At 60.8% G+C, this 55,662-nt stretch carries 58 protein-coding genes, 2 tRNA genes and 1 CRISPR repeat array (2 of these 61 running past the window's edge); of the genes, 37 read left to right on the top strand and 23 right to left on the bottom strand.

Annotated elements, in window-relative coordinates; all coding sequences use genetic code 11:
* From ACP59X_RS11135 to ACP59X_RS11115, 5 genes are all read left to right on the top strand, one after another.
* A protein-coding gene (locus ACP59X_RS11135; RefSeq protein ID WP_428569436.1) for a fused MFS/spermidine synthase crosses the window boundary here: on the top strand, positions 1-458 show its 3' portion. The gene continues 2,416 nt to the left of window position 1, outside the view; 458 of the gene's 2,874 nt are visible here — the last part of the coding sequence; the start codon falls outside the window, past its left edge; it ends in the stop codon at positions 456-458.
* Positions 459-603: 145 nt separating this feature from the next.
* A complete protein-coding gene (gene yedF, locus ACP59X_RS11130; RefSeq protein WP_428569434.1) occupies positions 604-1,215 on the top strand; it encodes a sulfurtransferase-like selenium metabolism protein YedF in 612 nt (203 codons plus the stop codon).
* A gap of 105 nt (positions 1,216-1,320) precedes the next feature.
* Positions 1,321-2,457, top strand: a complete 1,137-nt coding sequence (locus ACP59X_RS11125) for a sensor histidine kinase (protein WP_428569431.1) — start codon at positions 1,321-1,323, stop codon at positions 2,455-2,457.
* 170 nt (positions 2,458-2,627) lie between these two features.
* Positions 2,628-3,407 (top strand): pseudouridine synthase, encoded by a 780-nt coding sequence (locus tag ACP59X_RS11120; RefSeq protein WP_428569428.1) that lies wholly within the window; start codon positions 2,628-2,630, stop codon positions 3,405-3,407.
* Positions 3,408-3,616: 209 nt separating this feature from the next.
* Complete coding sequence (locus ACP59X_RS11115; protein WP_428569426.1) at positions 3,617-4,075, top strand: DsrE/DsrF/DrsH-like family protein; 459 nt, start codon at positions 3,617-3,619, stop codon at positions 4,073-4,075.
* Between the two features lie 282 nt (positions 4,076-4,357).
* Here the strand turns inward: ACP59X_RS11115 and lolA are convergent, their stop codons facing one another.
* The 4 genes from lolA to ACP59X_RS11095 all read right to left on the bottom strand — a co-directional run bounded on the left by lolA (position 4,358) and on the right by ACP59X_RS11095 (position 8,825).
* The gene (gene lolA, locus ACP59X_RS11110; protein WP_465250191.1) at positions 4,358-5,032 is read right to left on the bottom strand and encodes an outer membrane lipoprotein periplasmic chaperone LolA; all 675 of its coding nucleotides are present in this window, start codon (positions 5,030-5,032) and stop codon (positions 4,358-4,360) included.
* A 293-nt stretch (positions 5,033-5,325) separates the two neighbouring features.
* A complete protein-coding gene (locus tag ACP59X_RS11105; RefSeq protein WP_428569420.1) occupies positions 5,326-7,797 on the bottom strand; it encodes a DNA translocase FtsK in 2,472 nt (823 codons plus the stop codon).
* The gene (gene efp / locus ACP59X_RS11100; RefSeq protein ID WP_428569416.1) at positions 7,784-8,341 is read right to left on the bottom strand and encodes an elongation factor P; all 558 of its coding nucleotides are present in this window, start codon (positions 8,339-8,341) and stop codon (positions 7,784-7,786) included. The genes ACP59X_RS11105 and efp overlap by 14 nt, the downstream gene beginning before the upstream one ends.
* A gap of 10 nt (positions 8,342-8,351) precedes the next feature.
* Positions 8,352-8,825, bottom strand: coding sequence for a type II 3-dehydroquinate dehydratase (locus ACP59X_RS11095; RefSeq protein ID WP_428569411.1), 474 nt, complete (start codon positions 8,823-8,825; stop codon positions 8,352-8,354).
* Between the two features lie 69 nt (positions 8,826-8,894).
* Here ACP59X_RS11095 and yihA point away from each other — a divergent pair, with 69 nt between their 5' ends.
* Positions 8,895-9,524, top strand: a complete 630-nt coding sequence (gene yihA / locus ACP59X_RS11090) for a ribosome biogenesis GTP-binding protein YihA/YsxC (protein ID WP_428569407.1) — start codon at positions 8,895-8,897, stop codon at positions 9,522-9,524.
* On the opposite strand, the gene ACP59X_RS11085 is transcribed toward yihA, so the two are convergent.
* Positions 9,493-9,684: a hypothetical protein gene (locus tag ACP59X_RS11085; protein ID WP_428569403.1), complete on the bottom strand. Its 192-nt coding sequence runs from the start codon at positions 9,682-9,684 to the stop codon at positions 9,493-9,495. The genes yihA and ACP59X_RS11085 overlap by 32 nt on opposite strands.
* A 111-nt stretch (positions 9,685-9,795) precedes the next feature.
* On the opposite strand from ACP59X_RS11085, the gene ACP59X_RS11080 reads away from it, so the two are divergent.
* The 14 genes from ACP59X_RS11080 to ACP59X_RS11015 all read left to right on the top strand — a co-directional run bounded on the left by ACP59X_RS11080 (position 9,796) and on the right by ACP59X_RS11015 (position 24,313).
* Positions 9,796-10,593, top strand: coding sequence for an undecaprenyl-diphosphate phosphatase (locus tag ACP59X_RS11080; RefSeq protein ID WP_428569400.1), 798 nt, complete (start codon positions 9,796-9,798; stop codon positions 10,591-10,593).
* A gap of 84 nt (positions 10,594-10,677) precedes the next feature.
* A tRNA-Met gene (locus tag ACP59X_RS11075) sits at positions 10,678-10,754 on the top strand.
* Positions 10,755-11,019: 265 nt separating this feature from the next.
* Positions 11,020-12,249: a tyrosine-type recombinase/integrase gene (locus tag ACP59X_RS11070; RefSeq protein ID WP_428569397.1), complete on the top strand. Its 1,230-nt coding sequence runs from the start codon at positions 11,020-11,022 to the stop codon at positions 12,247-12,249.
* 317 nt (positions 12,250-12,566) lie between these two features.
* Entirely contained in the window at positions 12,567-12,788 is a 222-nt protein-coding gene (locus tag ACP59X_RS11065) for a helix-turn-helix transcriptional regulator (protein ID WP_428569394.1), read from the top strand.
* Positions 12,775-13,017, top strand: a complete 243-nt coding sequence (locus ACP59X_RS11060; RefSeq protein WP_428569391.1) for a hypothetical protein — start codon at positions 12,775-12,777, stop codon at positions 13,015-13,017. Before ACP59X_RS11065 ends, ACP59X_RS11060 begins: the two co-directional genes overlap by 14 nt.
* Entirely contained in the window at positions 13,014-14,030 is a 1,017-nt protein-coding gene (locus tag ACP59X_RS11055; protein WP_428569388.1) for a hypothetical protein, read from the top strand. The genes ACP59X_RS11060 and ACP59X_RS11055 overlap by 4 nt, the downstream gene beginning before the upstream one ends.
* Positions 13,993-15,777: a phage/plasmid primase, P4 family gene (locus ACP59X_RS11050; RefSeq protein WP_428569386.1), complete on the top strand. Its 1,785-nt coding sequence runs from the start codon at positions 13,993-13,995 to the stop codon at positions 15,775-15,777. Before ACP59X_RS11055 ends, ACP59X_RS11050 begins: the two co-directional genes overlap by 38 nt.
* A gap of 104 nt (positions 15,778-15,881) precedes the next feature.
* A complete protein-coding gene (locus tag ACP59X_RS11045) occupies positions 15,882-16,658 on the top strand; it encodes a site-specific integrase (RefSeq protein ID WP_428569383.1) in 777 nt (258 codons plus the stop codon).
* Between the two features lie 567 nt (positions 16,659-17,225).
* Positions 17,226-19,001, top strand: coding sequence for a type I-E CRISPR-associated protein Cse1/CasA (locus tag ACP59X_RS11040; RefSeq protein WP_428569381.1), 1,776 nt, complete (start codon positions 17,226-17,228; stop codon positions 18,999-19,001).
* A complete protein-coding gene (gene casB, locus ACP59X_RS11035) occupies positions 18,998-19,567 on the top strand; it encodes a type I-E CRISPR-associated protein Cse2/CasB (RefSeq protein ID WP_428569378.1) in 570 nt (189 codons plus the stop codon). Before ACP59X_RS11040 ends, casB begins: the two co-directional genes overlap by 4 nt.
* 2 nt (positions 19,568-19,569) lie before the next feature.
* The gene (cas7e, locus tag ACP59X_RS11030; RefSeq protein ID WP_428569374.1) at positions 19,570-20,730 is read left to right on the top strand and encodes a type I-E CRISPR-associated protein Cas7/Cse4/CasC; all 1,161 of its coding nucleotides are present in this window, start codon (positions 19,570-19,572) and stop codon (positions 20,728-20,730) included.
* Complete coding sequence (gene cas5e / locus ACP59X_RS11025) at positions 20,727-21,848, top strand: type I-E CRISPR-associated protein Cas5/CasD (protein WP_428569371.1); 1,122 nt, start codon at positions 20,727-20,729, stop codon at positions 21,846-21,848. The genes cas7e and cas5e overlap by 4 nt, the downstream gene beginning before the upstream one ends.
* Before the next feature lie 312 nt (positions 21,849-22,160).
* Positions 22,161-22,625 (top strand): type I-E CRISPR-associated protein Cas6/Cse3/CasE, encoded by a 465-nt coding sequence (cas6e, locus tag ACP59X_RS11020; protein WP_428569368.1) that lies wholly within the window; start codon positions 22,161-22,163, stop codon positions 22,623-22,625.
* A gap of 134 nt (positions 22,626-22,759) precedes the next feature.
* Positions 22,760-23,642: a CRISPR direct-repeat array (repeat unit 29 nt; unit sequence GTTGTCCCCACGCGCGTGGGGGTGAACCG).
* Between the two features lie 335 nt (positions 23,643-23,977).
* Positions 23,978-24,313, top strand: a complete 336-nt coding sequence (locus tag ACP59X_RS11015; protein ID WP_428569366.1) for a hypothetical protein — start codon at positions 23,978-23,980, stop codon at positions 24,311-24,313.
* A gap of 75 nt (positions 24,314-24,388) precedes the next feature.
* On the opposite strand, the gene ACP59X_RS11010 is transcribed toward ACP59X_RS11015, so the two are convergent.
* A complete protein-coding gene (locus ACP59X_RS11010; protein WP_428559722.1) occupies positions 24,389-25,486 on the bottom strand; it encodes a transposase in 1,098 nt (365 codons plus the stop codon).
* 1,017 nt (positions 25,487-26,503) lie between these two features.
* Between ACP59X_RS11010 and ACP59X_RS11005 the strand changes: the two genes are divergently transcribed.
* From ACP59X_RS11005 to ACP59X_RS10995, 3 genes are all read left to right on the top strand, one after another.
* Positions 26,504-26,944, top strand: a complete 441-nt coding sequence (locus tag ACP59X_RS11005) for a TIR domain-containing protein (RefSeq protein ID WP_428569863.1) — start codon at positions 26,504-26,506, stop codon at positions 26,942-26,944.
* 272 nt (positions 26,945-27,216) lie between these two features.
* On the top strand, positions 27,217-28,359 hold the full coding sequence (locus tag ACP59X_RS11000; RefSeq protein WP_428559724.1) for an IS4 family transposase: 1,143 nt from the start codon (positions 27,217-27,219) through the stop codon (positions 28,357-28,359).
* Positions 28,360-28,581: 222 nt separating this feature from the next.
* A complete protein-coding gene (locus ACP59X_RS10995; protein WP_428569363.1) occupies positions 28,582-28,806 on the top strand; it encodes a hypothetical protein in 225 nt (74 codons plus the stop codon).
* A 220-nt stretch (positions 28,807-29,026) separates the two neighbouring features.
* On the opposite strand, the gene ACP59X_RS10990 is transcribed toward ACP59X_RS10995, so the two are convergent.
* Positions 29,027-29,431, bottom strand: coding sequence for a (R)-mandelonitrile lyase (locus ACP59X_RS10990; protein ID WP_428569360.1), 405 nt, complete (start codon positions 29,429-29,431; stop codon positions 29,027-29,029).
* 425 nt (positions 29,432-29,856) lie between these two features.
* Between ACP59X_RS10990 and ACP59X_RS10985 the strand changes: the two genes are divergently transcribed.
* Positions 29,857-30,873, top strand: a complete 1,017-nt coding sequence (locus ACP59X_RS10985; protein WP_428569357.1) for a radical SAM protein — start codon at positions 29,857-29,859, stop codon at positions 30,871-30,873.
* A 33-nt stretch (positions 30,874-30,906) separates the two neighbouring features.
* On the opposite strand, the gene ACP59X_RS10980 is transcribed toward ACP59X_RS10985, so the two are convergent.
* The 3 genes from ACP59X_RS10980 to ACP59X_RS10970 form a co-directional block, all read right to left on the bottom strand.
* On the bottom strand, positions 30,907-31,527 hold the full coding sequence (locus ACP59X_RS10980; protein ID WP_428569353.1) for a tetratricopeptide repeat protein: 621 nt from the start codon (positions 31,525-31,527) through the stop codon (positions 30,907-30,909).
* A gap of 4 nt (positions 31,528-31,531) precedes the next feature.
* A complete protein-coding gene (locus ACP59X_RS10975; RefSeq protein WP_428569350.1) occupies positions 31,532-32,647 on the bottom strand; it encodes an AI-2E family transporter in 1,116 nt (371 codons plus the stop codon).
* 64 nt (positions 32,648-32,711) lie between these two features.
* On the bottom strand, positions 32,712-32,954 hold the full coding sequence (locus ACP59X_RS10970; RefSeq protein WP_428569347.1) for a DUF2905 domain-containing protein: 243 nt from the start codon (positions 32,952-32,954) through the stop codon (positions 32,712-32,714).
* A gap of 60 nt (positions 32,955-33,014) precedes the next feature.
* Here ACP59X_RS10970 and ACP59X_RS10965 point away from each other — a divergent pair, with 60 nt between their 5' ends.
* From ACP59X_RS10965 to ACP59X_RS10950, 4 genes are all read left to right on the top strand, one after another.
* Positions 33,015-34,151, top strand: a complete 1,137-nt coding sequence (locus tag ACP59X_RS10965) for an aminotransferase class I/II-fold pyridoxal phosphate-dependent enzyme (protein WP_428569345.1) — start codon at positions 33,015-33,017, stop codon at positions 34,149-34,151.
* Between the two features lie 132 nt (positions 34,152-34,283).
* Positions 34,284-35,027 carry a basic amino acid ABC transporter substrate-binding protein gene (locus tag ACP59X_RS10960; RefSeq protein WP_428569341.1) on the top strand — a complete coding sequence of 248 codons (744 nt, stop codon included), beginning with the start codon at positions 34,284-34,286 and terminating at the stop codon, positions 35,025-35,027.
* A gap of 73 nt (positions 35,028-35,100) precedes the next feature.
* Positions 35,101-35,910, top strand: a complete 810-nt coding sequence (locus tag ACP59X_RS10955) for an amino acid ABC transporter permease (RefSeq protein WP_428569339.1) — start codon at positions 35,101-35,103, stop codon at positions 35,908-35,910.
* Complete coding sequence (locus ACP59X_RS10950) at positions 35,897-36,637, top strand: amino acid ABC transporter ATP-binding protein (protein ID WP_428569336.1); 741 nt, start codon at positions 35,897-35,899, stop codon at positions 36,635-36,637. Before ACP59X_RS10955 ends, ACP59X_RS10950 begins: the two co-directional genes overlap by 14 nt.
* Positions 36,638-37,148: 511 nt before the next feature.
* Here the strand turns inward: ACP59X_RS10950 and ACP59X_RS10945 are convergent.
* Together ACP59X_RS10945 and ACP59X_RS10940 are read right to left on the bottom strand one after the other, a co-directional pair.
* A complete protein-coding gene (locus ACP59X_RS10945) occupies positions 37,149-37,619 on the bottom strand; it encodes a tRNA (cytidine(34)-2'-O)-methyltransferase (RefSeq protein WP_428569333.1) in 471 nt (156 codons plus the stop codon).
* Positions 37,616-38,020 (bottom strand): PaaI family thioesterase, encoded by a 405-nt coding sequence (locus ACP59X_RS10940; protein WP_428569330.1) that lies wholly within the window; start codon positions 38,018-38,020, stop codon positions 37,616-37,618. Before ACP59X_RS10940 ends, ACP59X_RS10945 begins: the two co-directional genes overlap by 4 nt.
* A 113-nt stretch (positions 38,021-38,133) precedes the next feature.
* On the opposite strand from ACP59X_RS10940, the gene ACP59X_RS10935 reads away from it, so the two are divergent.
* Entirely contained in the window at positions 38,134-38,460 is a 327-nt protein-coding gene (locus ACP59X_RS10935) for a hypothetical protein (RefSeq protein ID WP_428569327.1), read from the top strand.
* A 55-nt stretch (positions 38,461-38,515) separates the two neighbouring features.
* Here ACP59X_RS10935 and ACP59X_RS10930 read toward each other — a convergent pair.
* Positions 38,516-38,591: transfer RNA gene (locus ACP59X_RS10930), tRNA-Val, on the bottom strand.
* A 121-nt stretch (positions 38,592-38,712) separates the two neighbouring features.
* Between ACP59X_RS10930 and rfbB the strand changes: the two genes are divergently transcribed.
* Positions 38,713-39,735 (top strand): dTDP-glucose 4,6-dehydratase, encoded by a 1,023-nt coding sequence (rfbB, locus tag ACP59X_RS10925; RefSeq protein WP_428569324.1) that lies wholly within the window; start codon positions 38,713-38,715, stop codon positions 39,733-39,735.
* Positions 39,732-40,610 (top strand): dTDP-4-dehydrorhamnose reductase, encoded by an 879-nt coding sequence (gene rfbD / locus ACP59X_RS10920; protein WP_428569321.1) that lies wholly within the window; start codon positions 39,732-39,734, stop codon positions 40,608-40,610. Before rfbB ends, rfbD begins: the two co-directional genes overlap by 4 nt.
* Here the strand turns inward: rfbD and ACP59X_RS10915 are convergent.
* Positions 40,583-42,073: a sensor histidine kinase gene (locus ACP59X_RS10915; RefSeq protein WP_428569318.1), complete on the bottom strand. Its 1,491-nt coding sequence runs from the start codon at positions 42,071-42,073 to the stop codon at positions 40,583-40,585. The two genes, rfbD and ACP59X_RS10915, sit on opposite strands and share 28 nt — an antisense overlap.
* 350 nt (positions 42,074-42,423) lie before the next feature.
* Between ACP59X_RS10915 and ACP59X_RS10910 the strand changes: the two genes are divergently transcribed.
* On the top strand, positions 42,424-43,224 hold the full coding sequence (locus ACP59X_RS10910) for a 2-amino-3,7-dideoxy-D-threo-hept-6-ulosonate synthase (RefSeq protein ID WP_428569313.1): 801 nt from the start codon (positions 42,424-42,426) through the stop codon (positions 43,222-43,224).
* Positions 43,225-43,600: 376 nt separating this feature from the next.
* Here ACP59X_RS10910 and ACP59X_RS10905 read toward each other — a convergent pair whose 3' ends face one another.
* From ACP59X_RS10905 to bioA, 5 genes are all read right to left on the bottom strand, one after another.
* Entirely contained in the window at positions 43,601-43,921 is a 321-nt protein-coding gene (locus ACP59X_RS10905) for a hypothetical protein (RefSeq protein WP_428569311.1), read from the bottom strand.
* Positions 43,922-43,987: 66 nt separating this feature from the next.
* Positions 43,988-44,593 (bottom strand): hypothetical protein, encoded by a 606-nt coding sequence (locus tag ACP59X_RS10900; RefSeq protein WP_428569308.1) that lies wholly within the window; start codon positions 44,591-44,593, stop codon positions 43,988-43,990.
* A gap of 140 nt (positions 44,594-44,733) precedes the next feature.
* Positions 44,734-44,961 (bottom strand): DUF2513 domain-containing protein, encoded by a 228-nt coding sequence (locus tag ACP59X_RS10895; RefSeq protein ID WP_428569305.1) that lies wholly within the window; start codon positions 44,959-44,961, stop codon positions 44,734-44,736.
* Positions 44,962-45,237: 276 nt separating this feature from the next.
* A complete protein-coding gene (gene bioD / locus ACP59X_RS10890) occupies positions 45,238-45,843 on the bottom strand; it encodes a dethiobiotin synthase (RefSeq protein WP_428569303.1) in 606 nt (201 codons plus the stop codon).
* Entirely contained in the window at positions 45,840-47,186 is a 1,347-nt protein-coding gene (bioA, locus tag ACP59X_RS10885; protein WP_428569301.1) for an adenosylmethionine--8-amino-7-oxononanoate transaminase, read from the bottom strand. The genes bioD and bioA overlap by 4 nt, the downstream gene beginning before the upstream one ends.
* Here bioA and bioF point away from each other — a divergent pair.
* Genes bioF through ACP59X_RS10870 form a run of 3 tightly spaced genes read left to right on the top strand, consistent with a single transcriptional unit; the run spans position 47,185 to position 49,759 of the window.
* Positions 47,185-48,363: an 8-amino-7-oxononanoate synthase gene (gene bioF / locus ACP59X_RS10880; protein ID WP_428569298.1), complete on the top strand. Its 1,179-nt coding sequence runs from the start codon at positions 47,185-47,187 to the stop codon at positions 48,361-48,363. The genes bioA and bioF overlap by 2 nt on opposite strands.
* Positions 48,360-48,959, top strand: a complete 600-nt coding sequence (locus ACP59X_RS10875; protein ID WP_428569295.1) for an alpha/beta fold hydrolase — start codon at positions 48,360-48,362, stop codon at positions 48,957-48,959. The genes bioF and ACP59X_RS10875 overlap by 4 nt, the downstream gene beginning before the upstream one ends.
* Complete coding sequence (locus tag ACP59X_RS10870; RefSeq protein WP_428569292.1) at positions 48,956-49,759, top strand: methyltransferase domain-containing protein; 804 nt, start codon at positions 48,956-48,958, stop codon at positions 49,757-49,759. Before ACP59X_RS10875 ends, ACP59X_RS10870 begins: the two co-directional genes overlap by 4 nt.
* Before the next feature lie 58 nt (positions 49,760-49,817).
* Here the strand turns inward: ACP59X_RS10870 and ACP59X_RS10865 are convergent, their stop codons facing one another.
* The gene (locus ACP59X_RS10865; protein ID WP_428569290.1) at positions 49,818-50,531 is read right to left on the bottom strand and encodes an SAM-dependent methyltransferase; all 714 of its coding nucleotides are present in this window, start codon (positions 50,529-50,531) and stop codon (positions 49,818-49,820) included.
* 58 nt (positions 50,532-50,589) lie between these two features.
* The gene (locus tag ACP59X_RS10860; RefSeq protein ID WP_428569287.1) at positions 50,590-51,039 is read right to left on the bottom strand and encodes a hypothetical protein; all 450 of its coding nucleotides are present in this window, start codon (positions 51,037-51,039) and stop codon (positions 50,590-50,592) included.
* A gap of 284 nt (positions 51,040-51,323) precedes the next feature.
* On the opposite strand from ACP59X_RS10860, the gene ACP59X_RS10855 reads away from it, so the two are divergent.
* Complete coding sequence (locus ACP59X_RS10855) at positions 51,324-53,042, top strand: IPT/TIG domain-containing protein (protein WP_428569284.1); 1,719 nt, start codon at positions 51,324-51,326, stop codon at positions 53,040-53,042.
* Between the two features lie 139 nt (positions 53,043-53,181).
* Positions 53,182-54,603 carry a sigma-54-dependent transcriptional regulator gene (locus ACP59X_RS10850; RefSeq protein WP_428569281.1) on the top strand — a complete coding sequence of 474 codons (1,422 nt, stop codon included), beginning with the start codon at positions 53,182-53,184 and terminating at the stop codon, positions 54,601-54,603.
* Positions 54,604-54,778: 175 nt separating this feature from the next.
* Here the strand turns inward: ACP59X_RS10850 and ACP59X_RS10845 are convergent, their stop codons facing one another.
* Positions 54,779-55,426, bottom strand: a complete 648-nt coding sequence (locus ACP59X_RS10845) for a putative antibiotic biosynthesis monooxygenase (RefSeq protein WP_428569276.1) — start codon at positions 55,424-55,426, stop codon at positions 54,779-54,781.
* A gap of 86 nt (positions 55,427-55,512) precedes the next feature.
* Positions 55,513-55,662 carry the 3' end of a guanine deaminase gene (guaD, locus tag ACP59X_RS10840; RefSeq protein WP_428569274.1) on the bottom strand. It continues 1,278 nt past the right edge of the window, so the window shows 150 of its 1,428 coding nt (coding positions 1,279-1,428); its start codon lies off the right edge, out of view; its stop codon occupies positions 55,513-55,515.

The following is a 55,662-nucleotide window of genomic DNA, read 5'->3' as shown; positions in this document are numbered from 1 at the left end:
AGGCCTGGTTCGAGACCCAGCAGATCATCAACACCTACTTAAACAACATGCTCACCCCGCCGCCGCCCCTGCCGGCCGTCAACTACGTGCTCTCGGGCACGGACCTGCGCGTGCTGCCGCTTTGGCTCATGAAGTCCGACGCCAAGAAGCAGGCCATCGTGACCGAGGTGCTGGGCAAGGGCATGGCCCCCACGGCCGAGACGGAATTCCAGCTGGCCATCCGGGCCCTGGCCGACCGGGACTATCTGCTGGCCGAAGCCAAACTCAAGCGTGCCCAGGACATGGGCTACCAAAGCAACCTGGCCCCGGCCCGGGTGTACGTGCTGTGCATGGCCGGGCTGCTCTCCGATGCCGAAAACCTGGCCGCCATAGCCTTCAAGGGCGGCCAGGCCAGCGCCCAGGCCAAAAGCTACATGGACTGGCTGGCCCGGACCTTCGGCTTCCGCAGTCCGTTCTAGGGCCTTCGGCCAGCCCTCTTTCAAGATCCTCCGGTGCGCGCCGCGATAGGCACACGCTATCACGGCGCGCGCCAGCCATCCGATCAATCGATTTGACCCCACCCCGTCCCCGTGGGCTATCCTTGAATCCTTACAGGAGGATGCCATGGAGGCGAATCTCGATTGCCGCGGCTTGGCTTGTCCCGGACCGGTGCTCCAATGCAAGGCCTGCGTGGAAGCCCAGGCGCCCAAACACCTGACCGTCACCGTGGACAACCAGGCGGCCAAGGAAAATGTCACCCGGTTTCTGACCACGCGCGGCTACACCGTCAGCGCCACGGAGGCGGACGGCATCGTCACCCTCCAGGCCACGGCCACCGGTGAGCCGGCCGCCCCGGCCCCCGCCCCGGCCGCAGCCACGGCTTCCCCAGCCGCCACGGACCCGAAAACCGCCGTCTTCATCACCGCCGACACCATGGGGCGCGGCGACCCCGAACTCGGGGCCAAGCTCATGTTCAATTTCATCGGCACCCTGCCGGAACTGGGCGAAGGCCTGTGGCGTATCATCCTGGTCAACGGCGGGGTCAAGCTGACCGTGGCCGGCAGTGCCGTCCTGCAAAAGCTCAAGGAGTTGGAGGCGGCCGGCGTCTCCATTTTGGTGTGCGGCACCTGTCTGGACTTTTTCGGCATTTTGGACAAGAAAGAGGTTGGCCAGACCACCAACATGCTGGATGTGGTCACAAGCCTCGATCTGGCCGACAAAGTCATCCAGGTGTGACGGCGACGTATCCCGTAACGCCGTTGATGATCGAACCGCGACGCATGCCCGGGAGGCCACGCCGTCAACGGACGGTGGTTGCGCGCGATAGCCCCCGGTAGGCGCATGCCACACGAAACACTTCCTACGGATTACCTGCCGGCCGAACGCCTAGGCCTCGAGGAAATACTGGCGATTTCCCGTGAAATCGCCGGTTCCCCGGCCGCTGCCTCCCTGGCCGTGCTGCCCCTGTCCATCGCCATCGTCAATAGCACCCGCCAGATCGTCTACGCCAACGAGCGCTTCGCCGCCCTGGCCGGCGCCGAGACGGTCGAGGCGGTCCTGGGCAAACGCCCGGGCGAGGCCCTGGGCTGTCTGCATGCCTTCGAAAAGGAAGGCGGCTGCGGCACCACGCGGTTTTGCCAATACTGCGGCGCGGCCAGCGCCATCGTCAAAAGCCTCTCCGGCAAGCGCGCCACCCAGGAATGCGCCATCAACCGCAAAAACGTCACCGAACTCGATGCCCTCAACCTCCAGGTCTGGGCCAGCCCGCTGCACCAGGGCGAACACCGGCTCGTCCTCAATTCCATCATCGACATCGCCCACGAAAAGGCCCTGCGCAGTTTCGAACGCATCTTTTTCCACGACATCTTAAACGCCGTGGCCGGCATCAAGGGCATCCACGAACTCATCACCCTGGAGCTGCCCCAGCGGCATCAAGACGACCTGGACCTGCTGCGCCGGGCCATCGACGACATCCAGGACATCGTGGAAACGCAAAAAGACTTCCTGGCCGTGGAAGCCAGCGAATACGAACGCGCCTTCACCGCCCTGGATTCGCGGGATACCCTCGGCTACCTGGCCAGCTACTGCCAGTCGTTTTCCCCCGGCGCCTCCCGGACCGTCATGGTCGACCCCCAGGCGCCGTCCCTGCGTTTTTCCAGCGATCCCCGCATCATCCAGCGCATCCTGGTCAACATGGTCAAAAATGCCCTGGAAGCTTCCCAGCCCGGGGAAACGGTGACGCTGGGCTGTACGGCCGAAACAGACGGTAACCTGACCCTCTGGGTCCACAACGCGGCCGTGCTGGACGAGGAAACCCGCATGCGCTTGTTCCAGAAGGGTTTTTCCACCAAGGGCGCGGGGCGTGGCTTCGGTGCCTACAGCATGCGGCTGTTCGCCCGCCAATGCCTGGGGGGCGAGGTGGATTTCGAAAGCTCCGAGGAACACGGCACCCGGTTTTTCCTGCGCCTTCCCGCCTAGGCGCGCCCTCGAAGAGGACATTTGTTTTTCGCGGGCACCACCTGGGAACAACTCCTTTTACCTCGACACGAGGGGGGTCGCGCCGGCCTGTTCGGTGTCCAGGCCCTGGCCCGCTCAGCCTGGCCGGCCAACCCCGTCCCCACAACCGCCAACACGCGCCGGAGCTGCCCATGGGCGACAACGAACCGATTCGCCTCAACAAGGCCCTGGCCGAAGCCGGGGTGGCCTCACGGCGCGGGGCCGATACGCTCATCGCCGCCGGTCGGGTGACGGTGGACGGGCAGGTCGTCACGGAACTGGGGCGGCGCATCGATCCCGGCCGCAACGCCCTGGCCGTGGACGGCAAGCCCGTGCCCCTTGCCCGCCAGGAAGCGCCCGTCACTATACTGCTGCACAAGCGTCCGGGCTGCGTGACCACGGCCCGCGACCCCGAGGGCCGGCCCACGGTCTTCGACGAGCTGCCCGCGCCCTTCCGCGACCGGCGCCTTTTTTCCGTGGGGCGGCTGGACTTTTTTTCCGAAGGGCTGCTGCTTTTGACCACCGATGGCGAACTGGCCTTTCGCCTGGCCCATCCGCGCTGGCACGTGGAGAAGCGCTACCGGGTCACGGTGCGCGGCAAGGTCGACGCCGGGATGCTGGCGGCCATGGAGGGCGGCATGACCCTGGCCGAGGGCGAACGGCTCGCCCCGGTACCGGCCCGCATCCTGGGCCGGCCGGCGCCCGACCGCACGGTCCTCGAACTGCGGCTCTCCCAGGGCGTCAACCGCCAGATCCGGCGCATGTGCCGGGATTTGCACCTGACCGTGCTCAAGCTCGTGCGCGTGGCCCAGGGGTCCCTGTCTCTGGGCGACCTGCCGCCCGGCAAGTGCCGGGAGCTGACGCGGGAGGAACTGGCCGCCCTGCGGCGCACCGTGGGGCTGGCCGGAAAAACGCCCGACACCGGCCGCTAAGGCGCCCCCCCCGATCCGGGATCTGCCCCGGGCTTTGACAAAACCCGCCTGCGCTGTATGGACCATACGAGCACGGTGCCTCGCCCGTGCTCCCCAGGATCGTGGCCAGGTCGCCAGGCGCCGCCGCCCAAGCACCCGCGCCTCCCTGCTGTCCCCTGGCACCGGCGTCGCGTCCCCGGGACCACAACAGCCCAACCCACGGAGGAGCCATGAGTCAGGAGCCGACCGCGTCCGACAAAAAGCGCTATACCTTCATCTGTTCCAAGGGCACCCTGGACGGCGCCTACCCGTCCCTGGTCCTGGCCCTCAACGCCCGGCGGCTGGGCCATGAGGTGTATCTGTTCTACACCTTCATGGGCATCAACGTCGTGCGCAAAGGCTACATGGCCAAGCTCAAGTTCCATCCGCCCGGCTTCCTGGGGGCCATTCCCGGCATGTCCAGCCTGGCCACCTCCATGATGGAAAAGCAGATCGAGGAGGCCAACATCCCGAGCATCGAGGAACTGTTCGAAATGGCCCAACTGGAAGGCGTCAAGATCATCGGCTGCAAGATGACCATGGACATGATGAAGATCCCGGAAACGGACCTCATCGAAGGCGTGTCCATCATGAACGCCGAACAGTACCTGAAGCTGGCCGAAACCAGCGCCATCAACATGTTCACCTAACGGCCGACCGGCACACCTGCCTTTGTGGCGGCGGCCGCCGCAGCCGTCGCCCACCGGGGCGTGAGGTTCCCGGCCGGGCTGGCGGCCACGGCCAAACCGCTTCCCGGTCGGTCGGATGTCGGAAAGCGCCGGGCCAGGGCCGGCGAGCGCGGCCACCCCGCGCCCCCGCACCCAGGCAAGGGCGCCCTGTCCGGTCGGCATCGCCGGGGCGGTGCCGGGCCATCCTTTCGCGGCCGCCGCAGCCGTCGCCCGGCCCGGTCGCGACAGGCCCGGGCCGGGTGCCTACGGTTTGAGGTCGCGTTCCTTGGCCGGGGCGTTGTCGTGGACCTTGGCGTCCTTGGGCGGGGTGAACGTAAACAGGTTGTCGGCCAGCTTGGGGTTGGCCACCACACCTTCCAGGGTCAGGTCGTTGGTATTGGCGTAGAAATCCTGGATGTAGACCCGGGCGATCATGTCCGTGGCCAGGTCCACCCAGACCTTGGCCAGGACCAGCCCCGGCTCGGGCTCGCGCGGGGCGAGCTGCAGCACGGCCTGCCCCGGCCCGGCCTCCTCGGGCTTGCCCGGGGCGACGTGGAAATCCTCGGTCAGGTTGGCCTTGCCCGTCAGGAACCGCAGCATGGTCTTGGAACTGATGACCTCGGCGACCGAATAGCGGTAGGCTTCCTTGTCCTCCTCAAAATAATCCCACACGGCGTCCTTGCCGACGATGAGCAGTTCCTTCTCGGGCTTGACCGTCTCCCAGCGCACGAGCACGGGCTTTTTGAACAGGAACTGGCCCGAGCGGTGTTCCGTGTCGCCGCTGGCGGCGTTGCGGATGGCCTGCTTGAAGTTGGCGGAGAAGGCGCTGATGGCGGCGTATTTCTTCTGGATGCGCCCGGCCAGTTCGCCGGCATCCACGGCCCGGGCCGGTCGCGGCACGGCCAGAAGGAAACAGGCGACGAGCCCGGCAAGGAACAGGGGTAGAATGGGTAAAAAGGGGAGGCGGAGTGACAGGGGTACGAGGGAAGCCTTCGGCGACCAAAGGGCTTCGCCCTCTGGACTCCCGCACAAGGAAACCGTGGCTTGCGCTCCATCCGTATCCGGCGCCCCGGTCCGCCGCGCAAACGACAAGACGTCTTTTGTCTTCATTTCATCATTCCCGTTGCAATGTGGTGTGAACAGGGGTTCCCTCCCCCCTTTCGGGGTGGTCCAGGAGGGGCCCCCGGCCCCTCCTGGCCGCCGGAGGCATTCCCTCGTCTTCCCTCTCTCGGCTATTCCTTGTTGCGTATGACCGAACGGGGCTTGCTGCCCTCCTGGGGGCCGAGCAGGCCGTCGCGTTCCATTTGTTCGATGAACCGGGCGGCCCGGTTGAAGCCGATACGGAAGCGCCGCTGAATAAGCGAGATGGAGGCCTTGCCCTGCTCCATGACGAATTCCACGGCCTGGGGGTAGACGGCGTCGGAGGCGGTGTCGTCGCCGCCCTCGCCGCCAAGCTCCCCACTGCTTCCGTCGGCGGCCTTCTGCCAATCGTTGAAATCCAGGCGGTAGCTCGGGGCGGCCTTGGATTTCCAGTGTTCGATAACGGCGGCGGCCTCCTCGTCGGAGACGAAGGCGCCGTGCATGCGCATGGTCTTGCCGCCGCTGGGCTTGTAGAGCATGTCGCCCCGGCCGAGCAGGTATTCCGCGCCCACGGCGTCGAGGATGGTGCGCGAGTCGTGCTTGCTGGTCACCTGGAAAGCGATGCGCGTGGGGAAGTTGGCCTTGATAAGCCCGGTGACGACGTCGACGCTGGGGCGCTGGGTGGCCAGGATCAGATGGATGCCGGCGGCCCGGGCCAGTTGGGCCAGGCGCACGATGCTGACCTCGACCTCCTTGGCCGCGGTCATCATGAGGTCGGCCAGTTCGTCGATGACGATGACCAGGTAGGGCAAGGGCTCCAGTTCGAGGAGCTCCTCGGGCCGCTTGTCGCCGAGCTTTTCGAGCTTTTCGTTGTAGCCGGCGATGTTGCGCACGCCAAGCAGCGCCATGGCCTCGTAGCGCTTGTCCATCTCGGCCACGGCCCAGTCCAGGGCGGATTTGGCCATGGCCGTCTCGGTCACGACCGGATGCACCAGGTGCGGCAGGTCGTTGTAGACCGAAAGCTCGATGCGCTTGGGGTCGACGAGCAGCAGCTTCACCTCGTCGGGCGTGGCCTTATAAAGGATCGACAGCAGGATGCCGTTGACGCACACGCTCTTGCCCGAGCCGGTGGCGCCGGCCACGAGCAGGTGGGGCATGCGGGCCAGGTCGGCCACCTGCGGCCGGCCCTGGATGTCCTTGCCGATGGCCAGGGTCAGCTTGGAGGGCGAGGCGCGGAAGGCCTCGGTGTCCAGGACATCGCGGAAATAGACGGTCTGGCGGCGGGCGTTGGGGATTTCCACGCCCACGGTGTCCTTGCCGGGAATGGGGCCCTCGATGCGCACGGCCAGGGCCTTCATGGCCAGGGCCAGGTCCACGGACAGGCCGACGATGCGGCTTATCTTCACGCCCGGCGCCGGCTTGACCTCGAACATGGTGACCACGGGGCCGGGCACCACGCGCATGACCTCGCCCTGGATGCCGAAGTCGTTTAAGCAGGTAATGAGGCTCTCGGCCTGGCGGCGGCAGACTTCCGGCTCCACGGGCACGGCTTCCGAGGGCGGCGGCACGGACAGCAGGTCCAGGGACGGCATGCGTTCGCCGCTGGTCGCCGGCGGCCTGGGGGGGGCCTTGGGCGGCTTGAGCGCGGCCGCCTTGGCCGGAGTTGCCGGGGCGGCGGGGGCGGCGGCCGTCGCGGGCGGCGCGACGGGATCGGGCGCGGCGGGCGCGGGCCGGGCCGGCGGTTCGGGCGATTCCTCCCCGGAGCGGACCTGCTGGACGATGGCGTCGAGGAAGCGGTCCACGGCTTCGGCCGGCGGCGCGGCCGAGGCCGGTGTGGGCGCCGGTTCGTCAACGGGCGACGGGGCGGCCGGGGCTTCCTCGCGTTTTTGCTTTTCCCGCCGGGGCTTGGGCGTACGCGCGGCCGGCGCCGAGGGGGCCTGGTCGTCCGAAAAACGGAACTCGGCATCCTCCCGCCGCTTTTCCCGGCGCTCGGCCCTGGCCTGGGCCTGGCGCTCGCGCCAGTCCGTGAAGGCGTCCCAGAAGCGCCAGCACTGTTCGTTGACGACAGCCGCGGCCGGCTGCCAGAAATTGCTCCAGGTCAGGCCGAAGGTCAGCTGGACGGCGGCCACCAGGGCGCAGATGAGGAAAAAGTAGGCCCCGAAAGAGCTCAAGTAAAGGTTGAAGAATTGAAAAAGGGATCGGCCGACCCCGCCACCACCCCGGACATTGCCCACGGACAGGCCGAACAGGCTCCAGGGCGAGCCGAGAAAGGCGAGCAGGACCAGGCCCAGGAACAACGCCCCGATCCCGCGCCAGAAAGGCAGCCGCAGGCCCGGGGCCAGAAAACGCAAGCCGCGCCAGGCGATCCAGCACGGGACGAGGTAGCCCCAGACACCGAAGGCCTCGGCCAGCAGGCCGCCGAGGTAGGCCCCCACCAGCCCGGCCCGGTTGGCCACGCCCAGGCGGGCCGAGACGGACTGGTTGAAGCCCGGGTCGCCCGGAAAATAGGTGTACAGGGCGACACACAGAAAAACAGCCAGGAAAAGGGCCGCCAAGCCGGCGATTTCCCGGGAGAGCCGAAAGCTCCCCCGCCCTTTCCCGGCATCCTTGCTATTCCCGGCCAATGTAGTTGCCCGTACGGGTGTCCACCTTGATCTTGTCGCCGATGTTAATAAAAAGCGGCACGTTGACCGTGATGCCCGACTCGACCACGGCCGGTTTGGTGGCGCCGCTGACCGTGTCGCCCTTGACCCCGGGCTCGGTGTCGCTGACGGCCAGGACCACCGAAGCCGGCAGGTCGAGGTCCAGGGGCTGGCCCTTGTAGAGCAGCATGCTCATTTCCATGCCGTCCTTGAGGTAGCCGCTCTTTTCACCGAGCTGGGCGGAGCCGACATGAAGCTGTTCGTAGCTTTCCATGTCCATGAAGACATATTCGTCGCCCTCGCGGTAGAGGTACTGCATGTCCTTGCTCTCGAGGTCGGGCTTGACCATCTTTTCGCCGGACCGGAAGGTGTTTTCCACCACCCGGCCGTTGATCATGTTCTTGAGCTTGGTGCGGATGAAGGCGCCGCCCTTGCCGGGCTTGACGTGCAGGAAATCGACAATTTCATAGGGCACGCCGTCCATTTCGATTTTCAGGCCGCGACGGAAGTCGGTGGTGGAAAGCATCTGGTCTCCTTCACATGAAGTTGGGATTGTCGGTAATGTGGCGCCACAGGGCCAGCACGGCCAGGGCGTATCCGGTCAGCCCGAATCCGGCGATGCAGCCGATGCAGTTTTTGCCGATGAGGCTTTTCTGGCGCAGCGGCTCGTCGGTACGGGCAAAGATGTTGGAGATGTGCACCTCGACGCAGGGGATGCCGATCCAGGCCAGGCAGTCGGCCAAGGCCAGGCTCGTGTGGGTGTAGGCCCCGGCATTGAGCACGATGCCGTCGAGGCCGTCCTTCCAGGCCTGTTCCAGCCGGTCGATGCAGTGCCCTTCGCTGTTGGCCTGGTGGAATTGCAGTTCGAGGCTTCCGGCGTCGGGGCCGAGCATCTCGGCGACCAGCTCGGGCAGGTCCTCGATGGTGCGGCGGCCGTAGATTTCGGGCTGGCGCACGCCGATGAAACCGAGGTTGGGGCCGTTTAGCACCAGCAGTCTGACCTTGCGCATGTTGCCTTCCTTTCACGGCCGATGCCGGCCGGCCTTGACGGACCCAATGGAGCCGGTCACAACGCGGGGATGGATACCACGACGCTCGCGCGAACGGAACTCGACCTGGAACTCTTGTCCACGGCCTACCTGGCCGACCAGCTGCCCGTCATGGACATGCCGCAGATCGCCCTGGCCGGGCGGTCCAACGTCGGCAAATCGACCTTGGTCAACTGCCTGGCCGGCCGCAAGGGCCTGGCCAAGATCAGCGCCACGCCGGGCAAGACCCGCAGCCTCAATTTCTACCAGGTCCGGGCCGCCGGCTACTGCCTGGTAGACCTGCCCGGCTACGGCTACGCCCGCTGCTCCCACGAGGAGCGGGCCAAATGGGCCAAGCTCATCGAGGCCTACCTGCGCAAGACCACGTCCCTTCGGGCCGTGGTCGCGCTCATCGACTGCCGCCTGCCGCCCCAGCGCCTGGACGAGGAACTGGTGGACTGGCTGCGTTCCCGGCGCATCCCGGTGCTGGTCGTGTTGACCAAGGCCGACAAGTGCAAGCAGCGCGACCGGGAGGTCCGGAAAAAAGAGTGGCGGGAGCTCGCGCAACCCGCCTTCCCGCCGATTCTGTTCTCCGGCAAGACCGGGCTTGGCCGGGAATCGCTTTGCCGGGTTCTGGCCGAGGCCGCCCTCACTCCTGGGGGTGCTCCTCCCGCTCCTTGAAAAAGCCGGCCAGGAAATTCGCGTCCTTGGGGCTCAGGTTGAAGTTCACGGACGCCTTCTCGATGAGCGCGGCCAGGGAATCGCCGGTCTCCGCCCGCTTCTCGTCGATCCATTTGACGGCCCGGCGCAGCAGCTCGCCCTGGGGCATGATGGTGGACATGCAGCCTCCTTGCTCGGCCCCAAGGCATACACGAGGCCGGCACGGCTTGCAACTTGCCCGGCCCTGGGATAGAGCCGCCGGGACAAACCGTACCAGGAGACCGTTCCTGCCATGACCGAATCCGTCGCCGCAACCATCCTTGGCCTCGTGGAGGGGCTCACGGAATTTCTGCCCGTGTCCTCCACCGGCCACCTGATCCTGGTCGGGCACCTCCTCGGCTTTACCGGCGAGATGGCCGACAGTTTCGACGTCATCATCCAGCTCGGGGCCATTTTGGCCGTGGTGGTGCTTTACTGGAAGCGCTTCTGGTGGCTGGTTTCGCCCAAGCCCCTGCACGCCTTTTCAGGGATTCGCGGCCTGTGGCTGCTGTTTCTGACCAGCCTGCCGGCGGGCCTGGTCGGCCTGGCGCTGCGCAAGACGATCAAGGCCCATCTTTTTGGCCCGATCACGGTGGCCATGGCCCTGGCCGTGGGCGCGCTGATGATCTTCTGGGTGGAGCGGCGCAAATCCCGGGACCGCTTTTATGCCCTCGACGAGATGACACCGGGCCTGGCCCTGGGCATTGGCTGCTTCCAGTGCCTGTCGTTGTGGCCGGGCTTTTCGCGCTCGGCAGCGACGATCATGGGCGGCATGCTGCTTGGGGCCAAGCGCAGCCTGGCTGCCGAGTATTCGTTCATCAGCGCCGTGCCGCTGATGTTCGCGGCCACGCTCTACGACTTCTATAAGAGCCGCGACCTGTTTAGCGCCGACGACATGGGCATCCTGGCCATCGGCTTCGTGGTGTCCTTTGTGTCGGCCCTGGTGGCGGTCAAGGCCTTCATCGTGCTGGTCAAGCGGGTATCGTTGCGGCCCTTTGCCTGGTACCGGCTGGCCCTGGCGGCGGCGGTCTTTTTGTTCTGGCCGCGGTAGGGGTTGGGCGCTTTCCTGAAAAAAACGCTTGCCAAGTCCCGAGGGTTCGGCTAGTTATCCGCTTCTCCGCTGACGGAGACATCTGGCGAGGTAGCTCAGACGGTTAGAGCATGCGGCTCATATCCGCAGTGTCGGGGGTTCAATTCCCTCCCTCGCTACCAAGACCACTTCAAGAGGCCAGGGCCAACACCCTGGCCTCTTTCATTTTATTTCAGAACAATCTGAATAACACACTGATTTTCCAGGACAATATTCGTTAAACGGTCTGACCGGAGAAGTCCGAGGAAGTCCGTTGCGTTCTTTGACATCCGCTTTTGGGGTGGGTAGATATATGGGTAGATGAGACTTTTAGAGGGCTGAGATCAATTTTCATACCCACGGAAATGAGTAAAATTTTGGTGTACCAACGAGTTAGGAGCCATCGATATGCCCTTGAGCGACACCAAACTGCGAGGAATCAAATCAAGGAGTACCGCTTTTCGACTGGCGGACGAGCGGGGGCTATATGTCGAGGTCACTCCCTCTGGAAGCAAATTGTGGCGCTTCAGATATAAACTCGATGGCCGAGAGGGAATGCTCGCCCTGGGAAAATACCCCGAAATCAGTCTGAAGGAAGCCAGAACCCAACGGGAAAAACTTCGCGAGCAGGTCGCACATGGTATCGACCCAGCCGCCACCCGCCGGACAGAAAAAAAGGCTGCATTAAAGGCAGAATCGGAATCCTTTGAAGCCATCGCCCGAGAATGGCATTCCCGCAAAAGCGTGGGCTGGATAAAGGGTCATGCCGAAAAAATTCTTCGCCGTTTCGAAATTTGGGCTTTCCCTTGGATAGGCTCCCGCCCCATTAGGGATATCACCCCACCTGAATTACTTGCTATACTTCGGCGAGTCGAAGCATCCGGAGCCATAGAGACTGCTCACCGTCTTCAGCAAGTATGCGGTCAAGTCTTTCGCTATGGAGTGGCCTGTGGGTACTGTGAACGTGACCCTGCCGCCGACGTTCGAGGCGCACTCGCTGCATCCATGAAAAGGCATCATCCCGCCGTAACTGACCCTCGCGATGTGGCCGCATTACTCGGGGCAATCGATAGTTACACGGGTGGGACCTTCGTTGTCCGATGCGCCTTGCGCCTTGCACCGCTAGTTTTCGTTCGTCCTGGCGAACTCCGACAAGCTGAGTGGTCCGAGTTCGATATCGACGTTGCTGAATGGCGCATCCCTGCCGAGAAAATGAAGATGAAAAGCAAACACCTTGTCCCCTTATCTTGGCAAGCAGTGGCCATTTTACGCGAACTTCAACCGCTCACTGGCCAAGGACGATACTTATTTCCCTCGGAGCGGGGCAAAGGGAGATGCATGTCCGACGCAACCCTGCTCAACGCCCTGCGTCGCATGGGCTATTCGCAGGATGAAATGACCGTTCATGGATTCCGCACTATGGCAAGCACCATGCTCCATGAACATGGCTGGCCCTCTGACGTGATCGAACGGCAACTTGCTCATATTGAGCGAAATAAAGTAAAAGCTGCCTACAATCATGCTGAATATCTTCCTGATCGTCGGCGCATGATGCAATCCTGGGCAGATTATCTTGATTCTTTGAGACTTATCCCGACAGGAAACCCATTTCTGTTGACTACCACTGCGCCCACCTAGGACTTGACGGGACCTAGCCGGAAGACTAATATATCTTCAAACGCTGAGAGTTTTAGTGGCATACTTGATGTCCGTGGGAACCACATCAAGGAGCAATGCCAACCTCTGGCCATCGGCCGTTGCAACTTTCAAAGTTGCCAAGCAATCCAAGGATTGAAACGGCGCGGAAACGACGAGGCTCTCTTAATGGTGGAAAAGAGTCACCGGCGCGACACTCCCGTGGGGGAGTTGTTCGCCGGTTTTGTTTTTTCCATCTATTCCGGCGCTCCCACGGGGCAAACTGATTGAGGCCGATCAAGGCCGCATGAGGTTGCCCTATGTCCTCCAGCTACATCATCCCTGAAACCGGGTTCCTCCGGTTCAAAGATGTTCAGCGTCTATTCCCTGTCTCCAAAACCGTTTGGTATGATGGCATAGCCGCTGGTCGCTATCCCGCTCCTGTACGCCTTGCACCTCGTTGCGTTGGATGGCGTGTAGAGGATATCCGCTCCTTGATCTCGAACATCGGCGCGGCGGGGGTTGCAGATGAGCGCTGTTGATCATCTTCTTGAATACTACAAGAGCACCCTCCGTGGTCATATCGCGCGACGCGGCTCTATTGCCCTTAATCATAATTTTTACAGCGATGCTAAATCCTTTATGGGTATGTCGAAACGCAACGTTGACAAGGCAATCAATGAACTTGTTGATGCTGGCGAAATCGTCTTGGAGGGAACATACCTTTTTCTTACGGCCAAGTGGACAAAGCGAAGTGAGGAGGCGGAATGAAACTCGCTACCGCAGAATTCTTGGCGAGCTTTGTAATGGAACCGCTTGATGCTGGTGAAAAGTTCTTGGTTTGGACGCTAACTGAGGATGGCGTCTCGAAGCGATCCTTCTGGTGTAGCAGCATAAAGGAGGCGGCAAGGGCCGCCTCCTACCAAGATCGCCATGTGTACTTTGCCCCATCCATCTTCCGGGATGGCCTGGGGCCATCCCAGAAAGGCGGTGCGGCAGACGTGATCGGCATCACCGCCCTTTTCGCCGACCTTGATTTCGCCCACGAAACGAAATCGAAACCCTATCCTCCCGACCTGGACACAGCCATGTCCATTCTCAAGGACGCACCATTCTCCCCCTCGACGATATGGGCGACGGGCGGTGGCATACAAGCGGCATGGTTTCTCCAAGAGATTGAGTGGCTTGATGATAACGACCGCCCGCGTGTCGCCGGCATTGTAAAGGGCTGGGTTGACCTGCTCAAGCGACACGCCAAAGCCCTCGGGGGGTGGGAACTCGACTCTGTCGGCAATTTGGACCGGGTGCTGCGGCTTCCTGGCTCCATGAACGTGAAAGCCATCTACGGAGCGCCGAGGCCTGTCACGGTGCTTGAGTTTAACCCCGACCGCCGCTTCCTGCTCGAAGACTTTGAGCCCTTCGTCGATGTGGCTCCGGTCGACCCCGAGGAAATCAGGCGTCCGTCCGGCATCGTCCTTTCCAGGATGCCCCAGCCTCCGCGCGAAATGCTCGAGGTGCTTTTGGAATTGCACCCGAAATTTCGCGCCACGTGGTTGATACGCCGGCCTGACTTCGCCGACCAGTCCATGTCCACCTACGACATGAGCCTCGCCACGATTGCCGTTCGCCATGGTTTTACGGACCAGCAGACGGCCGACCTCATCATCAAGTTTCGTCTCGAAAATGGTTCGCCTAAGGATGTGAAAAAGGCGTTCCGCCTCGATTACATCGAAAGAACCATTCGTAATGCTCGGCGTGGCCTGGGGGTGGATGTCAATGCTTAATACTGAGGACACACCAATCAGTTTTGAAGTTGAGGAAGAATTCAAGCCAGAGCAGAAAAAGGAGTCTGACAAACAAAAACAACTTAGATTTGCGAAACTCCTTCTCGCGAAACTGGGCAAGGAGAACGTCATCTTCTTTGTAGGTTGTTTTTGGCTATGGCGCAATGCGGTATGGGAGAAGGCTGATGATCGGGAGCTGAAGAAGACAATCCACGAGATTGCCAAGGCCGAAAAACTCACCAAGAATTTTGTCGATTCGGTGCTCGATTTGGCAAAGACGGAGTCTTTCCGGGTAGAGCATGAGTTTGATCCAAACAGGTCTGGCATTAACGTATCTAATGGCACCTTACACTTTAACGGCAAATGTTGGGAGTTGAGGCCACACCGCAGGGAGGACTATCGGACAACAATGCTTCCCGTGACTTACGATGAAACTGCTACCGCGCCACGGTTTCTTCAATTTTTAGACGAAATCTTCGAACACGACGAAGATAGAGAAGACAAGAAAAAGTTGGTTTTGGAAATGAATGGCTATTGCATGACCACCAGCACCGAATTCGAAAAGTTCTTCATACTGGCTGGCGATGGCGCGAACGGTAAAAGTGTTCTTCTTCATGCTATCCGGGCAGTTGTCGGCGAGAAAAACACGAGTGCCGTTCAACCATCACAATTTGACAACAGGTTTCAACGCGCTCACATGCATAGTAAATTGGTCAACATCATAACAGAACTGCCTGAAGGTGTCGAGCTGCCCGATGCAGCCACAAAAGCTATTGTTTCTGGTGAGGCAATCACTGTCGAACACAAACATAAAGACCCGTTTGAAATTAAGCCGTTTGCGACATTGTGTATTGCAACCAACCATATCCCCACAACAAGAGATTTTTCGGATGCTCTGTACAGGAGGACGATCATTATCCCGTTTAGGCGGCAATTCGCTCCCGACGAGCAAGATCGCAAGCTCAAAGAGAAACTTGTGGAGGAGTTCCCGATGAACTTGGCCAGCAAGCGGGAATATCGCGGCATCAATGTGTTCTTGCTCATGGCCATGGGCCGCACCAGTCGGTACTGGCTTTCCTTCAAGCAGGCCCAGGAACGCGGCGGCCATGTTCGCAAAGGTGAGAAAGGCACCCCTGTGATTTTCTGGAAGCGCTACGAGGTCGAGGATCGCGAGACCAAGGCCAAGAAGGACGTGCCCGTCCTGCGCTACTACACCGTTTTCAGCCTGGACCAGATCGTTGGCATCGAAGCCCCTGATGCGCCCGAGCCCGTCAATTTCGACTTCACGCCCATTAAGGCGGCCGCGCGCATTATCGAGGCTATGCCGCAACGGCCTGAAATCATCCACACCGCACCACGGGCTTTTTACCGGTCGTCGACCGACACGGTGAATCTCCCGCGCCCCGAGCTCTTCGCCGAGCCCGAGGAGTACTACAGCACCGCCTTCCATGAATTGACCCATGCAACCGGTCATGAGTCACGCCTGAGCCGCCGGCCTTCGACGGAAATCCGCCACTTCGGCGACCGTGAATACTCCCAGGAGGAGCTTGTGGCCGAAATGGGCGCGGCTTTCCTGTGCGCCAAGGCCCGGATCGAGCAGGCCACCTTGGAAAACAGCGCCGCCTACATCCAGGGCTGGCTGTCAGTCCTCAAGGGTTCGCCCAAGCTGGTGGTCCACGCCGCCGCCCAGGCCCAACGCGCCGCCGATTTCATCCTCGGGACCACCCATGGGGATGGCGGCAAATAGCCCGTTTCCTCATTCACCCGCCCCGGTTCCGCCCGATCGATGATGTCCCCCTGGCCGTTTTGGTCCGGTTTGTGACGGACCACCTGAAGGGCCTGCCCGAGCCTGTGGACGCCACCCTGGTCGCCGAAGGGATCAAGGCCCGCCTTGGCACACACAGCCTGGCCACGGTTGCCCGCCGGCTTGCTGCCCTATCGGTGGTCCACGGGAGCCAGGGCGTCGACAACCCCATCCACATGCCCCAAATCCGTGCCCTGCTGGCCTCTGCCAGGCGGGCCAGGGCGAGGCAGGGGCAAGGCCCCAAGAAGAAGCAGGCGGCCACCCTGGACGTCCTGGATGCCATGCTGGCCACCTGCCAGGACGACATCCGGGGCGTCAGGGACCGGGCGCTTTTGCTCTTTGCCTTTGCCAGCGGCGGTCGCCGCCGGTCCGAGGTGGCCGGGGCCGTGGTCGAGAATCTGACCGTGGTGCCGGGCGGCTTCCTATACCACATCCCATGGTCCAAGACCGACCAGGAGGGCGTCGGACGGGAAGTGCCAGTGCTGGGGAGAGCTGCCAAGGCGCTTGAAGCTTGGCTCCAGGCCGCTTGCATTGATGCAGGGGCAATTTTTCGGGCCGTTTCTCCTGCTGGCGAGATCGAAGGGAGGCTGTCCGCAAGAGGGATAAACCGCGTCGTGAAAAAACTCGCGGCAAGCGCCGGTCTCGATCCCAAAAGTTTCGGCGCACACAGTCTTCGCAGCGGTTTTGTCACGGAAGCTGGGCGTCAAGGTGTACCGAGAAACGAGGCCATGGCAATGACGGGACACAAATCGGGTGTCGTGTTTGACGCGTATTTTCAGGAAGGACAAATCGTTCGGTCAAAGGCAGCATGGCTTGCCGATTGACTACCCCATGTGTTTTTAAGAAAAACTCGTTACTATTGACACTAATATGTAAAAATCTCAATGTGAAAAGGGTTGGGATCGTTTCCGGCTCGGTCTGGGCGGGATGCCATCAGGAGACTTTCCCCGCTCATGGATCATGGGGCACAGTACCTGCCCGACAACTTCCTGCGCCGTTCAAGTACTGGGGCATTACCCCAGCTTTGCCTTTATGGAGCACACAGACCCACGGCGTGGAGGATCGGTTCAACAGGAGCCAATGACCAAGCCCTCCACGCCGCGTGTTTGGGAACGTTGAAGAAGTCAGAGCTGCGGCTTGCGCATTTATCGCCAGGTACAACAGCGAGTGGCGGGTCGAAAAAAAACGCTTTCTCAGCCCGCTAGAGATCAGACAGCACTGGATGGATCAAGCGGCGCTGGCGAGGGTGGTGTAAGAAACACTTGTGTTCAGGAGACCGGGCGCGGTAACCTCTCACAGTACTTTCTCAATCATTTTGGGGCTGAGTATACCTGCCTGGAAGCATTCCTAATATTGTGCTTCCGATCAAACATGCACTGAAGGAAAAGCATATGGACCATCCAGTAACGCAGATAGCTTACAACCTGCTTGAAGAAAAATGGATACCTGTTCTTTATTGTGATGGGAAGGTAGATCGCGTCGGGATCTGCCAAGCACTGACAGATGCTCACACAATTCGACAGTTAGTCGCCAGCAATCCCATGGACAGAGTGGCGCTCTTGCGCTTCCTGTTGGCCGTGCTTCTGTGGTGCAAAGAGGACGTGAAGTCTTGCCTCTCTGCGTTGGACGAGGAGAGGACCGGCATACCGAATAACTGGCTGGCGAAACTGAAAGAAAATAAGCCCGCGTTCAATTTGTTGGGCAACGGTAAAAGGTTCTATCAGGATGGATCGTTGAAGAGCAAAAAAACGCGCCCCATCGGCGATCTACTCGTCGAATTCCCTGGAGCGAACTCAGTGAATCATATGCGCCACGTTGTGTATGGTAATAGTTCCTGCGGGTTTTGCCCCGCGTGTTGCGCGATGGGAATCTTGCGGTTTTCAGTCTGGGCTCCGGCAAACGGGTCTTATGATGCATCAGTCAACCCAGGCTCAGCGGCCTACGCATTTATTGAAGGGAAGAACCTGTGTCAGACCTTTTGCGCAAATCTTCCAGCAACAAATCCGCGAACTGATCAGGCTCCATGGTTGGAAAACGGGCCGTCGGATTCACCTGACGCAGTCGCCAAGTTTGCTTGGCGCCCCCGCAAGTTGTGGCTGAATGTCGAAGACAGCGACTATCATTGCGCGTGCTGCGGGCAAACCGGAATACTGGCAACAAGCCTATGTATTGAGAATGGGTGGCCCACTCCGGTCACCACGGGTCAGCAATTCTGCAAGGATGTTTTATTGGAATTTCAACAGCTCAACAGTGATTACAAGGCGAAAAAGACGGACAAGCGCAAGCTGGCCGACAAGGTCGTCAAAATCTCCCCTATCGTCTTTAAGTGCAGGATGTCGGCGCTCTCACAAGCCGATTCCAATGCCGCCCAGGCACCCGAAAACGAGAGTAGTGAAGAGAAGATTGCAAGGATCTTCGACCAATTGTATGCGGCGGGTAACAAGAAGCTCATCCAGGAGTTGACCAGAAATCCCACGAAGGAAGAAAAATCCTTGCTTGATCAGCAGGACATCCGGGCGAAAAAGTTCTGGGATGCTGATCCCCATCTGCTAGTTGATGGAGAAGCCGTATCTCTGCCTAGATTGGGGGCGGATGTGGCCGTGCACGCATCACAGTTCTGGCGCAACGCACTTCGTTTGCAGCGAGTGCAGGCTGGAAGCGTTACTGCTATCGGTCCGATTGTCAACAAGTTCACGTTCCAGGACTGCGTTTCCGTACGCCTGCCGGATGCGTCTGATGACGTTCAAAGTCGAGCTAAGCTGTCCGCTGACTGTTGCGGCGAGTTGCAAGCCCTGCTCAAGCAGGTGACACAAAACCCTCAGCGGCAGCATCCCGAAATTGACGCCTCCTTGAAGCTTCTGACGCCAAGTGTTGAGAATCAGATTCGTGACATACTGGGCCGAAGAAATGCATTGACGGGCGATAATGCAACCGAAGACAAAGCATTCTTGCATAAAGTCTATGCGCCGATGGTGGATCTAGCTGTCGCTTCCGTAACACCTGGTTCACCGCTTCGTCGGCATGCTGCGCGAAATTGCGCGCAAGCGCTGTTGAACAAGACGCTTGAAGATTTTTTTGAGAAGAAATATCACATGTCGAACGCAGGTACGCCAGCAGCCATGTCTAGCAAATCAAAACGTGAACGCAAGAAGGGAAGCTCAAAATGAGCCAAACCGCTGCTTACATCAAGAGACTTTCGGTCTTGCAGGAAGGCGACCTTTCGCGGCTGCGCCGGCTGGCCGGACGGCCGCTCGACGCAACTCTCCAGGGCTTCGACCTCTTCACGGGCCTCTGGTGGCCGTTGCGGACGAAAAGTCCGGCGACCCCGCGCCGGGAACCGTCATGGCTCGTGGCCAAGCTTTTCGGCGCATTCCGCGTTCCGCACATCCGGCCCGATTTAGGCACAGGGCCCTCTTTGCCTCAAGTGTTGGGCATCTGTGAACCGCTCGACGAGGATGGCTGCACGCGCTTCCGAACACGATTCGACGCTCTACTTTGCTCGTCTCTGTCGTCTCTGGAGCCGATTTTGCGTTGGGCGATGGGAGAGGTCGCCCGAGCCGTCGCTGGGCACGTGCCGCATGCGCGGGATGTGAAAGGCATCGACTGGGTACAACTCCTCGACGATCTCTCCGTCTGGGAACGAGGCGATGCCCACCGCCGAGGACGTGATGTTCGCGACATCTGGGCCGAAACATATCTCACTGCGACTGATTCGAAAGAGAGGAGGGCATAGAAATGTTGATCGAAATCCACATGATCCAGAATCACAGCCCGGCGAATCTGAACCGGGATGATCTTGGCGCGCCCAAGACCTGCATCTTCGGCGGCGTCACCCGTGCGCGCATCTCCAGCCAGTGTCTCAAACGTAGCATCCGGCGCAGCAAGGATTTTTCTGCCGCTTTGGAAAAGGACGGCGGCGTACGTACACGCCGGCTGATCGAACTCATCGCAAAGGAGGCTGCAGGCGAAGGAAACCAACCGAAAAAAGAAGATTGTGTGGCCATCCGGAAGGTTTTTACCGACGCGGGGGTTGGCCTGAAGGATGAGAACACGTTCGACATACTCTTCTTTCTGCCTCAATCCGCCATCAGTGAAATGGGCGCTGCCGTGCGCGACGGAAACGGCGACCTGGGGGAGCGCTTCGCCGAGATCATCGGCAAGTTCGTCAAGACACCCGACATCGCACTTTGTGGCCGTATGACGGAGTTTGATGCCAAAGGCGCGTTTGCGGGCCTGAAGGGTAAGTTTACGGTTGAAGGCGCGTTGTACGCCGCCGACGCCCTCTCGACACACGCGGTCGTGAACGAAGTCGACTACTTCACTGCTGCCGACGACGTACCTGGCCAGGACTCCGGCGCGGCCCACGTCAACGAGGCCATGTTCAACTCAGCCTGCTTTTACAAATACTTTGCTATAGACTTTGAGCAGTTGAAGAAGAACCTAGAAAACGATAATGAGCTCGCCAGCAAGACAGTACGGTCCTTCCTTAAAGCAGCCGCCCAAGCCTACCCTTCAGGCAAACAGCACGCACACGCGGCATTCAATCTGCCCGACGGAGTTCTGGTGGAGGTCAAAACCCAGTCAGCCACGCCCATCAGCTACAGCAACGCTTTCGCCAATCCAGTGCCGGAAAAGTCGGAACGTGGTTTGATTGGCGAAAGCATCGCCAGACTTGGCCAGCACGTCCACGATCTCGTTGTGGGTTATGGCATCGAGTCCGAACGTTTCTGGTTCTCGCCAAACTTGTGCTATCGCCTGACCTGTATCGCAAAGGACGAGAATAGAAATGAGAAAGAACAATCCGTGGCCGGTCCTTTCGGCGAGTTCAAGGCGTTCGTCAATGCGGTCATAAAGAAGATAAACGCAAGCGGGACCTCTGCGGAGACAGCGAAATGACCGAAGCCAACGCACTTTTTCTCCGCCTCGAAGGCCCCTTCCAGGCCTGGGGTGACACCTCAAAGTTTGTCATCCGACGGACCCTGGATGCGCCGACCAAATCCGGCGTGCTGGGCTTGATTTGCTGCGCCATGGGCCTGTCGCGTCAAGTGGCGCGGGGACGCCTGTCGGAACTGAACAGGCTCGCAATGGGAGTGCGCATCGACCGGCACGGCACGCGGTGGTGGGATTACCAAACGGTAGGAGCGGGAATCGGCATGACAACCGCTGGGGGCGGTTTGAAGACCGGTGCTCAGGGCACGCTCGTCACGCGCCGTGAGTACTTGGCCGACGCAAGCTTTCTCGTGGCCCTCCAGGGTGATGCAAAGTTGGTTCATGAAGTCGCCGAGGCAATTGCGTCGCCGAAGTGGCCGGTTTTTCTTGGCCGGAAGTCCTGCCCTCCGTCCGTCCCGGTGCTTGCAAAGCCCCGCGAGGGTGAGTCGTGGACGAATCCCGGCTGCCATGACGACCTGATCGCCGCCCTGGGTGCCGTCTCGTGGCACCCACGGTACAAAGCCGACGCGACGCCGCACAACGGGACGATGGAAGCACTTGTGGAATGGCGGCCCGCCTCAGGAGATGACGTCGCTCCCGATGACGCGGAAGTGTGGTATGACGTGCCGGTTTGCTTCGATCCACCGGTCCACGAGCCACGATTTATCTTGCGCGATAGCATTTCGCCTGCCGTTGGTGAGGCGCTGCAGGGGCCTGCCCCAGCCGTGCCTCGCCCGCGCGCGGACTACACGAATGCGGAATATCGGAAGCGCCGCGAAGAGCGAATTAAAGCTGATGCCGGGTTGTGCGTCTTCTGCAAGTCGCCCGGCCCGCGCATGACCGTCCAGCACGTCACCTACCGAAGGGCTGGCGGCAATGAGCGCCTGGAAGACCTACGCTCACTTTGCGGTCTGTGCCATGATGCCATCACTATGCTCGAATATGGCCTCGGCATGGGGTTGGACCGCATCAATCCAGAGGATCCCCGCTGGCGCGAGCGGATCATTCAAAAACGGGCTGAGATTCTTAAATTCCGTTCGCTGGAAACCCGACGTCGGCGTCTTGCCGCCGAGGAGGTGGAATAGCCGTGTATCGGTCTTGTCTATTGATTGACGTAGGCAACAACCCCGACCGACCTCGGCCTGGGCGGTCGTGGCTGAGGAATCGCTATCATGTCCACCAGCGTCTTTGCATGGCCTTTCCGTCCGCGTCCCGGAAAGCCGAAGATGTGGACTTCCTCAAACCATTCAATCCGGATATGTTTGGTAACGGCCGAGTCGGGGAGAAACGTTCCGTGGACGCAGGCTTTCTTTTCCACATAGACTCCCTCCCCAATGGCCGGGCTGTGATCATCGTACAGTCTGCCATAGAGCCAGACTGGAACTATGCCTTTCACAATGCGAACCATCTTCTGGCAGCCCCCCCCCCCTGATAAGGCGAAACCATTTGAGCCACACTTTCTGAAAGACCAGCACCTTCGGTTCCGCCTCGAGGCAAATCCGACCAGACGCCTGAGCAAACATTCTCCGGATGCAAAAAAAGAATCCATTGGAATGCGTGTTCCCGTTCCGACCGACCGTCTTATTGACTGGCTTGCCCGCCGGGGCGAATCGGCAGGTTTTATTATCACGCGGGACGCCACGACCGTTTTGCCAGGGTACGTTTATTTTAACAAAAACGATAAAGAAAATGACAAAAGACAGCGGTTGCGTTCGGTCCTTTTCAACGGCCTCCTTCGGGTCACTGACCCGGAAGCCTTTCGGCAGGCACTGATCAACGGCATCGGTTCCGGCAAGGCCTTCGGGTTCGGCCTTTTTTTGATCGCTCCGGTTAGTCCTGCGGGCTCGGGGCAGCCGATATGAGTGTCTAGGACTTGCATATTCTGTCCAAGTTCAGCGACGGCTGGAGCTACCTTTAGATTAATCGCACCGGAGAATCGTCTTCACGCGTATGGGAAAAATATATTTTATAACCTTGATAATGCCGAACTGCAAGAGTTGTCCCCACGCGCGTGGGGGTGAACCGTCCGAACTGGCCAAGGCCCGCAGGGCCCTGGAGTTGTCCCCACGCGCGTGGGGGTGAACCGAGCGACAACGGCCAGACCGTGACCAAGGACGTGTTGTCCCCACGCGCGTGGGGGTGAACCGGCGACGTCGGCTTGGAGCTCTGCAATTGTCGCGTTGTCCCCACGCGCGTGGGGGTGAACCGATCCATGACATTCTCGTGGGTTGATGGTTGGAGTTGTCCCCACGCGCGTGGGGGTGAACCGTCCTTCGCGCCGAGGCCAGCGTCGAGGACGACGTTGTCCCCACGCGCGTGGGGGTGAACCGACGCCCTGTCCGCCAGGGCTGCGGCACGCTGAGTTGTCCCCACGCGCGTGGGGGTGAACCGTCCATCGGAAAGGGTATCGTCAGCGCCTTCGGGTTGTCCCCACGCGCGTGGGGGTGAACCGACGGAGATGGAGTACGCGCTTATCAACAACGCGTTGTCCCCACGCGCGTGGGGGTGAACCGCTCATGTGGCCACGCTCGAAGCACAACGGGAAGTTGTCCCCACGCGCGTGGGGGTGAACCGCCCGAAGACTGGCTCAAGGCTTTGTCGCTGGGGTTGTCCCCACGCGCGTGGGGGTGAACCGATCGTTAAGGCCAAGTGTTATGTGGGCGACAAGTTGTCCCCACGCGCGTGGGGGTGAACCGGCGATGACGCCGAACGCGAATTTATGGAGCAAGTTGTCCCCACGCGCGTGGGGGTGAACCGGACGAGTCCGGCCTGAGCGGCCTGGGCATCCCGTTGTCCCCACGCACGTGGGGGTGAACCGTTGCCGCCGGAGCGCAGGAAGGCGAGGAAGCCGTCGTCCCCACGCACGTGGGGGTGAACCGGAGGGCGACGTCTACCGGCTGGCCATGGACTAATCGTCCCCACGCACGTGGGGTGTTTCTGTGGATTGATGGATGTCTGGCTGGTTTTTGTGGTCTTCCCAACGCCTGTGGGGGGGGGGTATTTCAGGCGCGGAGAGGACTTCCTGTAAGAACACGTAACCCCCCGACAGGCGTTTCGCTGTATATCCAAAAGCGCTTCCCGGGTGACTGTTACTGCTAAGTTGAAAAGTGGAAGGCCAACGAGGCGTAACAACGTCCGTTAGCGCTCTATTATCGGACAACATCGAGATCACCATATCGTCTACTATCACACGCAATAAAGCTGAGAGTTTGCTGTGCAATATAATCACATTGAAGGAGTCATCGTCACAGCAGAATTTACAGAGGAACATGGCGAACGCTACCGTCATTGGTTTGAAGTTCAATTCGAAGTGAATACCCGCCCTCATCTAACTGCCTGCGTGATCATGATGAATCCGATTTATGCCTGCGCGAAATTTGCCAACAAGTCCGTGCAATTCATCAATCGAGTTGTTTTTCAAAAAGACTTCCCAAAATTTCAGGGTGTCAGCCGACTGATTATTGAGGGTTTTGCAAAAATAATACGAGCTACAGAATTAACACATTCCAACGGGCATGAGTGCTCATTTTTAAACACTAATGTGTTTTAATGCTGTCGTGTTTCTATTTTGCACATAATTCAGAAACGAATATCCTGATTTATGAGTATCAAAATCATATTGTTGCTATACTGTCAACAAACGAATCAATTGATCTGCTGTCAACGCAAGGATGCCAAACATAAGATGAGCAAAGACCTTAGGTCCACCGCGAACCATAAGACTTCTTCCGCCAAAATCATCTTTAAGACGGCTGTTAACACGTTCAGAATTAGTTCTTTCTCTGTATCGAATGCTAGTTGCTGGCTCCATTTCTTTTTTTATTCCATTGCGTCTTTTGTTAAAATCAATAATCGGAACGTGCCCCAATGAACGACTAAAGTCGCGAATTGTTTTGGAATCGTACGCTGAATCCATCAAGTCATAGAGACTTGTTACTCGTTCAGCGGACATTTTTGCCAACGGTATGGCTGCCTGACTATCGTGTAGTGAAGCAGAAGTAAGTATACAACTGATAGGAATTTGACCATCCGCCGAATCAATATGTAATTTATATCCAATCCATCGACGAAAATGCCCCTTACTGCTAGATTTAGCACCGATATCACATGCCATAGGAAGAGTCATTCTGGCTTCGTCGCTAGTCATTTCTATCTGTCGCTCAAGTAGCTTCTTTGTCTTTGGCTTTGTCTTGCTATTAATCGGCCGCCCCCTGCGGCGGCGTTTTTTGGGTTTGGGCGGATTCATTTTTTTAGTTGGTTTTTCTCTGGCGTTAATTTCTGTCGAATCACGACTAATATGCCCAATCAATCGTTCGCTACAATGTAGCCTGACAAGTCTTTCATGGGCATTTTGAGGCAAACCTTTTAAAGAGAATTCTGAAAATGCACGACTAAATACAGATTCATGCGGAATAGTTTTGTGTTCTTCAAAACCGCAAATCCGTCTAAGACTTGGCATCAATTGCAACGCTTCAACGAGAGCCCTTGTGTTAGGAAAATTTAAAACAGCTTTCGCAATAAACGCTCTGGCAATAGCTGCGCGACTATATGATGGCCTACCTCTTCCGAATCGAGGCAAATCCGAAATATGATCTTCTATGCGAACCAACTCAATAATCTCAACGAGTCTTTTCTGCTTATCTGTCAAAGAACCAAACTTTTCTTCTAAACATGGAATCAAAGAACCTTGTATGGCACCGAGGATGCGTGATAGGAGTCTCATGGAAGCTGGCTCGTGTGGTTTTAGTTTAGGTTTGTGGTGAACTCAAACTACCACATAACCAGCTTCCGTTCTACTCCTATCCATACGGTTTTGCAGGATTATTTAGCAAAACCGATTTTTGCAAAACCCTCTATTGTTAATCAATTTGTCAAAATTAGACTCACAAATTTCTAGGACTTCCGCAGGAAATAGGCTCTGCTAACAATGCAGCTATTGAACGCGCATTCATGGTTTTGGATATCATTATCTTAGGCTGGGATGTTCAAACCGATTCGAAGAGCGCAAAGCCTTCGCGTCAAATATGATCAAACATCTTCCGAACAAAAGGATATACAATATGAGGACACATCTTTCTCGTGGAAAGTACGAAGGGTTTATTCTACAGACAGACATTAATTGAGCATTTATCTCTAACAACCATCCACTAAATCAAGAAAGTAATTACCATAGATATAATGAGCCAACCCAGGGAAAAGATCAGCAGGAATTGAAGTCAAAAAATATTTTTTTCCTTGGGTATATCTGGGTATATCCGCACTTTTTAATAAAAATAATTAAATATTTTCAAATAGATACCAATGATTACGATTCCCTCCCTCGCTACCAAAATAATACGCGGCCCGGGGGCAATCCTGGGCCGTTTTTTTGTTTGGTTATTTTGGCAAATTCAAGAAGGATGCTTTCTCTTGGACCAGTGTGAATCCTCGGGCTTAGGGTTGCCATACCCACCGCCAAAGGCGTCAGGACGGTTTTTCGTGTGATCCATACGAGCATGGCCGTATTTCTCCTGGTCTTGAAGGCAGACATTCAGAATGAACTATTGTGCAATTGTCTGCCGACAGACGGAATGTGGGTACCGCGACCGTGGAGGAGCAACCACCTCAACCATAAAGGCACAGCCCTTTATTCGCCAGAGACAACCTTCAAATTGTATAACCCAACAAGAAGTCACACTGATTTTCTTATATAACGTTTCGATCCGCCTTTCACTACATGATCATCAAATAGTGGCACGACCTGAAAGAAAGCATCTTTGACGTTGCCATTTCAGTTGCCGAACAAGATTGTTCTTACGCAGAAGCGGTAGCCGGACATCTTCGGAGTAAAGGAATCACGCTCTTCTATTACAAATCCGAAGAACATACTTCATGGGGAAAGGATCTTAAGAACTATCTCCCAAAACTGTACACAAAGCAAGCTAAATACATTCTCCTGTTTCTATCTAAAAAATACTTTCACAACGAATGGACCCTGTTGGAACTCGACGCCATACAGCGTAACGCAATGCCCACTGGCAAAGAGCATATCCTTCCCATCCGCCTCGACGATTGCAGCCTCCCTGAGTTTCTCTCGACAACAGCCTTTGTCGATCTTCGCACAAAAACACCAGCCGAAGTTGCCGTTCTCGTTCTCCAGAAGCTCGGATACAGCGAGTTCACATCATTACTGTCCGGTTAAGAAAAGGCTTGACGCCTGAGAGAGACGACTGGACTAGATTCCTGATGCCTTTACGCTTCGGCGATCAATCTGTAAAAATTGACACTAAACTTCATGACTTTAAGTTCAAAAATCCTTGCACAACGGCATCTACCGGCACCAGCGCGCATCATATTGCCTATTTTAAAGGGGATAGAACTTCTTTTTTGCCTTTATAACTATGCGGAATCACTCTTGTTGCTGTATGGTAGAGTTGCGAGGCCCACCTACAAATCGGCAAGAGGATTCCGCACATGCAAAGCGCTATCACCGTCTTCGCCCAATTCCTATCCCTGGTGCCAAAATCTGTATTTACCAAGTTATCTAAGCTACATAAGCCAAAACGTTCGCCTCGAACATTCTCTCCGTGGAGTCATTTCGTCCACTTGCTTCACGCCCAGTTGGCCGGATGCAAAAGCCTGCGGGACGGGATCATGGGCATGAATGCCGCTTCCAGCCGGCTCTACCATCTTGGCGTGAAGCCTGTGCCCCGGTCCACCTTTGCCGACGCCAACAACAAGCGCCCTTACGCCATGTTCGAAGCCCTGTTCGGCGAACTCTACACGAGGTGTCTTTCTCAAGCGCCGAAACACAAATTTTCTTTTGAAAACAAGCTGTTCAGCCTTGACGCATCGGTCATCGACCTGTGCCTGACCCTGTTCCCCTGGGCCAAATTCCGAACAGCCAAGGGAGGCATCAAGGTGCACACAGTCGTAGACCATGACGGCTATCTCCCGGCTGTGGTCACCGTCACCGAAGCCAAATGCCATGAGGTCAACATCGCCAAGCTGCTCAAACTGCCCAAGGGATCAATCGTGGTCTTTGACCGGGGCTATAACGACTACACGTGGTTTCGGCAGCTCTGTAAATCCGACGTCTTCCTGGTCACGCGACTCAAGAGCAATGCCCGGTTTCGGGTCATTGAGCGCCACCGCACTGATCGGGCAACGGGTGTCACCTCCGATCACATCATCCAGGTCGCCGTTGGCGAAAAAACCATGACCTTGCGCCGCGTTGGCTATCGAGATCAAGAAACCAACAACTACCTTGAATTCCTCACCAACCACATGACCCTGCCGGCCCGCACCATCGCCGACATTTACAAGGAGCGATGGCAGGTCGAAATCTTCTTCCGGTTCATCAAGCAGAACCTCAAGATCAAGTCGTTCCTCGGCAACTCGAAAAATGCCGTCCTGTCCCAGGTCTACGTGGCGATGATCGCGTACCTGCTCCTGACCTACCAGAAGTTCCTGTCAAAGATCGGCATCAGCCTGCACTATCTGGCTCGGCTGGTGCAACGAAATCTATTTCAGTGCTGCAGCATCCTCGATCTCGTTGAACCTCAACGAAAACGAGTAAAATTCAATAATACTAAACAGCTATCTCTTCTGGATTAGCCGGACAGAAATGAGTTCACATACAAAGCCAGTGCTGTACCTTCGCCACAAAGCCAGAGCACACAAGGAGAAATCCACTTTGACTACAGCAGTCATGATGGACACTACACAATCGGAACTGGATCTTGGGCATTTGAGACTCAGTGGAGCAAGTCAGGCAACACTTCCATTCATTGTTACAACGATCCACCTACAATCCATGGACTGACCCTGGCAAATGGTGTGAATAGTGTCGAAGAAATTCACAATGCCGCTGCCTTAGACTTTTCATCACGACACCAAACACCACAACTCCAGCAATTTATCGTTCTTCGTAACGTCAATGGCTATTTTGCCGCTGTCCAGATTGTCACAGTCACAGACACCATGCGCGGCGACCAAAAGGACGAACTCTGTTTCCGGTACTGGATCTTGAACGACGGAACGGCAGATTTTTCTGTGATTTAGGGATGATCGCTTTGCGTGCAAGGAGGCACCGCCAGGAACATGCCACCGCGGCAATAGGTTTTCTACCGGCCTCGGCCCGAAAGCCTCGGGGGATACCGAAACGGAACAAAAAGCATACCCGAACGACATGCCCTTAACGGCAGCGGCACTGCCTGTGTCGCCCCAGAGAATGCCCGTTCCCCTCCTCGACGCTCCCCGCTTTTCTCGCGGGCTCCCGGCATTATGGTGTCGCCGCGTACTGTGCCTCGTCCACCGGCTCCAGCCACTGGGCCGTCGACCCGTCACGCTCTTCCTGGATGGCGATATGGCTCATGGCCGTCGCCGGGGAGGCGCCGTGCCAGTGCCTTTCACCGGGCAGTATCCTGACCACGTCGCCCGGGCCGATGGCCGCCACAGGTCCGCCATGGCATTGCACCCGGCACCAACCGGCCGTCACGATGAGGGTCTGGCCCAACGGATGGGTATGCCAGACCGTGCGGGCACCGGGTTCGAAGGTGACGACGGTGCTGGTGACCTTGGAGGGCGGCTGGCCTTCGGGGAAAAGCGGGTCGATGCGGACCGCCCCGGTATACCGTTCGCCGGCCCCGACCAGGGAGGCTTGGCTGCCGGCCCGATGGATTTCCATATTGCGGACTCCTCCAGGCGCTGTCGCGCTGTCTTGCTTCCCTGCCATACTTTGAGGCGCTGCCACAGGCAGGCCCGTTTCGCGCCGGTTGCGGGGGGGGCTTCGAGGCGCACCGACGGCCTGCGGGGCGCCGCCCCTCGCGTGGGAGTGGTCGGGGCGGCGCGGGGCTGTGGTGCCGACACCAAGCCGCCAATACGTCCTCGGGTTCCGGCCGCGGGCCAGGCCAAGGCCCGGTGCACCCGGCGCCTGGCGCATCCGCCCGAAAAATTCTTGCGAAAGCGGTTTGCCGTAGCGTAGGCTGTTTTGCCTGTCCACGCGAGCCGAAGCCGTCCGGGCTGGCGAAAGCCCCGGTGCCCGCGCGACGGCACTCCCACCGTATCACACCAAAACCATCTGGGCCTGCCAAACAGGTACGAGTCTGCCCTATGCCGCAACATGTGTCCTACGCCAAGTTCTGTACGAAACCCTGGGAGGAGCTTGTCGTCTACCCCAACGGCGAATATTCGATCTGCTGCGGCGGGCCGCCCGTCGGCAAAATCCGGCATGCCGCCGAGATCAAGGACCTGTGGAACAATCCGACCATTCTGCAATACAGAGAAAATCTGAACAACGGCTTCGAGTTCGGCATTTGCACGAATTGTATCTATCACGGCACCCTACGCAATACCAGCGGCAAGGATCGTATGGGCCAGCCGCGTGATATCCATCAACCCAGGATTCCCATCATTTCCTTTGGCCTGACAGACCAATGCAACCTCTCCTGCTTCATGTGCGGCGTATCTCAAAAATACAAGGGGATAAACAGAAAAACAAAGGCCGCCAGACTTCCCTTGGACTATTGCCGGGAATTTGCAACGCACCACTTCGTTAACGCCGACGGCGTCAATACCAATTGCTTCGGAGAGATTTTTCTCTATCCAAACCTCAGGAATTTTCTCCAGCTCCTCAAGGAGCACCGGCCTAAAGTCTTCACGACGACGACGACATCGGGCAGCCTGCCTGTACCTCCCAAACTCTGGCGCCTGGTCATGGATTCCCATGACCACTTGACCTTCTCCATCGACACAAACGACAAGGCTCTTCACAGAATCATTCGAGGTTTCGACTTCGAGATCTTCGAACGCAACATACGCACGGTGCAACACCTCTGCACTACAGAATACCCGCAGTTCAAATACGGCTGTTCCGTCGTCCTCATGAAGCTGACCATAGCGAGCCTCTACGATACCTTGCGCCAGGTCCACGAGGAATACGGCTGCCGGTTGTTCAACCTCCAACACGTCAGCGGTTTTCCCTCCCAATCCCTGGCCAAGGAAAAACAATGGCGCGCCTTTTCCAACGCGAAGCTCGCCCAATGCCTGGGCTACATGAAACGGCACGGCATCACCAGCAACGGCGAGATAGGCTATTTCCGCGACGAAGCGGGAAACGTGGAAGCCTAGGGGGAGACGCGGCCGGCAAAACCGGCAATCCGGTCAACTGCCTTTCTTTTTTCGCGGCGCCCAGTTGCGGGCCATGATTTGGATGGACTCGACCTGGCGCGGCGCAAGGCCGCTTTCGATCTGGTCGCGCAGGCCAACGGCGGCCGGCTTGTCCTCCCCCGGCAGGTCCGCGGCCTCCACGGCCAGGATCGACCAGAAATAGGCCTTGACCGCGTTTTTGGACACGCCCTTGCCATACAGGTACAGCGTGGCCAGCAGGTATTGCGCCCCGCCCTTGCCGGCAAGCCCGGCCTCGATGAGCAGCTTGGCCGCCTCCTCGAAATTCTGGGGCACGCCCTGGCCGTAATAGTAGAGCTTGCCCAGGCAGTATTGGCCGTCGGCGTTGCCGGCCACCGCCGCCTTGCGGAACCATTCGGCCGCCTTGGTGAAATCCTGGGGCGTGCCCTGCCCCGTGTAGTACATGGCCGCCACCTGGTTTTGCACGGCGGCGTCCCCGGCGGCGGCCACGGGCAAGAACTCCTCCAGGGCCTTGGCGTAGTCGCCCTCACGGTAGGCCTTGACCCCTTCCTCAAGCCCGGCCAGGGCCGGCCAGGCGGCGAGGCACAGCCAAGCGGCCGCCGCCGCGGCCGCGACAAGACGCAGGTACCATCCCACTGCTTCAATCCTTCCGGTCGGGCGAGGCCGCGCCGGGCTTGGGGCCGCCCGCCACGGCGTCGGTCGGGCGGGGCAACTGGAATTCCGTGCCGAGAATGACATGGCGGTATACGAAGACCGAGATGGGCACACCGAGCACCATGCCCCACAGGCCGAAAAGCTTGTGGCCGACGTAGAGGATCATCAGCGTGATCAGCGGGCTGATCTTGAACATGGCGGCCACGATGCGGGGGTTGAGCACATACGTTTCGATGGTGTGCACGATGATGATCATGACGATGGCCCACAGGGCATGGGCCGGGCCGGTGGTGTTGACGGCCACCAGCACGATGGGGGCCGAGGAAATAAACGTGCCGAGCACCGGGATCAGGCCGCAAAAAAAGACCACCGTGGACAGCAGCATCACCGGCTCGATGCCGAGGAAGTACATGCCCACGGCCGTAAGCACCGTGTTGACGGCGGCGATCATCATCTGGGCCCGAAAGCCCATGCCCACCACGATGGCGAAGCGCACCACGCTGCGGGCCGTGACGTCGTAGATGTCGCGCAGCCGCGAGTCGCGAAGGGCGATGGTCTTGGCCCGCAGATTGGGGAAATCGAGCATGATGAGGAAGCTGAACAGCGTGCCGAGCAGGAAGGTCGAGATGTAGGTGGTGACCTGGTTGAGCGAGTTGACGGCCAGGGTGAAAAGCGTTTCGGCCTTGACCCCGACCAGGGCTTCCAAGGCCAGGTAATCCTTGACCTTGGAGATGGGCGCGGCCATGTCCGGGGCCAGCCAGGCCCACTGGTCCAGATGCTTGCGCAGGGTTTCCAGGGTGTCGGGCAGCTTTTTGAGGAAGGCCGTGGATTCGGTGCCGAGCTTGGGCACCACCGAGGAGACCAGCAACAGCACCACGGTCACGAAAACGATATAGATGACCGCCGCCCACAGCGTGCGCGGCAGCTTCGTCCTGGCGGCCAGGGACTCGATGGGGCCGTTAAAGAGAAAGCACAGGATATAGGTGATGAAAACCAATCCGAACAGGCCGTAATAATTGGCCAACCAGACCAAGCCGAAAAAGGCGGCCCAGATGGCCATCGTCTTGTTGGTACGCAAGAACTGGGCGATGTCGAAAGCCATAGAGAAGCGATCCTAGCACAAAGCGTTTGCGGCCACAATGCCGGCCCGGCCGGAGGCTGGCCGGTCATTTTCGGAACAACGCAGCCAGAAGTGTCAGCACGATGCTGATGACCAGGCACGTGAGCCAGGGAACGTACACGGAAAAGCCGTCACGCTGGATGCGGATGTCACCGGGCAAACGCCCCAAGGGCAGCCGACGCCACAGGTCCTGCCACAAGCCGGGCCGCTCGGCCAGGAGCATGGCCGCGCCCACGCAGGCCAGGGCGAGCCCAAGCCCCAAAAGCAACTTGCCGGGAGAGGGATTCATCGGTATGTCCGCTTGTTTCCGACGACACCCTAGCCGCAACCATCAAGGAAGGCAAACGCCGTGCAACTGCCGCCTTTTCGCCTGGAACGCTTTTTTGCCCGCCACGAATTCAGCGCGCCGCGCCTTTTGTGCGCCTCGGACGGCGAAACCCTGTCCGTGGCCGAACTGTGCGACCTCGTGCCCGGGGCCGCCGCCGGCCTGGGCCAGGTACGCCTGGGCTACACCGATTCCCGGGGCGACCCGGCCCTGCGCCAGGCCGTGGCCGGGCTCTATGCCACCATTTCGCCCGAGGACGTGCTGGTCCACGTGGGCGCCGAGGAGGCCATCTTCACCTTCATGGCCGCGAGCCTCGCCGTCGGCGACGAGGTCGTGGTGCCGACCCCGTGCTACCAGTCCCTGACCGACGTGGCCAAAAGCCTGGGCGCCCGGGCGGCGGCCTGGCGCTGCGACCCGGCCTGGGGGTTCGCCCCGGACATGGCCGACCTCGGGGCGCTCCTGGGCGCCCGCACCAGGGCCCTGGTCCTCAATTTCCCGCACAACCCCACGGGCTACATGCCCACGCCCGGGGCCTTCGCCGCCATGCTGGCCATGGCCCGGGAACGCGGGGTCCGGGTTTTTTCCGACGAGGTCTACCGGTTCTCCGAGGGGCCGGGCCTGGCGCCGCTGCCGGCGGCCTGCGACCTGGACGACCGGGCCGTGTCCCTGGGCGTGTTGTCCAAGTCCTTCGGCCTGGCCGGGCTGCGCGTGGGCTGGGTGGCCTGCCGCGACCGGGGGCTGCTCGACCGCATGGCCGCGGTCAAGGACTACCTGTCCATTTGCGGTTCGGCCGTCTCGGAATACCTGGCCGTGTGCGCCTTAGACGCCAAGGAGGCCCGGCTTGGCCGCATGGGCGCCCTTCTGGCCCGAAACCGGGCCCTGCTCGAGGCGTTTTTCCACAACCACTCGGGCCTGTTTCATTTCGTCAGCCCCAAGGGCGGCCTGACCGCCTTTCCGGGGCTGGTGGACGGCGACGCCGACGCCTTCTGCCGGGCCGCCCTGGAACAGGCCGGCGTGTTGCTGCTGCCCGGCAGGCTCTACGGCGAGGAATGGTCGGACCGCTTCCGCATCGGTTTCGGCCGGGCGGATTTCGGGCAAAACCTGGAAAAACTGGCGGCGTTTTGCCAATCTTGGCAGTGCCGGCCAGGCCGGGGAAATTGAGGCCGAAACCGCGATTTGCCGGACGATCGTCTTGAATTTTGGTGTCGTTTCAGCCACAAGTGACTGAAACGATCGCCGGTGCGAAGGGGAATGTCCCCCATGCCCTTGTCACGTCCAACAAAGGAGTCCTCCATGGTCAAAAAACTCGTCCTGGCCCTGGCCCTCGTCGCCTTGTCCGCCGCCCCGTCCGTGGCCAAAACCATTGTCTTTGCCACGGACGCCACCTGGCCGCCGATGGAGTTCGTCAACGCCGACAAGCAGATCACCGGCTACGCCATCGACTACATGAAGGCCGCCGGCAAGGAAGCCGGGTTCACGCCGGAATTCAAGGCCGTGGCCTGGGACGGCATCTTCGCCGGCCTGGCCGGTGGCAAGTACAATGCCATCTGCTCCTCGGTCTCCATCACCGACGAGCGCAAAAAGACCATGGATTTCTCCACCCCCTACTTCAAGGTCCGCCAGGCCCTGGTCGTGCCGGTCAAGTCCGCCGCCAAGTGCATCGAGGACATGAAGGGCAAGACGCTCGGCGCCCAGATCAGCACCACCGGCCATTTCGCCGTGAAAAAGGCGGAAGGCGTCAAGGACAAGTCCTATGACGAAGTCGGCCTGGCTTTCGAAGACCTCTACAACGGCCGCATCGACGGCGTGGTCTGCGACGACCCCGTCGCGGCCCAGTACGCCCTGCAAAACGACAAGTACAAGGGCGCGCTCAAGATCGCCTGCATCATCGAAGCCGGCGAGGACGAATACTACGGTATCGCCGTGCAGAAGGGCAACAAGGAAGACCTGGACCTCATCAACAAGGGGATCAAGGCCGTCCAGGAAAAAGGCATCGACAAGCAGCTGTTGGCCAAGTGGATCGGCGGCGGCAAGTAAGGCCGCGACGTTATGACTTCACGGCGCCCGCCGGTCCCACGGGCCGGCGGGCGCCGCCCGGCGGACATTTCCCATGACAAAAAAGGTGAAGACTCCCGAGGAACAAGCCACCGTCGTCATCGACGTCGGCGACGGCGCGGCCATCCCCAAACCCTCGGACAAGGGCCTGGTCTCGGCCTGGTGGCTGTCGTTTATCGGCGCCGTCGTCATCCTGGCCTGCCTGCTGTTTTTCAAGCCCGACCCGTACCTGCGCATCTTCAAGTTCGTGCCCGACGGCATCCTGGTCACCTTCCAGGTCACGGTCTATTCCATCATCCTGGCCCTGGTTTTCGGGCTCATCACCGGGCTTGGCCGCATTTCCCGCAACAAGTACATCAACCTCGTGGCCTCCACCTACGTCGAGGTCGTGCGCGGCGTGCCCCTGCTCGTCCAGCTCTTCTACATCTACTACGCCCTGGGCCGCTTCGTGCACGTGCCCGACCTGCTCGCCGCCGTCATCTCCATGAGCGTGTGCTACGGGGCCTACATGGGCGAGGTCTTCCGGGCCGGCATCGCCTCCATCCCGGTGGGCCAGACCGAGGCGGCGCGCTCGCTGGGTTTCAACCGGGCCCAGACCATGTACCACGTCATCCTGCCCCAGGCCTGGCGCACGATTTTGCCGCCGGTTGGCAACGAGTTCATCGCGCTTTTGAAGGACACCTCCCTGGTGTCCATCCTGGGCGTGGCCGACCTGTTGCGCCGCGGCCGGGAATTCGCCTCGGAGTCGTTCGAGTACTTCGAGACCTTCACCATGGTCGCCGTGATCTACCTCATCATCACGCTTATCCTTTCCAAGCTGGTCAGCTTCATGGAGGAGCGGTTGTCCCACCATGTCAAACGATAATCCCATCATCCGCATCGCGGACGTCAGCAAGTTCTTCGACCAGGTGGCGGCACTGAAAAACGTCAGCCTCGACGTGGCCCCGGGCGAGAAGGTCGTCATCATCGGCCCGTCGGGCTCGGGCAAATCGACGCTGCTGCGCACCATCAACCGGCTGGAAGACATCAGCCGGGGCACCATCGTGGTCGACGGCTTCGACCTCTACGACCCGTCCGTGGACATCAACAAGGTGCGCATGGAAGTGGGCATGGTCTTCCAGAGCTTCAACCTCTTCCCCCACAAGACCGTGCTGCAAAACGTGACGCTGGCCCCCATCAAGCTCAAGAAGATCCCCCAAGCCGACGCCGACGCCCTGGCCAGGCAGTTCCTGGACAAGGTCGGCATCCTGGACAAGGCCGACGTGTTCCCGGCCAAGCTCTCGGGCGGCCAGCAGCAGCGCGTGGCCATCGCCCGGGCCCTGGCCATGAACCCCAAGATCATGCTGTTCGACGAGCCGACCTCGGCGCTCGACCCGGAGATGATCGGCGAGGTGCTCGACGTCATGGTCAAGCTGGCCCGGGAGGGCATGACCATGGTCTGCGTCACCCACGAAATGGGTTTCGCCCGCGAGGTGGCCGACCGCATCGTCTTCATGGACGAGGGGCAAATCCTGGAAGTGGCGACGTCGGCGGAATTTTTCACCAGCCCCAAGCACCCGCGCACGCAAAAGTTCCTGGAGCAGATTCTCTAGGAGCACCTACCGAAGGCACCTTTCATCGGTCTGGCCGGCGCGTTGCCCGGCCGGACCGTCCTCCGGCTTGCTCTTCCCTATCCCTCTCCACTTGCCCATCCACTCGCTGACGATGCTCGCGACTGTCCCTGTCCATGATCGAAAAAAGGCAAAACTGTCTATCTTAAAACGAGCTTCTCACAAATGTCCCAGTCTAGTCTGAAGAGAGATGCCCATAACCATGTCCCATAACGAACTTACCACAAAATGGACAATAATATAAACGGTGCCATGCTGGTATGTACCATTCAGTTTCATCAGATCCATCAGAATGAACAATCTCGCCAGCCTGCACACATTCTTCAAATCGTTTACAGCAATAGTCAGTCTTTTTGTCACCAATTGAAATCTTCATACTAATTTCTCACGCGAGCATGAAAAATTACGATTGTCGCAACAATCGATATTCCGACCGAATTCAAATCAATACCGTATCCCAATTATCAGAAGTCGTTTGTCTAAAATTGTCTGACTATTTCCCGTCCAGTTCCCCGCGCCGGCGCAACGCCTCGTAAAGCACCACCGAGGCGGCGTTGGCCAGGTTGAGGCTTCGGACCTGCCCCCAGATGGGGATGCGCACCCGCGCCCCGGCCGCCTCGATGAGGGCTTCGGGCAGGCCCCGGCTTTCCGTGCCGAACACCAGGGCGTCGTCGGGGCCATAGGCCAGTTCGTGGTAGGCCGCGGCAACGTGGCCCCGGTTGCCGGCCGTGGTGGCCACGACGCGGCTGCCCGGCCGGGCGGCCCGGAAATCGTCGAACGACTCCCAGACCGAAAGGTTCACGTGGGGCCAGTAGTCCAGGCCGGCCCGCTTCAAATACCGGTCCTCCAGGGAAAACCCCAGCGGCTTGACCAGGTGCAGCGGTGTTTTCGTGGCGGCGCACAGCCGGGCCACGCTGCCGGTATTTTGCGGAATCTCCGGCTCGAACAGCACGACCTCGATCACGCCGTCTCCCGCGTGTAGGGCACGTCCTTGCGGTAGACCGTGCCCTGGAAGGCGGCGATGGGCTCCCCGGCGTCGTTGGTCACGGTGATGGCGTAGGTGGCCATCTTGCCGCCAAGCGACACTTCCCGGGCCTCGGCGAACAGGGTCTTGCCCATGCCGGCCTTGACGTAGGAAATGGCGGCGGCCACGGCCAGGCTCAGCTTGCCGTGGCTGTTGGAGGCCACGGCGAAGGCCAGGTCGGCCAGGCTGAAGACGGCCCCGCCATGGGCCACGCCGGCCCCGTTTTTATGGGTGTCGGTCAGGTCCATGGCCGTCTTGGCGTAGCCCGGCCCGGCTTCGAGCAGGCGGATGCCGAGCAGCCCGGCAAAGGGGTCGCGATCGAGAAACCACTGCATGTCCATGGCGAATCCTTTTGGGAAAGATGGGAAAACCCGGGGATGGAAACGCCCCGGGCCGGGATTTGTCAAGCCGGCCGAATGCGGCTATGTCGAGGGCAAGCCCCCAAGGAGCGCCCATGTTCCGACGCGCCTGCCTCGCCACCCTGTTCTGGGCCGCCCTGGCCCTTTTTCCCCTGCCGAGCCCGGCCGCGCCGCCCGGCCCGGGCGACCTGGCCCGGTCCATCGAGACGGCCCGCAAGGCCATCGCCGAGTACGAGCACACCCTGGCCGGCTACGACTCGGAGATGCGGGCCCTTGTGGCCAACGACCCGGCCGCGGCCAGGCGCCGCGAGGAGATCCGCATCATCAAGCAGCACTACGTGCGCGAGATCGAGGGCCTCAAAAACAAGATCGTCGAGGATTCCCGCAAGCTCCAGGAATTCAAGGCGCGCGGCATCCAATGACCGCCGCGCCGCCAAATAAAAACGCTCCGCGAAGCGGAGCGTTTTTTCGGTTCGGTGGTGGGCGATCGGGGATTTGAACCCCGGACTTCCACCGTGTGAAGATGGCACTCTAACCGCTGAGTTAATCGCCCGTCGAAGAAAGTATGTGGACCCCACCGATTTGGCAAGACTTTTTTTGGGCAAACGGGTAAAAAGATTTCCGTCAACGCGACCACTGAAAACAACACCCCAAAATAAAAGGACAAAACACCGATGCGACTGCTCGTGACCGGTGGCTGCGGCTTCATCGGCTCCAACTTCATCCGCGACATGCTCTCCCGCCACGACGACCTGGCCATCGTCAACCTCGACGCCCTGACCTACGCCGGCAACCGGCTGAGCCTGGCCGACGTCGAGGCCGCCTACGACGACACCCGCTACATCTTCGCCCGGGGCGACATCGGCAACAGCGAACTGGTGCTGCACCTGTTTCAACGCCACGCCATCGAGGCCGTGGTCAACTTCGCCGCCGAAACCCACGTGGACCGCTCCATCACCGACGCCGCGCCCTTTATCCGCACCAACGTGGCCGGCACGCAGGCGCTCCTCGACGCGGCCCGGGCCTTCGGCATCGGCCGCTTCGTCCACGTCTCCACCGACGAGGTCTACGGCACCCTCGGGCCGGAGGGGAAATTCACCGAGGAGACGCCCTTGGCCCCCAACAGCCCCTACTCGGCCAGCAAGGCCGGTGCGGACATGCTCGTGCGGGCCGCCAACGAAACCTATGGCCTCGACACGGTCATCACCCGCTGCTCCAACAACTACGGCCCCTACCAGTTCCCGGAAAAGCTCATTCCGCTGATGTTTTCCCGGGCCATGGCCGACGAAGCGCTGCCCGTCTACGGCGACGGCCAAAACGTGCGCGACTGGATCTACGTCACCGACCACTGCCGGGGCGTGGAACTGGCCCTGCTCAAGGGCCGGCCCGGCGCGGTCTACAACTTCGGCGGCGACGCGGAAAAGCCCAACATCGAGGTGGTGCGCACCATCCTGGCCGCCCTCGGCAAGCCCGAAAGCCTCATCCGCTTCGTCACCGACCGCCCCGGCCACGACCGCCGCTACGCCATGGACTTCACCAAGGCCACCCACGAACTCGGGTTTACGCCCCAATACGATTTTACGCGCGGCATCGCCGAGACCATGGCCTGGTACCGGGCCAACGGCGCCTGGCTGGAAAGCGTCCAAAGCGGCGCCTACCGCCAGTTCATGGACAAATGGTACGGAGGCCGGGCATGAGCGGGGAAAAAAAAGGCCGGGCCATCGTGCTCGGCGGCAAGACCGGGCTGCTCGGCCGCCCCCTGACCGCTGCCCTCACGGCGGCCGGCTTCGCCGTCAGGCCCACCACCCGCAGCGAGCTCGACCCCTTCGACGCCGGGGCGGTGGCGGCGGCCCTGGAGGCGTTCGAGGCCACCCACCTGTTCAATACCGTGGCCTACACGGCCGTGGACGCGGCCGAGGACGACAGCGAAGCGGCCTACCGGCTCAACCGCGACCTGCCGGGGCTCCTCGCCCGGGCCTGCGGCCCGGCCCGGGCCGTGCTCGTGCACTACAGCACAGACTTCGTCTTCGGCGGGGACGCCCACGTTCCGTACAAGGAAGAGGACCCGACCGACCCGCGCTCGGTCTACGGCGCAAGCAAGCTGGCCGGCGAGCGGGCCATCCAGGAGGCGGGCCTGCCCCGGTACCAGATCCTGCGCACGGCCTGGCTGTTCGGGCCGGGCAAGAAGAACTTCGTGGCCACCATCCTGGGCCTGGCCAGGACCCGCCCAGAACTTTCGGTCGTGGCCGACCAGGTCGGCTCCCCCACCTGCACCCTGGACCTGGCCGCCTGGTCGGCGGCCCTGGCCGCCACGGACGCCACGGGCATCTTCCACGCCGTGGGCTCGGGCCAGGCCAGCTGGTGCGAACTGGCGGCCGAGGCCGTCATCGCCGCCTCCCTGCCCTGCCGGGTGCTGCCCATCCCGTCCTCGGGCTATCCGCAAAAGGCCTGGCGGCCGCGTTATTCCGTGCTCGACAACGGCAAGCTGGCCGCGGCCATCGGTTACGCGCCGCGGTCCTGGCTCCAGAGCCTTCGGGAATACGTCTATTCGCAGGAACAGGCCAGCGACTGATCCGGCGACAGGGTCACGGGCAGGGAGAAGCAGAAGGTCGCGCCCTGCCCGGGCTCGCTTTCCACCCAGATGCGGCCGCCATGGGCCACGGCGATGCCCTCGGCAATGGCCAGGCCCAGGCCCAGGCTTTTCTCGCCGGCCGTGGGCCGGGCGGACAGGCGCTCGAAAGGCTTGAAGAGCCGCTCGCGCTCCTCGGGCAAAATCCCCGGACCCTGGTCGTGCACCCGGATGACGGCCTCCTCGGCCGCCAGCACCAGTTCCACCCGGACCTCGGACTTGGGCGGCGAGAACTTGACGGCGTTGGACAGCAGATTGTCCAGAAGCCGGGCCATCAGGTCGGGATCGAAGGGGAAAAGCGGCATTTCCGCCACCTCGGCCCGCATGCGGATGCCCTTGCCCGAGGCCGTGGCCTCGGCCAGGCGCACGCGCTCCATGACCAGGGCGTCGAGCCGGCTGACGGCCAGGGACGGCTCCAGGCGCCCGGTCTCCAGCCGGGTGAGGTCCTGCATGTTGGAAGCCAGGGAGCACAGCCGGCGGCCGGCCTGGCTGATGACCGCCGCCATCTCCCGGACCTCGCCCCCGACCTGGCCGCACAGGCCGTCGAGAATGAGGTTGGCCGCGCCGACGATGCCGCCGGCCGGGCTTTTGAGGTCGTGGGCCAGCATGGACAGGAACATGCGCCGCAGCCGCTCCAGGCGCTTGATTTCGAGCATGCGTTCCACGGCTTCGACGCCGTGGAGCACCCGGCAGTAGAGCTCTTCGCGCTCGAAGGGCTTGTGCAGGTAATCGTCGGCCCCGTTTTTGAGGAACTCCGAGGAGATGAACCGGGGCGCCTTGCCCGAGATGCCGATGAGGCAGACCTCGCGGTGGCGGAAGCGCCGCCGGATGGCCCGGGTCAGGTCCAGGCCGTTTTGTCCCGGCATGTCGTAATCGATGATGACCGCGGCGATGTCCGGCCGCTGGTCGAGGATGGCCAGGGCCACGTCGCTGTTGGGGGCGGTGTAGACCCGGAACTGGTAGCGGCGCAGTTGGCGGCGCAGATGGGCGCGCATGAAGGTCGAGTCTTCCACCACCAGGATGCGGGCCTGGCGGTTTTTGAGCAGCCGGCAGGCGAACTGGGCCACGCGTTCCGGCTCCTCCGGGTCGGCCACCACGAAATCGATGGCGTCGAGGGCCTCGGCCTTTTGCCGCAAGTCGGGCGTGAAGCGCTCGCCGGCAGCCAGCCAGGGCACGCCGGCCGCGCCGGCCGCGGCGGCCAGGGCGGTCACCGCCGGCTCCGGCAGCGCCATGTCCACGACGCACAACAGCACGCCGTCCCCACCGGACTTGGCCATAACCCGCAACACGGTGTCGGGATCGCCCGTACGTATGGTGCCGGGAGTGGATGCGCCGCCGCATTGCCGGACCAGGGCGGCGGCCAGGGCGGTATTGCGCGAAGCAAGCAGGATGCGCGGGTCAGACATGATTGTAAGGCGTCTCCCCCGAAATTGCGTTGAAAACTATCAGACCCGGCCGGCCATGGCAATGCGCAAACCGTGACGCTCCCGACCGGCCGAGGTGCCACTTGACGACCGTCCGGCCCTGGGCTAGAAGTCGCACATGCAATCCCGCCCCACCGCCATGCGCCTCTTTTTTACCGGCTCGTATTATTATTACGGCCTTCGCGCTCGCGGCTTGGCGGGTGGCGCGGCCGCATAGCCGCATCCCACACAACCGCCGACAGGGGCCGCGGGCGAATCGCCCGGCGGCCCTTTTTGTTACCAGCCGACCGGGTCCCCGGGCTCCTTCGCGAAAACCGCCAAGGAGAACGACCATGAACATCGGCAAATCCATCCGCCTCGAGCGCATCGTCAACCGCGACACCGGCCGCACCATCATCGTCCCCCTGGACCACGGCGTGTCCGTCGGCCCCATCGAGGGCATCGCCGACATGCGCGAGGCCGTGACCGGGATCGTGGCCGGCGGGGCCAACGCCGTGCTCATGCACAAGGGCGTGGTGCGTTGCGGCCACCGGGCCCGGGGCCGTGACGTGGGGCTCATCATCCACCTCTCGGCCAGCACCAGCCTTTCGCCCTTTCCCAACGCCAAGACGCTGGTATGCACGGTGGAAGAGGCCATCAAGCTCGGGGCCGACGCCGTGTCCGTGCACGTCAACCTCGGCGACGAAACCGAGTCCAAGATGCTCGACGACTTGGGGCATGTCACCGAGGCGGCCGCCTCCTGGAGCATTCCGGTGCTGGCCATGGTCTACGCCCGCGGCCCGAAAATCAAAAACGAGTTCGACGCGGGTGTTGTCGCCCATTGCGCCCGGGTGGGCAACGAACTCGGCGCGGACATCGTCAAGGTGCCCTACACCGGCGATCCGGACAGCTTCGCCACGGTGGTGGCCGGCTGCTGCGTGCCGGTGGTCATCGCGGGCGGGCCGAAGATCGATTCGCGGCGCGGGCTTTTGGAAATGATCCGCGACAGCGTGCAGGCCGGCGGCGCCGGGCTGTCGGTCGGGCGCAACATCTTCCAGGACGCCCAGCCCACGGAACTGCTCAAGGCGGTCACGGCCATCGTCCACGAAAACGCCTCCGTGGAGCAGGCCATGGAAATGCTCGGGCGGGGCTAGGGCTGGCCTGCGGAACATCCGGAAGTACTTTCAGTAAAAAACAGTGGCGTGGCTGTTGCCCTCGAAACAGCACCGCTCCACCCCGGGGACGCCACAAGAGCCCCAGACATGCCGCGACGCGCGGGCGGCAACCGCCACCGCCCGCGCGCTTCGCAGGCCTCCGGGGAACATGGCCCCGTTGCCCTGGCCGTTGGAAAGCGCTGCGGCCAACGGGCTACCGCCCTGGATTTTTTGCATGAACCCCAAAGGATGGCGGCACGGATATGAGGACAAACCAAGCGGCTACGCTCGGTTATTCCGGCATCCCGTTGGGCAAACCCCTTGCGTTGCGCCGGTTGCCGTATAGAGGCAACCCGCGCAACGAAGGGCTCCGGCTTCACTCGACAAGGTCCACATTCAGGTGGGCAATCGACTCGCCATCATGAAATATTTCGACCTCCGTGTACCTCGGGCTTCCGGGAACGAGCACTTTGTCATAGCGTCCCTGAACCCAGGTCATCTGCTGCGTCCAAATGCCTGAACGCTTTTCGAGATGCAGTTCCAGCAACAGGATGGAGGGATTGATTCCCTGCGGTTGCCTGGGATAGAATTCGACTTGCACTCCCGGGTTGCCAACGTACACCTCCCCGACGACATGAAAGTCATCCGGCAGAGGCGGCATGGCATTGATCCAGGCATACCAATCCTTCGTTTCCATTGCGGCTTCTCCTTTATTGCATGGACGGCAACAAACCATAGGGAAACAAGCCGATGGGCCAGTCCTTCAGAGCGTTGACAACGTCAGTTTCTCGGTGCGTATCGAAATAATGCGCAACGGAATCCCAGCCATGCAGTAGCTGTAATCGATGATCTCTCCCTCGATATAGACGATTGTCCCTTCGGGCGGCAAAGCCACCTGCCCGGACAGGGAATAGACTTCTCCGTCATCGGTGACGAGTAACGGGCACTCGACGCCTTGCTTGAGGGCCCCCTTGAGGAAGACCATCCCCTTTTCCGGTTTTTTCTGTCCAAAGGTACGTTCAACCGTGTTCTTGACCGCATGCACGCGAACCCCCTTGAACCAGGGCGGAACATCCTTCATGGGGATTATCGTGCAGGCGTCGACGAGATACAGGGGATCGGCAGCGTTCGATACCGATTTGCCTGCGGCGGGCTCAGGCGGGTAGGCCAGGAAACGATAGTCTTGAATGCCATCGGACGGAGAAATCACGGGGTCCGCGACACCGTACAAGGCCGGCTCAAGAAAGCCCTTGGCCCATCCTTCGCCGGAAACGAGGCCGGTGGCGTAGATTTCAATTTGCGGCGGGTTCGACTTGCGCCGCGAAATTATGACTTGTTTGACTTCCAGCACTTCAACAGGATCATTCATAAGCCCTCCTGCATTCTTTTGCAGTTAAGACCGTTGCCATGATTTCCCTGCTGGCCATCCAAGGCTATCCTAAAACGAATTCGACCACCCCCTCCTTGAAACGACAGGCATGAACATGAACCGGGCTTGTCGGCATCCTGTTACAGCTTTTCCAACAGATCGTGACCGGCCCATGTCAGGCGAACCTTGAATGGGTACACGGAGGATTGTTGCGTCGGGTCGCCAAAGGCGAGGCATTCATGGTCTTTGAGCAGCGAGATATGATATTTTACAGTTTTTTGCTCATACCCATGGATATCGAGGCTGACGGTACAATCAAAATCCGAACTATCAGCGATCGAACCGAGAATTTGTTTTATCAGTTTCATATCCCTGTGCATATGTCCCCCTTTTTTTGGTGGATGCAATAACGCGTGCCCAAGGCGGCCCGTTCGATACCGTTCTCAAGGCGGGCCCGGCAAATGTGTTCTCGTTATCTTCATGCGCCAAGCGAAAGGAGGCTGCAACAGGATATTCAATATTTTATCATATTCATTTCGGACAGTTGCGTCGGAACAGTAAGTACGTCAATAATATCTTTGTGTTGTATTTAAAAATACACGAAACCACTTCGGCAAAAGCCGTCACGCAAGCCTGCCCATCGCTTACGCGCCTTGCGCCTCCCCTTGGCCAAACCGGTAGCCCACCTTCCCCGGAAACTGCCGCTCGATTTCCGCCGCGTTGCGGTCGGCCTGGGCCGGGCTTGCGGCGAAAAAGTCGTTTACGGCGATGGCCGCAAGCGACAACCGGTGGCGCAGGGCGAAATGGCCGTAGACGACGGCGTCGGACAGGCAGCCAAGCCGGTTGGGCACGACCAGAATCGTCTCCAGCCCCAGGGCCAGGGCGAACTGGTAGTTGTAGCGCCGCACCCCCAGCGGCACGGCCAGGCCGCCGGCGCTTTCGATGAGCACCGCGTCGCGGCCCTCGCACAGCGCCTCCAGGCGGGAAACGCAGGCCTCGAAGGGAAAGGGGTCGAACACGAAACACGGCGAGGCCGGCTCGGTGGCGGTATAGAGCGTCACCGCGTCCTCGGGGGCCAGGCCCGCCCGGCCGGCCACGAAAGCCGCGTCGTCATCGGCCGGATACCCCGTGGCCACGGGCTTGATGTAGCGCACCGACCGCCCTTCTTCCTTGAGCTTGCGGGCAAGCAGGGCCGAAAAATACGACTTGCCGATGCCCGTCCCCGTTCCGGTGATGAAATAGCGCTTCATTTGAGCACCGCCTTGACCGCATCGAAGGCGATGTCGGCCAGTTTGTCGATTTCCTCGAACGTGATCACATAGGGCGGCATGAAATAGATGATGTCGCCCAAGTTGCGCAACCAGGCGCCGCGCCGCACCGCCTCGCGGTAGATGTGAAACCCGGTGCGCGCCCGTTCGTCGAAGGGCAGCTTCCGCTCGGGGTCGGCGCACAGCTCCACGGCCGTGATCCAGCCGGCGTTGCGGATCTCCAGGACATGGCGGTAGCCGGCAAACCGCTCGCGCACGGCCCGTTGCAGATGCTCGATCCTGACCCGGTTGGCGTTGATGACGTCGTCTTCCTCGAAGATGCGCAATGTGGCGCAGGCCGCGGCGCAGGCCAGCGGGTTGCCCGTGTAGCTGTGGGAATGCAAAAACGCCTTGTCGTCGAGGCAATCGTGATAAAAGGCGTCGAACACGGCGTCCGTGGTCAGCACGCAGGAAAGGGGCAAGGTGCCGCCGGTGATGCCCTTGGACAGGCACAGGAAATCGGGCGAAACCCCGGCCTGCTCGCAGGCGAACAGCGTTCCCGTGCGACCGAAGCCCACGGCGATCTCGTCGGCGATGAAATGGATGCCGGCCTCGGCCGTGGCCCGGCGCAGCTTGGCCAGGTAGGCCGGCGGATACATGCGCATGCCCCCGGCGCACTGGACCAGGGGTTCGACAATGACCCCGGCCAGTGCGTCTTTGTGGGCGGCGATGGCCGCCTCCATGGCCGCGAAACACTCGGTGTCGCAGGCGTCGCGGGCCTTGCCGTAGGGACAGGCCAGGCAGTCCGGGCCGGCCACCTCGATCTGGGGCACGAAAAGGGGGGCAAAGGGCGCGGCGTACAGCCCGTCGCCGCATACGCCCAGCGCCCCGGCCGTCTCGCCGTGGTAGCCGTTTTTGAGGTACAGGAACCGGCATTTCTCGGGCCGGCCCAGGTTGCGAAAGGAGGCATGGCTCATCTTAAGCGCCGCTTCCACCGCGCACGAGCCGTTGTCCGCGAAAAAGACCCGCGTCAGCCCCGGCAGGGCCATGGCCAGCAGCCGCTCGGCCAATTCCTCGGCCGGGGCATGGGTGATACCGGCGAAAATGACGTGTTCGAGTCGATGGAGCTGTTCGGTCACGGCCTGGATGATTCGGGGATTGGCATGGCCGAAAAGGTTGACCCACCAGGAGGATATGGCGTCGATGTAGCGTTTTCCCTCCCGATCGACGAAGTAAATCCCTTGACCCCGGTCCATAAAGACGGGAGGATACATCTCGTGATCCTTCATCTGGGTACAGGGATGCCAGATACGCATGGCCTCCCGCCCGGAATCGTATACCGACATGAGCACATCCTTTTTCGGCAGATACATCGTGCCCGAGGCGGCCAGGCTTCGCAACTCGGACAGTTTCCGGACCATTCCGCCGGTGGACGACGGCGCGGCCCGGGAAATCCTCTATTCGGGAACGCGGCTTTTGAACCTCGCCTCCAACAACTACCTGGGCCTGTCCGACCACACGGACCTGATCCTCGGCGCGGCCAAGGCCCTGGAGCGGCATGGCTGCTCATCCGGGGCCTCGCGGCTGGTCACGGGCAACTTCGCCCTGGCCGAGACCCTGGAGGCGGAACTGGCCTCCTTCAAATACCAGGAAGCGGCGCTGGTGACCGGCAGCGGCTACGCCGCCAACCTGGCCGTGTTCGCCGCCCTGGCCGACCGCCACACCGTGGTGTTTTCCGACCGCCTCAACCATGCCAGCATCATCGACGGCATCCGGCTCTCGGGAGCCCGGCTCGTGCGCTACCGGCATCTGGACATGGAGCATCTGGAGCAGCTGCTTGCCCGCGAGGCGCAGGCCGAGAAAAAGATCATTGTCACGGACACGGTCTTCAGCATGGACGGCGACGTGGCTCCCTTAGCGCGGATCGTCGAGCTTGGCAAAGCGCACGGGGCGCTGCTCGTGGCGGACGAGGCCCATGCCACGGGCATCCTCGGCCGGGGCCGGGGCCTGACCGCCGCGCTGGGGCTGTCCGACGACGTGGACGTGCACGTGGGCACGTTAAGCAAGGCCTTGGGCTCCCAGGGAGGCTTCATCGCCGGCCGGGTGGAGACCATCGAGCTTTTGCGCAACCGCGGCCGCTCGTTTATTTTTTCCACCGCCCTGCCGCCGGCCGTGCTCGGGGCGTCCCTGGCCGCCCTGCGCCACATCAAGGCCAATCCCGGCGAAGGGGCGCGGCTGATGCGCCTGGCCAAGGACATGCGCGACCATTTAAACGGCCTCGGCTTCGACACCATGGGCTCGACCACGCAGATCATCCCCGTGGCCTGCGGCCGCAACCGGGTGGCCCTGCACGCCCAGGCGCTGCTGATGGCCGAGGGGCTCTACGTCGCGGCCGTGCGGCCGCCCACCGTTCCCGATGGCACGGCCAGGCTGCGGCTGTCGCTTCGGGCCGACCTCACCGAGGACGACATCAAGCGCATCCGCCTGGGCTTTTCCAGGCTCCGGGTCGCCTTTTTCCCATGACCGGCGTGTTGTTCGTTTCCGGCTGGGCCGGCGTCGCAACGCTTTTTCCGGGCCTTGCGGCGCGGGCCGATTTGGCCGTCCCGTTTGTCGACGGCGACGAGGCGGCCCTCATCGCCCGGGCGGCGGCTTGCCCGGCCCGGGTCCTGGCCGGCTGGTCCACCGGGGCGCATATGCTCCTCAAGCACGGGGCGAGCCTTTTCCCCCGTTTCGAACGGGTGGTCCTGCTGGCGCCCTTCGCCCGCTTCACCGACAGCTTTCCCGAACGGGCCGTGCGGGCCATGCGCGCGGCCATGGACGCCGACGCGGCCGCGACGGTACGGGCTTTCTGGGAAAACTGCGGCCTGCCCGAGGCGCCGGCCTTCGATGCGGCCTGGGCCGCGCCCCTGGCCGCCGGCCTCGACTCCCTGTGCCATTCGGCCGTGGCCGACACGCCGGTTGCCGCCGCCAACGTCACGGTCATCTGGGGCGAGGCCGACCGCATCGTACGGCGCAAGGCCCTGGACCGAGCCCTGCCACTGCTGCCCGGCGCCGACCTTCGGCTGCACGCCGGCGGGCATTGGCCGTCGCCGGACATCTTCGCGGAGCATCTTTTTTGAGCACTACGCCCATCCGCCGGCGCTTCGACAGGGCCGGCGCCACCTACGAGGCCGCGGCCCGGGTGCAGCGCCTCGTGGCGGCCCGGCTGGCCGCCTTGTGCCCGCCAGCCCTCGCCGGCAATGTCCTGGAGATCGGGGCCGGCAGCGGCCTGCTCACCCGCGAACTGCTGCCGCGCCACGACGGCGGCACCTACGTGGCCCTGGACCTCTCGGCCGGCATGCTGACCCGGGCGGCCATGCCCGGGGCGGTCAAGGTCGTGGCCGACGGCGAGCGGCCGCCCTTTGGGCCGGGCAGCTTCGACTTCCTGTGTTCGGCCTCGGCCATGCACTGGTATGCCGACCCGGCGGCCTCCATTGCGGCCGATCTGCGCCTGCTGCGCCCGGGCGGCGGCTTCGCCATCGCACTGTACGTGGCGGGGACGCTGTGGGAGTTGGCGGAGGCGTCGCGGGCCACGGGCTTCGGCGCGGTCTTTCCCATGCGGCCGGCGGCGTTTTACAAGGAATTATTCGCGAGCCTGCCGCATGTCACGGCAACGATCACCGAGGAGCGCCACGTAGTGCGCCACGACAGTGTCCGGGCGATGCTCGGAAGCCTCAAGGGCGCGGGCGTGACCCACACGCCCGGGGTGAAGGCGGGCAGCCCGAGGCGCTACCGGGAGTTCGCCCGCCATTACGAGGCGCGCTACGCCACGGGCGGCGCGGTCGAAACGACTTATGTCGTAGCGATGATACGGGCGCCGGCAACGGAGCGCACCGACCAGTCGAGTGCCCGGAGCAACGGCATGGGGTTGTATCGATAGCCGTACAGATGGACAAGGATTGAGAGGCGTGGATGATGATCCGAGAAAAAAATCGGACTCAATGGACACGGGTCGCAACCCAGCCGCCAAATAAATACGTTTGATAGAATCGGATGGGTGTCGAAAACCCTGCCTCGTGCAGAAGGGTAAACAAATCATCCTCCGGAATGAAATCGACATCTTTCTCGACATGAAGACGATCCTGGATCAAATCTTCATCAGAAACCCCGTGCATTGCATAGGATCGCAACCAAGCGTCCAGCAAGGCCGTAAATTCCGCAGAACCCTTCTCGCCGAAAAGATCGGCCACAACGAGCAGCCCGCCAACCTTCAGGTTCTCCGATATGGATTTGAAATAGGAAAGCTTTTCCGCCCGCCCCTTGATGAAGTGGGAAACGAAGACGGAGGACACCGCGTCGAAGGATGCTGACGATGCATAATCCTGCAAGCGGCCAGTGAAACAGGCAACCCGATCCGCCAGGCCGGCGTCCGTTGCCCTTGCCTGACAGGCCTTGATCATATCAGGAGAAACATCCACGGCAACAAAACGCCAACGAGGAAAGATCTTTCCAAGAGTGACGACTTCAGCCCCTGTCCCGGCTCCGACAGAAAGAAAATCCGCCGCGGCAGGCAAGCCCTGCAGCCACGGGATCAACATTCGATGCAAGGCGTCGTAGTTGGGGCAAAACTGGCGAATCCTGCGGTCGTACTTCGCGGCAAGGCTTTCATCAAAATGCCGTGCCACATCGAATTCTTTCGTTGCTTTTGTCATACATCGTCCATGCAAACCATTCACCGGGGTCATCCGCCGACAGCCGAGCAACGGGGACTCACCGCCCGGCCAGCACCCCCCGTTTGGAAAGCCGCCAGGCGTAGAAGACCACCGCCCCGAACAGCACGATGCCCAGCGCCTGGGCGATCAGCCCGGCCGGGGCGATGACCGCCGCCGGGTCGGTCTTGTACCAGACCAGGGCCGTGGAAAACAGGTTGCAGGCAAAGGCCAGGGCCAGCACGTTGACCGCCTGCCTGCGCAGGGAAAACAGCAGCGTCACCCCGACGAGGGTGAGACCGGCGTTGATGTAGCCGATCACCCGGTCCATGACCGAGAATTTCGCCAGGTAGGCCTGCTGCTCCGGGGCCATCTCCACCCCGCCGGCCGTGACGAAAAAAAGCCCGACGATCACCTGCACGGAACTGACGAGGTAGAAAAGAAATATCACCCAGACGAGGATGGGGCGTTTGCGTCCAATTGCCGTTTCATGAGCCACATTCTCTTTCATATATTCCTCGAAAAATGACGATCATGACAGAGACGACCCGACAGGGGGCGTCATACTCCCTTACTACAGTTATCACAAACGGATAAGGCATCCGTTGCGGCCTTGTCGCCACGCTGTCTCCACAACTCGATTTATTGACACCATATCCCCGTTATTTTACCATGCGCATGGCGTCAAAGGCTGATTACTGTACCGATACAAACGTCATAAACTGCGTATTCAATCCAGAGAAGCGGCGTTCAATTTCATCCACTTAAGCGTATCGTTCTCAATAAGGGTAGAGCATGAACTTACTAAGAATATTCTCCCCAATTGTATTAATGGCCATGATTGCAATACCAGCAACCGCACAAACCAACCAGGTTGTCAATACCAAAGAAGCCATACGAACTGGTATCGGAAAAATCATAGCCATCCTGTCAACGAAAAACCAGGACATGACATGTCAGGCGATTCAATCCATAATAACAACTATAAAATCGCAATATGGTATCAATGATACCGATCTCTCGTCTTCCACCAGTAACGGGTGCACAACCTACACGTACAAAGGGAACAGCATAGGAAAAACATGCTGCGCAGACAACGCGGAACAGGCAAGCCAACCAGGCACAGGCATCCTGCGCACCGGTACACCCCATACGATTTCCTACCTCTTCCCCGATTCGGGTGACATTGGCGGCAGCAACAACGTCAGCATTTATGGCGCGAATTTCGACAAGCACGTTACGGTTGCCTTCGGTGGCCTACCCGCCACCAATGTAACATCGTACGGAAACTGGATCTCCGTCTCGGCCCCGGCCCATGCGGCCGGCACCGTCGACATAAGCGTCACCAACCAATGCGGCGTTACGGCAACACTGAAAAAAGGCTACACCTACAGCGCCCAGCCCGTCATATCATCCCTCTCCCCAGTGAGCGGCCACACGGGCGGCAGCAAGAACGTTACGCTGTACGGCAGCAATTTTTCCTACTTCCCCTCCGTGCCCACGGTCACCCTCGGTGGAAAGAAAGCGACCAATGTCACGACCGAAGCCGGCGGGGGAGCGCTCTCGTTTGACGCGCCGGCCCATGCGGCCGCCACCGTCGACCTCGTCGTCACCAACCCCAGCGGAAAATCGGTTACCCTGACCAAAGGCTATGAATATTCCTCCACGCCGAGCATCACCTACCAATCGGACGCTTCCGGCCATATCGGCGGAATGGAAAACCTCATCCTCATGGGCGGCAACTTCTCCGATACCGCGGGTGCGCCCACGGTCGCCTTCGGCGGCGTCGCAGGCAGCAACGTGAGCGTCTACGGAGGCGGTTCGGCGCTGTTCGTCGATACTCCCGCCCATGCGGCGGGAACCGTCAGCATCAAGCTGACCAACAGCGACGGCCCTTCGACCACCCTTTCCAAGGCCTACACGTATGCAACGACCCCGGTCATCTCCTTCCTCTCCGCCGCCTCGGGAGATACGCACGGAAGCCAGGACCTCATCATATCCGGCGCCAATTTCGCCATGAAATCCGGAAAACCGTCCGTGACCATCGGCGGAACCACCGTAACCTCCGTCACTTCCTACGGCAATACGCTTTTCGTCGACCCCGCCGCCCACGCCGCCGGCACGGGCAATCTCGTCGTCACCAATCCCGAAGGGCCGTCGGCCACCCTCACCGACGGCTACACCTATACCGCCAAACCGGTCATCTCGTCCGTCTTTCCCGCAACCGGAAGCGCCAACGGAACCGACAACGTCATCATAAGCGGCAATAACTTTTCCTACTTCCCCCATGTCCCCACGGTGAAATTCGGTGACGCGCCCGGCAGCAACGTCACCATCTACGCCAATGGCCAATCCCTGTTCGTCGATGCGCCGGCGCATGCCGCGGGTTCCGTGGCCATCACCGTCACGAATTCCAGCGGTTCTTCCGCTGTATATAATTCCTATGTGTATGCGGGTTCCGTTTGCCCTGTTTTCAACATAAGCCCCGCGCTTACTATCCTGATGCAACACTAGCCCTCCGTGCCACCGTGGAGCGGCCGGCTCGTCGCTGGCCGCTCCCTCCCGCCTTTGGCCGGCCGCCTCACCCCGTCTCGACAAAATGCGCGCTTCCCCTTACACATTCCGCTGTGTCGGGGGACACAAGGGAGGCCAAATGGCGAAAATTTTGGTGATCGACGACGACACGCACATCCGCGAAGTCTGCAAGCTGGTCATCGAGGCCATGGGGCACGAGGTCGAGGCCCGCCCGAGCCTGACCAAGGGCCTGGAAGCCCTGGACAAGGAAGTCTACGACGTCGTCTACCTCGACGTGGACCTGCCCGACGGCAACGGCCTGCTGTCCATCCCCAGGATCACCGAACGCGACAAGGCACCGGAAGTCATCATCTTCACCGGCGCGAGCTACCCCAACGGCGCGGAACTGGCCATCAAAAACGGCGCCTGGGACTATATCGAAAAACCGGCCACGGCCGAGACCATGACCCTGCCGCTCATTCGCGCCCTCCAGTACCGCAAGGAAAAATTCGCCAACCGGCCGCCCACCGTGGCGCTCAAGCGCGAAGGCATCATCGGCAACAGCCAGCGCGTCTCCAGCTGCCTCGACCTGGTGGCCCAGGCCGCCAATGCCGATGCCAACACGCTCATTACCGGCGAAACCGGCACCGGCAAGGAACTCTTCGCCCGGGCCATCCACGACAACAGCGAACGGGCCGAAGGGCCCTTCGTGGTGGTGGACTGTTCGAGCCTGACGGAAACACTCATCGAATCGGTGCTGTTCGGCCACGCCAAGGGCGCCTTCACCGGGGCGGAGAAAAAACAGGAAGGGCTCATCAAGCAGGCCGACAAGGGCACCCTGTTCCTCGACGAGGTGGGCGAACTGCCCTTTTCCCAGCAAAAGGCTTTCCTGCGTGTGCTCCAGGAGCGCCGCTTCCGGCCGGTTGGGGCCAAGGAGGAGGAAACGAGCGATTTCCGCCTGGTGGCCGCCACCAACAAGGACCTGGAAGCCATGGTCGCGACCGCCGATTTCCGCAACGACCTGCTCTTTCGCCTGCGCACCATGCACATCCACATCCCGCCGCTGCGCGAACGCGGCGAGGACATCCGCGAGCTGACCATCCATTACATGAATGCCTACTGCAAGAAGTACCGGGTGCCGCTCAAGGGCTTTTCCCCGGAATTCCTGGACAGCCTCCAGGAATACGACTGGCCGGGCAACGTGCGCGAACTGGTCAACCTCATGGAAAACATCATCGTGCGCGCCCAGTTCGAGCCCACGCTCTACCCCAAGCACCTCCCGCCCGAAGTGCGCATCCGCATCATGAGCGGCAAGCGCCAGGAAACGGCGAGCCTCGGCCAGGAGACGGAACTGCTGCCCCCGGCCGAACCGGCCGCCGCATCGGGCGAATTCACCATCACGCCCTTCGACAGCTACAAAAAGGACACCGAGTTCCGCTACTTCAAGGCGCTGATGCAGCAAACCGGCGGCGACATCCACAAGGCCTGCGAGATGTCCGACCTCGGCAAGCAAAGCCTCTACCGCTACCTGCGCATCCACGGCATCCCGACCCGGGCCTGAGCCTGCGGCCAGGGCCGGGGCCAGGCCGTGGCCACCCGCGCCGGGCCGGTCAATGCCGTCCACGGGAGGGCGCGGCCCCTCGCGTGGCGGCCCTTGAAAAAACGCGAGCTTTTTAAAAAGCATTTATTCTTCGGTGTTGCCCTGGAGACGGCCAGCCGCCGCATCGAGGATGCGGCTAGCCCGTCAGCAGCCGGAAGAACAGCACCAGCAGGGCCAGGATGGCGGCGATGGCCGCCACGCCGGCCACGCCCGTGCGCGTGCCCGCCGTCCCCGAAGGCTGCATCCACCAGGCGAAGCCGGCATTCAAAAGCGGCATCACCCCCCACTGCAGGATGCTGATGCTCATGGCGTTGCCGATGAGCATGGATGCGGCCAGCCCCAGGGGCGAGAGCAGCGGCCCCGGGAAAAGCGACAGCACCATGACCGTGGGGTACAGCCCCAAAAGCACGATCAGCGCCATCTTCCAGCCCGGCGGCGTATTGCCCCCGGCCTCGTCGCGCAGGCAGGCGAACCAGGGGCCGAACCCCTTGGAGAATTCCTTGAGCTGGAAATCGCCGATCTCCGCCCGCAGCCGATCCACCCACTGGGCGCGCACCGGCGAGGCCAGCCAACTATCGAGCTGGCCGGGCGCATCGAAATGGATCACCGCGAACCACTCCTCGCCCTGCCCGGCCGTGGGCGGATAGACATCCGTGCCGCGATACCCGTCAAACGCCTCGGCGGCGGCCGCAATGCCGCGCTGCCAGGCCAGAAACCAGTCCTCCCGCCCCGCCGGCACCCGTTGGGACACCACGGCCGATGCCCGGGCCACGCGTACGTCCATATCGGCCTCCCTCATCGCGCCAGCCACCGGCCGCCCTTCGGCGCGGGCCGGAGGGCGGCGGTGGAGCTGGCGGCTAAAAGGCCCCGTTATTCCCTGGAAACCGCAGGCTTCTTGTACGCCCGTTGGCCGGCGATCCAGGTCTCGTCCACGTTGCGGTCGTCGCCGCCGGTCATGATGCCAAACAGGAGCTGGGCCGCCTCTTCGATGGTGGCTGGTCCTCCCTCGCCCACGGCCAG

This window comes from Solidesulfovibrio sp. DCME (assembly GCF_049995385.1).
GTDB lineage: Bacteria > Desulfobacterota > Desulfovibrionia > Desulfovibrionales > Desulfovibrionaceae > Solidesulfovibrio.
Note: the sequence above shows the minus strand (reverse complement) of the source record. Positions and strands in the feature narration are given on the sequence as shown.

Excerpts from the sequence above, each read along its gene's own strand:
- ACP59X_RS10915 (WP_428569318.1), bottom strand. The coding sequence starts at position 42,073 with ATGTCTGACCCGCGCATCCTGCTTGCTTCGCGCAATACCGCCCTGGCC.
- ACP59X_RS10875 (WP_428569295.1), top strand. The coding sequence starts at position 48,360 with ATGACCGGCGTGTTGTTCGTTTCCGGCTGGGCCGGCGTCGCAACGCTT.
- ACP59X_RS10940 (WP_428569330.1), bottom strand. The coding sequence starts at position 38,020 with ATGGACATGCAGTGGTTTCTCGATCGCGACCCCTTTGCCGGGCTGCTC.
- ACP59X_RS11095 (WP_428569411.1), bottom strand. The coding sequence starts at position 8,825 with ATGCGCAAGGTCAGACTGCTGGTGCTAAACGGCCCCAACCTCGGTTTC.
- ACP59X_RS11055 (WP_428569388.1), top strand. The coding sequence starts at position 13,014 with ATGAAACTCGCTACCGCAGAATTCTTGGCGAGCTTTGTAATGGAACCG.
- cas6e (WP_428569368.1), top strand. The coding sequence starts at position 22,161 with ATGCGAACCATCTTCTGGCAGCCCCCCCCCCCTGATAAGGCGAAACCA.
- ACP59X_RS10975 (WP_428569350.1), bottom strand. The coding sequence starts at position 32,647 with ATGGCTTTCGACATCGCCCAGTTCTTGCGTACCAACAAGACGATGGCC.
- ACP59X_RS10960 (WP_428569341.1), top strand. The coding sequence starts at position 34,284 with ATGGTCAAAAAACTCGTCCTGGCCCTGGCCCTCGTCGCCTTGTCCGCC.
- ACP59X_RS11125 (WP_428569431.1), top strand. The coding sequence starts at position 1,321 with ATGCCACACGAAACACTTCCTACGGATTACCTGCCGGCCGAACGCCTA.
- bioF (WP_428569298.1), top strand. The coding sequence starts at position 47,185 with ATGAGCACATCCTTTTTCGGCAGATACATCGTGCCCGAGGCGGCCAGG.
- ACP59X_RS10970 (WP_428569347.1), bottom strand. The coding sequence starts at position 32,954 with ATGAATCCCTCTCCCGGCAAGTTGCTTTTGGGGCTTGGGCTCGCCCTG.
- ACP59X_RS11115 (WP_428569426.1), top strand. The coding sequence starts at position 3,617 with ATGAGTCAGGAGCCGACCGCGTCCGACAAAAAGCGCTATACCTTCATC.
- ACP59X_RS10905 (WP_428569311.1), bottom strand. The coding sequence starts at position 43,921 with ATGGAAACGAAGGATTGGTATGCCTGGATCAATGCCATGCCGCCTCTG.
- ACP59X_RS10850 (WP_428569281.1), top strand. The coding sequence starts at position 53,182 with ATGGCGAAAATTTTGGTGATCGACGACGACACGCACATCCGCGAAGTC.
- ACP59X_RS11080 (WP_428569400.1), top strand. The coding sequence starts at position 9,796 with ATGACCGAATCCGTCGCCGCAACCATCCTTGGCCTCGTGGAGGGGCTC.
- ACP59X_RS11010 (WP_428559722.1), bottom strand. The coding sequence starts at position 25,486 with ATGAGACTCCTATCACGCATCCTCGGTGCCATACAAGGTTCTTTGATT.
- cas5e (WP_428569371.1), top strand. The coding sequence starts at position 20,727 with ATGACCGAAGCCAACGCACTTTTTCTCCGCCTCGAAGGCCCCTTCCAG.
- ACP59X_RS11085 (WP_428569403.1), bottom strand. The coding sequence starts at position 9,684 with ATGTCCACCATCATGCCCCAGGGCGAGCTGCTGCGCCGGGCCGTCAAA.
- ACP59X_RS10865 (WP_428569290.1), bottom strand. The coding sequence starts at position 50,531 with ATGACAAAAGCAACGAAAGAATTCGATGTGGCACGGCATTTTGATGAA.
- ACP59X_RS11040 (WP_428569381.1), top strand. The coding sequence starts at position 17,226 with ATGGACCATCCAGTAACGCAGATAGCTTACAACCTGCTTGAAGAAAAA.
- ACP59X_RS10895 (WP_428569305.1), bottom strand. The coding sequence starts at position 44,961 with ATGAAACTGATAAAACAAATTCTCGGTTCGATCGCTGATAGTTCGGAT.
- ACP59X_RS10955 (WP_428569339.1), top strand. The coding sequence starts at position 35,101 with ATGACAAAAAAGGTGAAGACTCCCGAGGAACAAGCCACCGTCGTCATC.
- bioD (WP_428569303.1), bottom strand. The coding sequence starts at position 45,843 with ATGAAGCGCTATTTCATCACCGGAACGGGGACGGGCATCGGCAAGTCG.
- ACP59X_RS11065 (WP_428569394.1), top strand. The coding sequence starts at position 12,567 with ATGTCCTCCAGCTACATCATCCCTGAAACCGGGTTCCTCCGGTTCAAA.
- ACP59X_RS11060 (WP_428569391.1), top strand. The coding sequence starts at position 12,775 with ATGAGCGCTGTTGATCATCTTCTTGAATACTACAAGAGCACCCTCCGT.
- yihA (WP_428569407.1), top strand. The coding sequence starts at position 8,895 with ATGGATACCACGACGCTCGCGCGAACGGAACTCGACCTGGAACTCTTG.
- ACP59X_RS10985 (WP_428569357.1), top strand. The coding sequence starts at position 29,857 with ATGCCGCAACATGTGTCCTACGCCAAGTTCTGTACGAAACCCTGGGAG.
- ACP59X_RS10990 (WP_428569360.1), bottom strand. The coding sequence starts at position 29,431 with ATGGAAATCCATCGGGCCGGCAGCCAAGCCTCCCTGGTCGGGGCCGGC.
- ACP59X_RS11070 (WP_428569397.1), top strand. The coding sequence starts at position 11,020 with ATGCCCTTGAGCGACACCAAACTGCGAGGAATCAAATCAAGGAGTACC.
- ACP59X_RS11000 (WP_428559724.1), top strand. The coding sequence starts at position 27,217 with ATGCAAAGCGCTATCACCGTCTTCGCCCAATTCCTATCCCTGGTGCCA.
- rfbD (WP_428569321.1), top strand. The coding sequence starts at position 39,732 with ATGAGCGGGGAAAAAAAAGGCCGGGCCATCGTGCTCGGCGGCAAGACC.
- ACP59X_RS10860 (WP_428569287.1), bottom strand. The coding sequence starts at position 51,039 with ATGAAAGAGAATGTGGCTCATGAAACGGCAATTGGACGCAAACGCCCC.
- cas7e (WP_428569374.1), top strand. The coding sequence starts at position 19,570 with ATGTTGATCGAAATCCACATGATCCAGAATCACAGCCCGGCGAATCTG.
- ACP59X_RS10845 (WP_428569276.1), bottom strand. The coding sequence starts at position 55,426 with ATGGACGTACGCGTGGCCCGGGCATCGGCCGTGGTGTCCCAACGGGTG.
- ACP59X_RS10855 (WP_428569284.1), top strand. The coding sequence starts at position 51,324 with ATGAACTTACTAAGAATATTCTCCCCAATTGTATTAATGGCCATGATT.
- ACP59X_RS11050 (WP_428569386.1), top strand. The coding sequence starts at position 13,993 with ATGCTCGGCGTGGCCTGGGGGTGGATGTCAATGCTTAATACTGAGGAC.
- ACP59X_RS10910 (WP_428569313.1), top strand. The coding sequence starts at position 42,424 with ATGAACATCGGCAAATCCATCCGCCTCGAGCGCATCGTCAACCGCGAC.
- ACP59X_RS11120 (WP_428569428.1), top strand. The coding sequence starts at position 2,628 with ATGGGCGACAACGAACCGATTCGCCTCAACAAGGCCCTGGCCGAAGCC.
- ACP59X_RS10935 (WP_428569327.1), top strand. The coding sequence starts at position 38,134 with ATGTTCCGACGCGCCTGCCTCGCCACCCTGTTCTGGGCCGCCCTGGCC.
- ACP59X_RS10900 (WP_428569308.1), bottom strand. The coding sequence starts at position 44,593 with ATGAATGATCCTGTTGAAGTGCTGGAAGTCAAACAAGTCATAATTTCG.
- rfbB (WP_428569324.1), top strand. The coding sequence starts at position 38,713 with ATGCGACTGCTCGTGACCGGTGGCTGCGGCTTCATCGGCTCCAACTTC.
- efp (WP_428569416.1), bottom strand. The coding sequence starts at position 8,341 with ATGCTTTCCACCACCGACTTCCGTCGCGGCCTGAAAATCGAAATGGAC.
- bioA (WP_428569301.1), bottom strand. The coding sequence starts at position 47,186 with ATGTCGGTATACGATTCCGGGCGGGAGGCCATGCGTATCTGGCATCCC.
- yedF (WP_428569434.1), top strand. The coding sequence starts at position 604 with ATGGAGGCGAATCTCGATTGCCGCGGCTTGGCTTGTCCCGGACCGGTG.
- ACP59X_RS10950 (WP_428569336.1), top strand. The coding sequence starts at position 35,897 with ATGTCAAACGATAATCCCATCATCCGCATCGCGGACGTCAGCAAGTTC.
- casB (WP_428569378.1), top strand. The coding sequence starts at position 18,998 with ATGAGCCAAACCGCTGCTTACATCAAGAGACTTTCGGTCTTGCAGGAA.